Origin of the sequence: Haloferax sulfurifontis ATCC BAA-897, from assembly GCF_000337835.1 — an archaeon.
Classification (GTDB): Archaea; Halobacteriota; Halobacteria; order Halobacteriales; family Haloferacaceae; genus Haloferax; species Haloferax denitrificans.
The window spans coordinates 218230-273589 of record NZ_AOLM01000003.1; the positions used below are offsets into that span (position 1 = coordinate 218230).

At 67.3% G+C, this 55360-nt stretch carries 63 protein-coding genes and 1 tRNA gene (2 of these 64 running past the window's edge); 31 read left to right on the top strand and 33 right to left on the bottom strand.

The window, feature by feature from the left end:
* Window positions 1-158 carry the start of an NUDIX hydrolase gene (locus C441_RS01985; protein WP_007273546.1) on the bottom strand. The gene continues 421 nt to the left of window position 1, outside the view, so 158 of the gene's 579 nt are visible here — the first part of the coding sequence; the start codon lies at window positions 156-158; the stop codon falls past the left edge of the window.
* Between the two features lie 161 nt (window positions 159-319).
* Here C441_RS01985 and C441_RS01990 point away from each other — a divergent pair, with 161 nt between their 5' ends.
* Window positions 320-520 carry a hypothetical protein gene (locus C441_RS01990; protein WP_007273547.1) on the top strand — a complete coding sequence of 67 codons (201 nt, stop codon included), beginning with the start codon at window positions 320-322 and terminating at the stop codon, window positions 518-520.
* Window positions 521-554: 34 nt separating this feature from the next.
* The gene (locus C441_RS01995; RefSeq protein ID WP_007273548.1) at window positions 555-983 is read left to right on the top strand and encodes an RNA-binding protein; all 429 of its coding nucleotides are present in this window, start codon (window positions 555-557) and stop codon (window positions 981-983) included.
* 39 nt (window positions 984-1022) lie between these two features.
* Here C441_RS01995 and C441_RS02000 read toward each other — a convergent pair whose 3' ends face one another.
* Window positions 1023-1586, bottom strand: a complete 564-nt coding sequence (locus C441_RS02000; protein WP_007273549.1) for a thioredoxin family protein — start codon at window positions 1584-1586, stop codon at window positions 1023-1025.
* An 82-nt stretch (window positions 1587-1668) separates the two neighbouring features.
* Window positions 1669-2094, bottom strand: a complete 426-nt coding sequence (locus tag C441_RS02005; protein ID WP_004968015.1) for an EamA family transporter — start codon at window positions 2092-2094, stop codon at window positions 1669-1671.
* Window positions 2095-2291: 197 nt separating this feature from the next.
* Here C441_RS02005 and C441_RS02010 point away from each other — a divergent pair, with 197 nt between their 5' ends.
* Window positions 2292-2489 carry a DUF7501 family protein gene (locus C441_RS02010; RefSeq protein WP_004063678.1) on the top strand — a complete coding sequence of 66 codons (198 nt, stop codon included), beginning with the start codon at window positions 2292-2294 and terminating at the stop codon, window positions 2487-2489.
* Between the two features lie 38 nt (window positions 2490-2527).
* Here the strand turns inward: C441_RS02010 and C441_RS02015 are convergent, their stop codons facing one another.
* The 8 genes from C441_RS02015 to C441_RS02050 all read right to left on the bottom strand — a co-directional run bounded on the left by C441_RS02015 (window position 2528) and on the right by C441_RS02050 (window position 12151).
* Window positions 2528-2974, bottom strand: a complete 447-nt coding sequence (locus tag C441_RS02015; RefSeq protein ID WP_007273550.1) for an ester cyclase — start codon at window positions 2972-2974, stop codon at window positions 2528-2530.
* A 125-nt stretch (window positions 2975-3099) separates the two neighbouring features.
* A complete protein-coding gene (locus C441_RS02020; protein WP_007273551.1) occupies window positions 3100-4338 on the bottom strand; it encodes an MFS transporter in 1239 nt (412 codons plus the stop codon).
* A gap of 66 nt (window positions 4339-4404) precedes the next feature.
* On the bottom strand, window positions 4405-5304 hold the full coding sequence (locus tag C441_RS02025; RefSeq protein ID WP_007273552.1) for a DUF58 domain-containing protein: 900 nt from the start codon (window positions 5302-5304) through the stop codon (window positions 4405-4407).
* A gap of 7 nt (window positions 5305-5311) precedes the next feature.
* Entirely contained in the window at window positions 5312-6328 is a 1017-nt protein-coding gene (locus C441_RS02030; protein ID WP_007273553.1) for an AAA family ATPase, read from the bottom strand.
* Window positions 6321-7280 (bottom strand): DUF7502 family protein, encoded by a 960-nt coding sequence (locus C441_RS02035; protein ID WP_007273554.1) that lies wholly within the window; start codon window positions 7278-7280, stop codon window positions 6321-6323. The genes C441_RS02030 and C441_RS02035 overlap by 8 nt, the downstream gene beginning before the upstream one ends.
* Window positions 7273-7896, bottom strand: coding sequence for a uroporphyrinogen-III C-methyltransferase (locus tag C441_RS02040; protein WP_007273555.1), 624 nt, complete (start codon window positions 7894-7896; stop codon window positions 7273-7275). Before C441_RS02040 ends, C441_RS02035 begins: the two co-directional genes overlap by 8 nt.
* Complete coding sequence (locus C441_RS02045; protein WP_007273556.1) at window positions 7893-10355, bottom strand: VWA domain-containing protein; 2463 nt, start codon at window positions 10353-10355, stop codon at window positions 7893-7895. Before C441_RS02045 ends, C441_RS02040 begins: the two co-directional genes overlap by 4 nt.
* Window positions 10355-12151, bottom strand: a complete 1797-nt coding sequence (locus C441_RS02050) for a vWA domain-containing protein (protein ID WP_007273557.1) — start codon at window positions 12149-12151, stop codon at window positions 10355-10357. Before C441_RS02050 ends, C441_RS02045 begins: the two co-directional genes overlap by 1 nt.
* 230 nt (window positions 12152-12381) lie before the next feature.
* Between C441_RS02050 and arcD the strand changes: the two genes are divergently transcribed.
* Window positions 12382-13839 (top strand): arginine/ornithine antiporter ArcD, encoded by a 1458-nt coding sequence (arcD, locus tag C441_RS02055; protein WP_049920366.1) that lies wholly within the window; start codon window positions 12382-12384, stop codon window positions 13837-13839.
* A 63-nt stretch (window positions 13840-13902) separates the two neighbouring features.
* On the opposite strand, the gene C441_RS02060 is transcribed toward arcD, so the two are convergent.
* Entirely contained in the window at window positions 13903-14550 is a 648-nt protein-coding gene (locus tag C441_RS02060) for a PH domain-containing protein (RefSeq protein WP_007273559.1), read from the bottom strand.
* The gene (locus tag C441_RS02065) at window positions 14547-15215 is read right to left on the bottom strand and encodes a PH domain-containing protein (protein ID WP_007273560.1); all 669 of its coding nucleotides are present in this window, start codon (window positions 15213-15215) and stop codon (window positions 14547-14549) included. Before C441_RS02065 ends, C441_RS02060 begins: the two co-directional genes overlap by 4 nt.
* A 136-nt stretch (window positions 15216-15351) precedes the next feature.
* Between C441_RS02065 and C441_RS02070 the strand changes: the two genes are divergently transcribed.
* The 5 genes from C441_RS02070 to C441_RS02090 all read left to right on the top strand — a co-directional run bounded on the left by C441_RS02070 (window position 15352) and on the right by C441_RS02090 (window position 20546).
* A complete protein-coding gene (locus C441_RS02070) occupies window positions 15352-15837 on the top strand; it encodes an Lrp/AsnC family transcriptional regulator (RefSeq protein WP_007273561.1) in 486 nt (161 codons plus the stop codon).
* Entirely contained in the window at window positions 15834-16985 is a 1152-nt protein-coding gene (locus C441_RS02075) for a pyridoxal phosphate-dependent aminotransferase (RefSeq protein WP_007273562.1), read from the top strand. Before C441_RS02070 ends, C441_RS02075 begins: the two co-directional genes overlap by 4 nt.
* A 97-nt stretch (window positions 16986-17082) precedes the next feature.
* Window positions 17083-17508, top strand: a complete 426-nt coding sequence (locus C441_RS02080) for a universal stress protein (protein ID WP_007273563.1) — start codon at window positions 17083-17085, stop codon at window positions 17506-17508.
* Between the two features lie 153 nt (window positions 17509-17661).
* The gene (locus C441_RS02085) at window positions 17662-18378 is read left to right on the top strand and encodes a DUF7504 family protein (protein WP_007273564.1); all 717 of its coding nucleotides are present in this window, start codon (window positions 17662-17664) and stop codon (window positions 18376-18378) included.
* Window positions 18379-18428: 50 nt separating this feature from the next.
* Complete coding sequence (locus tag C441_RS02090; protein WP_007273565.1) at window positions 18429-20546, top strand: hypothetical protein; 2118 nt, start codon at window positions 18429-18431, stop codon at window positions 20544-20546.
* Here C441_RS02090 and C441_RS19780 read toward each other — a convergent pair whose 3' ends face one another.
* From C441_RS19780 to guaB, 4 genes are all read right to left on the bottom strand, one after another.
* Complete coding sequence (locus tag C441_RS19780; protein WP_007273566.1) at window positions 20547-20687, bottom strand: DUF7503 family protein; 141 nt, start codon at window positions 20685-20687, stop codon at window positions 20547-20549.
* Between the two features lie 197 nt (window positions 20688-20884).
* Window positions 20885-21475 (bottom strand): HalX domain-containing protein, encoded by a 591-nt coding sequence (locus tag C441_RS02095; RefSeq protein ID WP_007273567.1) that lies wholly within the window; start codon window positions 21473-21475, stop codon window positions 20885-20887.
* A gap of 153 nt (window positions 21476-21628) precedes the next feature.
* Entirely contained in the window at window positions 21629-22717 is a 1089-nt protein-coding gene (locus C441_RS02100; protein WP_007273568.1) for a TrmB family transcriptional regulator, read from the bottom strand.
* A gap of 174 nt (window positions 22718-22891) precedes the next feature.
* The gene (gene guaB, locus C441_RS02105) at window positions 22892-24388 is read right to left on the bottom strand and encodes an IMP dehydrogenase (protein ID WP_049920367.1); all 1497 of its coding nucleotides are present in this window, start codon (window positions 24386-24388) and stop codon (window positions 22892-22894) included.
* Between the two features lie 700 nt (window positions 24389-25088).
* Here guaB and C441_RS02110 point away from each other — a divergent pair.
* From C441_RS02110 to C441_RS02125, 4 genes are all read left to right on the top strand, one after another.
* Window positions 25089-25976 (top strand): DUF5794 domain-containing protein, encoded by an 888-nt coding sequence (locus C441_RS02110; RefSeq protein WP_007273570.1) that lies wholly within the window; start codon window positions 25089-25091, stop codon window positions 25974-25976.
* A 42-nt stretch (window positions 25977-26018) separates the two neighbouring features.
* Window positions 26019-26405: a secondary thiamine-phosphate synthase enzyme YjbQ gene (locus tag C441_RS02115; protein ID WP_007273571.1), complete on the top strand. Its 387-nt coding sequence runs from the start codon at window positions 26019-26021 to the stop codon at window positions 26403-26405.
* Window positions 26406-26506: 101 nt separating this feature from the next.
* Window positions 26507-26734, top strand: a complete 228-nt coding sequence (locus C441_RS02120) for a DUF5795 family protein (protein ID WP_013035372.1) — start codon at window positions 26507-26509, stop codon at window positions 26732-26734.
* Between the two features lie 56 nt (window positions 26735-26790).
* Window positions 26791-26967: transfer RNA gene (locus C441_RS02125), tRNA-Trp, on the top strand.
* Between the two features lie 293 nt (window positions 26968-27260).
* Here the strand turns inward: C441_RS02125 and C441_RS02130 are convergent.
* From C441_RS02130 to C441_RS02145, 4 genes are all read right to left on the bottom strand, one after another.
* Complete coding sequence (locus C441_RS02130; RefSeq protein ID WP_007273572.1) at window positions 27261-27665, bottom strand: HVO_A0114 family putative DNA-binding protein; 405 nt, start codon at window positions 27663-27665, stop codon at window positions 27261-27263.
* A gap of 23 nt (window positions 27666-27688) precedes the next feature.
* On the bottom strand, window positions 27689-27994 hold the full coding sequence (locus C441_RS02135) for a toxin-antitoxin system TumE family protein (protein ID WP_007273573.1): 306 nt from the start codon (window positions 27992-27994) through the stop codon (window positions 27689-27691).
* A 156-nt stretch (window positions 27995-28150) separates the two neighbouring features.
* Window positions 28151-29473: a HEPN domain-containing protein gene (locus C441_RS19420; RefSeq protein WP_152420678.1), complete on the bottom strand. Its 1323-nt coding sequence runs from the start codon at window positions 29471-29473 to the stop codon at window positions 28151-28153.
* A gap of 297 nt (window positions 29474-29770) precedes the next feature.
* Window positions 29771-30028, bottom strand: a complete 258-nt coding sequence (locus tag C441_RS02145) for a hypothetical protein (RefSeq protein WP_007273575.1) — start codon at window positions 30026-30028, stop codon at window positions 29771-29773.
* 105 nt (window positions 30029-30133) lie between these two features.
* On the opposite strand from C441_RS02145, the gene C441_RS02150 reads away from it, so the two are divergent.
* From C441_RS02150 to C441_RS02160, 3 genes are all read left to right on the top strand, one after another.
* The gene (locus C441_RS02150) at window positions 30134-30514 is read left to right on the top strand and encodes a hypothetical protein (protein WP_007273576.1); all 381 of its coding nucleotides are present in this window, start codon (window positions 30134-30136) and stop codon (window positions 30512-30514) included.
* Window positions 30515-30603: 89 nt separating this feature from the next.
* Window positions 30604-31089, top strand: a complete 486-nt coding sequence (gene hdrA, locus C441_RS02155) for a dihydrofolate reductase HdrA (protein WP_007273577.1) — start codon at window positions 30604-30606, stop codon at window positions 31087-31089.
* A gap of 98 nt (window positions 31090-31187) precedes the next feature.
* Window positions 31188-32492, top strand: a complete 1305-nt coding sequence (locus C441_RS02160; RefSeq protein ID WP_007273578.1) for an MFS transporter — start codon at window positions 31188-31190, stop codon at window positions 32490-32492.
* Here the strand turns inward: C441_RS02160 and C441_RS02165 are convergent.
* From C441_RS02165 to C441_RS02185, 5 genes are all read right to left on the bottom strand, one after another.
* Window positions 32489-33586: a glycosyltransferase family 4 protein gene (locus C441_RS02165; RefSeq protein ID WP_007273579.1), complete on the bottom strand. Its 1098-nt coding sequence runs from the start codon at window positions 33584-33586 to the stop codon at window positions 32489-32491. The two genes, C441_RS02160 and C441_RS02165, sit on opposite strands and share 4 nt — an antisense overlap.
* Before the next feature lies 1 nt (window position 33587).
* A complete protein-coding gene (locus C441_RS02170; protein ID WP_007273580.1) occupies window positions 33588-33965 on the bottom strand; it encodes a 6-pyruvoyl trahydropterin synthase family protein in 378 nt (125 codons plus the stop codon).
* A gap of 6 nt (window positions 33966-33971) precedes the next feature.
* Window positions 33972-34970, bottom strand: coding sequence for a zinc-binding dehydrogenase (locus C441_RS02175; RefSeq protein WP_007273581.1), 999 nt, complete (start codon window positions 34968-34970; stop codon window positions 33972-33974).
* A gap of 3 nt (window positions 34971-34973) precedes the next feature.
* Window positions 34974-35759: a GTP cyclohydrolase III gene (locus C441_RS02180; RefSeq protein ID WP_007273582.1), complete on the bottom strand. Its 786-nt coding sequence runs from the start codon at window positions 35757-35759 to the stop codon at window positions 34974-34976.
* A 70-nt stretch (window positions 35760-35829) separates the two neighbouring features.
* The gene (locus tag C441_RS02185) at window positions 35830-36084 is read right to left on the bottom strand and encodes a hypothetical protein (protein WP_007273583.1); all 255 of its coding nucleotides are present in this window, start codon (window positions 36082-36084) and stop codon (window positions 35830-35832) included.
* A 78-nt stretch (window positions 36085-36162) separates the two neighbouring features.
* Between C441_RS02185 and C441_RS02190 the strand changes: the two genes are divergently transcribed.
* The 3 genes from C441_RS02190 to C441_RS20460 all read left to right on the top strand — a co-directional run bounded on the left by C441_RS02190 (window position 36163) and on the right by C441_RS20460 (window position 37863).
* On the top strand, window positions 36163-36945 hold the full coding sequence (locus tag C441_RS02190; protein WP_007273584.1) for an HAD-IIA family hydrolase: 783 nt from the start codon (window positions 36163-36165) through the stop codon (window positions 36943-36945).
* Between the two features lie 108 nt (window positions 36946-37053).
* A complete protein-coding gene (locus tag C441_RS02195; RefSeq protein WP_004063616.1) occupies window positions 37054-37650 on the top strand; it encodes a DJ-1/PfpI family protein in 597 nt (198 codons plus the stop codon).
* Between the two features lie 78 nt (window positions 37651-37728).
* Window positions 37729-37863 carry a hypothetical protein gene (locus C441_RS20460; protein ID WP_004968055.1) on the top strand — a complete coding sequence of 45 codons (135 nt, stop codon included), beginning with the start codon at window positions 37729-37731 and terminating at the stop codon, window positions 37861-37863.
* A 101-nt stretch (window positions 37864-37964) separates the two neighbouring features.
* Here C441_RS20460 and C441_RS02200 read toward each other — a convergent pair whose 3' ends face one another.
* Together C441_RS02200 and C441_RS02205 are read right to left on the bottom strand one after the other, a co-directional pair.
* Window positions 37965-38363, bottom strand: coding sequence for an OsmC family protein (locus C441_RS02200; protein WP_007273585.1), 399 nt, complete (start codon window positions 38361-38363; stop codon window positions 37965-37967).
* 104 nt (window positions 38364-38467) lie between these two features.
* Window positions 38468-39184: a metal-dependent hydrolase gene (locus C441_RS02205; protein ID WP_004968057.1), complete on the bottom strand. Its 717-nt coding sequence runs from the start codon at window positions 39182-39184 to the stop codon at window positions 38468-38470.
* Window positions 39185-39514: 330 nt separating this feature from the next.
* On the opposite strand from C441_RS02205, the gene C441_RS02210 reads away from it, so the two are divergent.
* The 12 genes from C441_RS02210 to tpiA all read left to right on the top strand — a co-directional run bounded on the left by C441_RS02210 (window position 39515) and on the right by tpiA (window position 48983).
* A complete protein-coding gene (locus tag C441_RS02210) occupies window positions 39515-40246 on the top strand; it encodes a fumarylacetoacetate hydrolase family protein (protein WP_007273586.1) in 732 nt (243 codons plus the stop codon).
* A gap of 48 nt (window positions 40247-40294) precedes the next feature.
* Entirely contained in the window at window positions 40295-40699 is a 405-nt protein-coding gene (locus C441_RS02215; RefSeq protein ID WP_007273587.1) for a DUF1648 domain-containing protein, read from the top strand.
* Window positions 40700-40726: 27 nt separating this feature from the next.
* Window positions 40727-41344, top strand: a complete 618-nt coding sequence (locus tag C441_RS02220) for a gluconate 2-dehydrogenase subunit 3 family protein (RefSeq protein ID WP_007273588.1) — start codon at window positions 40727-40729, stop codon at window positions 41342-41344.
* The gene (locus C441_RS02225) at window positions 41337-42917 is read left to right on the top strand and encodes a GMC family oxidoreductase (RefSeq protein WP_007273589.1); all 1581 of its coding nucleotides are present in this window, start codon (window positions 41337-41339) and stop codon (window positions 42915-42917) included. The genes C441_RS02220 and C441_RS02225 overlap by 8 nt, the downstream gene beginning before the upstream one ends.
* A 78-nt stretch (window positions 42918-42995) precedes the next feature.
* Entirely contained in the window at window positions 42996-44081 is a 1086-nt protein-coding gene (gene hisC, locus C441_RS02230; RefSeq protein WP_007273590.1) for a histidinol-phosphate transaminase, read from the top strand.
* Window positions 44078-44587 (top strand): adenylate kinase family protein, encoded by a 510-nt coding sequence (locus tag C441_RS02235; protein ID WP_007273591.1) that lies wholly within the window; start codon window positions 44078-44080, stop codon window positions 44585-44587. The genes hisC and C441_RS02235 overlap by 4 nt, the downstream gene beginning before the upstream one ends.
* The gene (locus C441_RS02240; RefSeq protein WP_007273592.1) at window positions 44584-45186 is read left to right on the top strand and encodes a CDP-alcohol phosphatidyltransferase family protein; all 603 of its coding nucleotides are present in this window, start codon (window positions 44584-44586) and stop codon (window positions 45184-45186) included. The genes C441_RS02235 and C441_RS02240 overlap by 4 nt, the downstream gene beginning before the upstream one ends.
* 296 nt (window positions 45187-45482) lie before the next feature.
* Window positions 45483-45626, top strand: a complete 144-nt coding sequence (locus C441_RS19785) for a hypothetical protein (RefSeq protein ID WP_167321006.1) — start codon at window positions 45483-45485, stop codon at window positions 45624-45626.
* Window positions 45626-47056 carry a sensor histidine kinase gene (locus C441_RS02245; protein ID WP_007273593.1) on the top strand — a complete coding sequence of 477 codons (1431 nt, stop codon included), beginning with the start codon at window positions 45626-45628 and terminating at the stop codon, window positions 47054-47056. The genes C441_RS19785 and C441_RS02245 overlap by 1 nt, the downstream gene beginning before the upstream one ends.
* A gap of 54 nt (window positions 47057-47110) precedes the next feature.
* A complete protein-coding gene (locus C441_RS02250) occupies window positions 47111-47548 on the top strand; it encodes a hypothetical protein (protein WP_007273594.1) in 438 nt (145 codons plus the stop codon).
* Window positions 47549-47649: 101 nt separating this feature from the next.
* Complete coding sequence (locus C441_RS18790; protein WP_081909201.1) at window positions 47650-48171, top strand: multiprotein bridging factor aMBF1; 522 nt, start codon at window positions 47650-47652, stop codon at window positions 48169-48171.
* 167 nt (window positions 48172-48338) lie between these two features.
* On the top strand, window positions 48339-48983 hold the full coding sequence (gene tpiA, locus C441_RS02265; protein WP_004043637.1) for a triose-phosphate isomerase: 645 nt from the start codon (window positions 48339-48341) through the stop codon (window positions 48981-48983).
* Window positions 48984-49037: 54 nt separating this feature from the next.
* On the opposite strand, the gene C441_RS02270 is transcribed toward tpiA, so the two are convergent.
* The 5 genes from C441_RS02270 to C441_RS02290 all read right to left on the bottom strand — a co-directional run.
* Window positions 49038-50795: a helicase HerA domain-containing protein gene (locus C441_RS02270; protein ID WP_007273595.1), complete on the bottom strand. Its 1758-nt coding sequence runs from the start codon at window positions 50793-50795 to the stop codon at window positions 49038-49040.
* 63 nt (window positions 50796-50858) lie between these two features.
* On the bottom strand, window positions 50859-52199 hold the full coding sequence (gene dinB, locus C441_RS02275) for a DNA polymerase IV (protein WP_007273596.1): 1341 nt from the start codon (window positions 52197-52199) through the stop codon (window positions 50859-50861).
* Between the two features lie 98 nt (window positions 52200-52297).
* Window positions 52298-52726, bottom strand: a complete 429-nt coding sequence (gene lrpA1 / locus C441_RS02280; RefSeq protein WP_004968072.1) for an HTH-type transcriptional regulator LrpA1 — start codon at window positions 52724-52726, stop codon at window positions 52298-52300.
* 117 nt (window positions 52727-52843) lie between these two features.
* Window positions 52844-53782, bottom strand: coding sequence for a thiamine pyrophosphate-dependent enzyme (locus C441_RS02285; protein ID WP_004043633.1), 939 nt, complete (start codon window positions 53780-53782; stop codon window positions 52844-52846).
* 3 nt (window positions 53783-53785) lie between these two features.
* Window positions 53786-55360, bottom strand: partial view of a 2-oxoacid:acceptor oxidoreductase subunit alpha gene (locus C441_RS02290; RefSeq protein ID WP_007273597.1) — the 3' portion only. 321 nt of this gene lie beyond the right edge of the window; 1575 of the gene's 1896 nt are visible here — the last part of the coding sequence; its start codon lies beyond the right edge, outside the window; the stop codon is at window positions 53786-53788.

Below are 55360 nucleotides of genomic sequence, written 5' to 3' on the forward strand. Positions count from 1 at the left end.
CGGGAGGCGAGCGTGCGGAACCGCGGGCGGGAGACGCGGCGGGTGTGGACCGGTTCGAGGTAGTCGGCGTCGGCGTGGCTCCGGCGCAGGCGGTGGTAGGCCTGCTCGGCGCGCTGTCGCGCCTCGTCCGCGAGGAACCACAGGTCGTCGACCGTCATCGGCGCGCGTCCGGCGGTCGATGTGCGAGCGGGCGACTCGGCATACTCCACGGTTCGGCGCGACTCCACAAATCGGCTTCGACACGCGCCGTCCTGAGGGGGAGCCGGCGACTTCGCGGCCAATCATCGCCCTTTTATCCGGTGGCGCGGAACCTGTGCGTATGAGCTTCGAGAAAGACGACAAGGTCGTTCTGCACGACAAGCACAGCGAGTTCGACGGCGAGACCGGCACGGTCACGCAGGTCATCGAGAGCATGTTCGGCGAGCCGACCTACACCATCAGCTTCGACGAGGGTCAGGAGGTCGGCATCGCGCAGGACCAGCTCGAAGCCGCCGACGCCGACGAAGCCGACGAAGAGTAACGCGACCCACCGACCGACGCCTCCCAGACCCACTATGCCACGCGTTCCGTTCCACTACATCGACCTCCGAACGTTCTGCTACGAGACGGAAGACGAAAAACGGGTCGAGGAGGCGCTTCGGGCGTTCCTCCCCGACGAGTTCGACGTCGACCGCGTCGAGAGCGCCGGCCACCACGGCGACCGCATCATCGTCTTCTCCGCGCGCGTCGAGCGCGCCAACGACGTGCGGCACGTCCTCGACAAGATTCGCGACCTCCCCGACTTCGAGACGCTCCTCGACGAACTCGACCAGCGCGTCACGGACAACACGGAGTTCTTCCTGCGGCTGGACAAACAGGCCGCGTTCAAGGGCGAGGCCCGCCGCGGCGGCGGCCTCACGCTCCGCGCGAAAGTCGAGGCCTACCCGGCGAAGAAGGAAGCCGCGGTGGAGAACGCCCGCGAAGCCCTCCTCGGCGACGAGTAGGGTCGTCCGAAGTCGGTCGAATTCTCGCGGTGAACTATTCTACGCGTCTTTCCACTTGATGGAACAGCCCTGCGAGGGGTACTCCTCGACGGGGATGTCGTCGCCGGCGAGAAGCGCCTCGACGGCCGTGCGCATCTCGTAGTCGGTCACCTCGTCGTCGGGGCTCATCGCGTCGTCGATGCGGGAGTGGAACGCGAGTTCGAAGTCGTCGCTGGTGTTCTCGAAGAGGAACGGGTCGGGTGTGCAGACCGCGCCGTACTCGGCGGCGACCGCCTGTGACTCGTCGCGGAGATACGCGGTGTACCCAATCGTGCCGTCCTCGACGAGTTCCTGCATCCGCTCGAAGGAGTCCTCGGGGCGGTCCTCGGCGTCGTTGGGGTTGATGCCGACGACAGCGAGGTCGTCGTAGGCGCTGGCGAGGTGGTTCAGTTCCTCGAACTTCGCCTTCGCGTACGGACAGTGGTTACACGTGAAGACGAGGAGGAGGGCGTCGTAGTCGGCGAACGACGAGAGGGAGTACGTCTCTCCGTCGGTGCCGGGGAGTTCGAAGTCGGGCGCGGCGTCGCCGCGTTCGAGCTCGGAGTCGGATTCCAGGAGTACCATGCCGCCACGTTGGCCCGCGAGCATGAAAAGCGGTTGGCCCGCGGCAGTCCCGCGTCGGCGTCGGCGGCCCCGGGACGCCCGCTCAGTCGAGGGAGACGAGGGCGATTGCGAGGACCGCGAAGCCGATGCCGGCGACCTTGCGAACCGTCAGCGGCTCGCCGAGCGCGACGATGCCGACGACCGACGAGACCGCGAGGAACATCCCGAAGATTGGCGCGACCACGGAGACGGGACCGAGCGCGAGCGCCCGGTAGTACGCGAGGATGCCGACCGCGAGGCAGACACCGGCGGCGAGGACGTAGGGGAGGTTCGGGCTGACGACCGAGTCGGTGACGCGCTGGCCGGAGACGACGATGACCCCGGCCGTCGCCACGACGAGGACGCCGTTGGCGACCAACGCGGCCACGTCGCTCGGGATTTTGTCCTGGCCGGTCGTCGCCACTTTCATCAGCGGTGCGACGAGCGAGTAGGCCCCGAGCGCGACGACCGCCCACGAGATGTAGTTCACGGATAGAACGCGGCCCCGAGTCGTGTATAGGGTTACGATTCAGCGCCGAGTCGGCGCGAACGAGCCGTGATAACACGGAGACGGGCCAGTGAAACCAGATTTAGAATCGAGTACATGCCACTATCATGTATAGACAAACGAAAACCCATACAGCCACCAGCCAAATTTTTATCAAGTATTATCCCGTAATGGTGTGTATGTCCCAGGAAGTACAACCCTCGGTCATCGCGCACACGTGGGACGACCCGACTCGGTGTCCGTTCTGTCTCGACGAACTGGAGAGCGAAGGGGAGGGGTTCATGGACCACCTCGAAGAGAGCCCCATCTGTCAACAGGGGTTCGGCATGTGGCGCGACGCGGTCGCCGACGACGTCCGCGGCGAGTGGTCCGGATAGGCGGCCAAAAAACGGTTGTTTTTCGCGGTTCGGCCTGCTCACTCGGGAGCGACGCCGAGTTGCGACAGCATCGACATGATGTCGGTGCTGTTCCACTCCTCGACGCACAGGCCTCCCTCGTAGCGCGCCTGCACGATTCCCCACGTATCGAGTTTCCGGTGGGTCGCCGGGATGTCGCCGCGGGCGCTCCGAAGCGTCCCGTCGTGCGTGCCGGTCAGGCGGTACCGACCGTAGACGCTGTCGTCTCGCGCCGTCACGTCGAACAGTTCGACGTGGAAGTCGGAGAAGGCGTCGTGATACCGGCGCGCCCACTCTTCGACCGCGTCGGTGCCGATGAGCCCCTCGGGCTCCGAAAACGTGTGAACCTCGACCAGCGGGTCGTACTCCTCGTTGATAACCTCGTAGTCGCGTTTGTTCCACAGTTCGTCCGCCACGCGCATGAACGAGTCTCGGTGCTGTTGTTCTCTCTCGGATGTTGCCGACATTTCCACCACCGTTCGGAGAGACGGCCGACAGCGGCTTAGTTATGGATTCTTGCTCTCACGAACGTCGCCGGAGAAGGGAACCGAAGACCGGTCGCACCTGCCGGTCGCTCCGCGCGCAACCGCCCTCAGTCGCTCGGGGCCGCCTGCGGCCGCCGCGCCGACCCGTCGACCCGTCCGAGGAGCCACCGGGTCAGCCCGAACGAGAGCAGGCCGAGGACGGCGACGACGCCGAAGGTGACGCGGACGCCCGCGAGGTCGATGAGCGCCCCGAACGCCGGGGGCGCGACGGCCCCGCCGAGCGAGATGCCGATAGTGACGACGGCGAAGTTCTTCCCGAGGTCGGCGCGCTCGGAGAGGCGGTCGGCGAGCGTCGAGCGCGCGGGCCGCGAGACGCTGATGGTCCCGCTGAAGGGGAGAATCAACACGACGAGCGCGAGCGGGAGCGACCCGCTCGCGAGGAGCGTCGCCAGTCCGGCGAGCGCGGCGTAGCCGCCGAGGGCGACGGTGCCGGGGCCGACCCGGTCGGTGAGCGCGCCGCCGACGAGAATCGTCCCCGCGCCGACGACGAGCATCGCCGAGACGAGGAGGTTCGCCGTCCCCGGCGCGAGGCCGTAGCCGGCGGTGAGCAGTTGCGGCGCGTACGTCCGGATGCACCACGCGGCCGCCGAGGTGAGAAACGACAGGAGCGTGAGACCCATCAGCCCCGACGACGAGAGGAGCTCCGACGCGCCCCGCCGAATCCCCGCGAGCGTGGGGCGCGACGACGGGCGGTCCTCCGCCGCCGGCTTTCGGATTCGGTCGGGGAAGCCGCGGGCGACCGGGAGCGCGACGAGCGCGAACGCCGCGCCGAAGACGGCGATTCCCGCGACGGTCCACCGCCAGCCGAGGCCGAGCGCGCCGACGCCGGCGGCGATGGCGTACGAGACGGCGAAGCCGAGCGACCCGCCGAGCGCGTGGAGCGAGTACGCCCGCCCGCGGTTCGTCTCCGAGGAGGCGGTCGCCAAAAGCGGGTAGTGGGCGGGGTGGTGGCCCGCGATGCCGACGCCGAGAAGCGCCTGCGAGGCGAGGAGCCACGGGTACGAGGGCGCGAGCGCGGTGGCGACGATGCCCGCCGCGCCGAAGCCGAGCGAGATCGCGAGGACGAGCGTCCGGCTCCGCGCGTCGGAGAGGTAGCCGAAGGGGAGTTGCAGGAGCGTCACGACGCCGCCTTGGACGCCGATGGCGAGGCCGACGGCGGCGATACTCACACCGAAGTCGTCGGCGACGAGGCCGATAACGGGCGCGAGCGCGACCAGATACGCGTGGTTGACGACGTGCGAGCCGGCGACGAGGCCGACCACGCGGCGCTCCTGTGTCTCCGTCACACCGGTCAATGGGAGGTGATTCGTGAAAAGCCCGCCGTCCGCGGCGACGTTGGTCCTGCGTGTGGGTCAGCCGCCACCCCGGCCACCGCGGCGCTCGCCGCCGAGCCGCGCGCCGAGCCAGAGGTCGGCGAACGTGTCGAAGAAGTCCGCGCCGGTGTCGACGAGTTCGCGCTCGACGCCGAGCGCCTGACACCGCTCGTCCACCGCCGCGAGATGCGATTGGAGCCGGTCTGTGTACTGCCGCGCCGCCGACCCGCCGAAGTAGGTCCGCCGGGTCGCCTCGGACTCGGGGTCCTCGAAGATGGCGTCGCCCGTCGCCTCCGGGCCGAGTTCCTCCGAGGTGAGCACCTGTGCGACGAGCACGTCGTTTCGCGCGAGCGCGGCGAGGCCGGAAGCGACGTCGTCGGGGTCGAAAAGCAGGTCGCTCACGACGACCACGAGCGACCGCGAGTGGATGGTCTCGGCGTAGGTCGACAGCGCGGCCGTGATGTCGCCGTCGCCGCCGGGCGTCGTCTCGTTGAGCCGCTCGACGAGCCGGAGCACCTCGCCGCGGCTCGACGCGTCGGTGTCGATGCGGTCGGGTAAGTCGCCGAGGAGGGAAAACCGGAAGTCGTTGTTCTCCTCGGCCGTCAGGTGGCAGAAGCCGAGGCCGAGCTTCGCGCCGTACTCGAACTTGTTCGCGTCGCCCTCGCCGAAGTCCATCGACGCCGAGGCGTCGAGGAGGACGTGGACCGTCAGGTTCCGCTCGGCCTCGAACCGCTTTATGAACAGCTCTTCGGTCCGGGCGTACACCTTCCAGTCGATGAGCCGCGGATCGTCGCCGGCGGCGTACCGGCGGTGGTCGCTGAAGGTGAGCCCCTCGCCCACGTCCGGCGACTCCTGTTCGCCCTGCCGCCGGGCGTTCGAGACGCGCTTCAGCGAGGTGTCGAACCGGTCGAGTTCGTCGAGGAAGCCGGGGTCTATCATCGCTCGGTCACTCGTTCAACAGCCGCTGAATCACGTCGTCGGGGTCGAGTCCCTCGCGCTCCGCCCGGAAGTCGAGGATGATGCGGTGTCTGATGACCGGCGGGGCCATCTCGACGACGTCCTCCCACGAGACGTGGGTGCGCCCGTGGACGAACGCCCGCGCCTTCGCGGCGAGGACGAGCGCCATGCTCGCTCGCGGGCTCGCGCCGAACTCGACCTGCTCGTCCTCGCGGGTCTTGCGGACCAGTTCGATGGTCCGGTCGCGGATGTCGTCGGAGATGGGGACCTGCCGGACGAGCTGTTGGGCCGCAAGCAGGTGCGTTCGCGGCAGGACGCGCTCGACCTCGGGCGACGCCGCGCCCTCGGCGTACTGCTTGACGATGGTCCGCTCCTCGTCGAACTCGGGGTAGCCGACGAGAATCTTCATCAGGAAGCGGTCGGTCTGCGCCTCCGGGAGCGGGTAGGTGCCGCCCTGGTCGATGGGGTTCTGCGTGGCGAGGACGAAAAACGGGTCCGGAAGCTCGTAGGTCTCGCCCGCGGCGGTCACCTGCTTTTCCTGCATGGCTTCGAGGAGCGCGGCCTGCGTCTTCGGCGTCGCCCGGTTTATCTCGTCGGCGAGGACGACGTTGGCGAAGATGGGGCCGCGCTCGAACACGAAGTCCCGGCCCTCCGGCGTCTCGCGGATGATCTCGGTGCCGGTGATGTCCGAGGGCATCAGGTCGGGCGTGTTCTGCACGCGCGAGAACCCCAGGTCCGTCGCGTCCGAGAGGGCGCGAACCAGCGTCGTCTTCCCCAGTCCGGGGTTCGATTCGAGGAGCGCGTTGCCGTCGCAGAGGACGCAGACGAGCAGTCGTTCGACCACGTCGTGCTGGCCGATGATGCGCTTTCCGACCTCGTCTCTGACCGCGCCGACGCTCGCTTGGAGCTCCTCGATGCTGAGGTCGTCGTCTGTCGGGGCCGCGGCGTCGCCGTCGACCGCGGTCCGCTGTCCGTCGTCTCCGAGCCGGTCTGGGTTGTCACTCATCTTCGGTCTCTCGTATCTCTAAGGTGTAGTCGCGAATCAGGTCGGCCTCTTCGAGCGTGTCGTCGGCGAGGTAGCCGGCGCGCTGGCTCTCGACGGCGCTGTCGCCGCCGTAGCCGGTCGAGTCGTAGGCCGCGGCCGCCGACTCCGGCCCGTCTCCGTCGCCACTGCCGCCGGTCCCGGCGACGGTGGCGTTCAACTGCTCCGACCCGGCGGCCACGTCCTCGGGGTCGCCGAGGATGGAACTCCCGTTCTGGAGCCGCGTCTCCTCGTCGGAGAACTGGTCGGGGCGGTCGCCCGCGGACGCGGCGTCGCCGGCGAGCCCCTCGAACTGGATGTCCGAGATGGCGACCTGAATGCTCCCCGCCGAGAGGAGCAAGGCGACCACGAGCGCGCCGACGATGCGGCGGGTCGGAAGCAGTTCCACCGACGACGACTCCCGCAGGCGGGACAGCACGTCGTCGTAGAGCGCGGCCGACATGCGCGAGTCTCGGTTCGGGTTCCCGTCGTCGGCGACGAGGTCGCGGGCGGTCCGCAACGCCTCGGCGACCGACGGGTTCACCGCCTCGAACTGCTCGACCGGCGGCTCCCGCATCAGAATGAGGTACTCCGCGACGCCGACGAGGAGGCCCACCGCGAGGGCGAGCGGGACGGCGACGTGGACCGAGACGGCCGGGTCCACCCGCGGGAGGAAGCCGAGCGACACCGACGGCTCGACGGGCAACTCGACGACCCGGAACGCGACGTTCGCCAACAGCGTCGCCACCGCCGCGTCAACGACGCTGGAGACGGCGGCGGCCTTCGCGGCCTCGCGGCGAACCTCGCCCACGGCGTCGGCCATCGCCTCGCGGCGGGCGGTCCCCGCGTCGTCGGGCGACCCGCCCTCGTCAGCGGCGGCGTCGGCGGTATCGATATCGGCGTCGGCGTCGGCGTCGCCGGGAGTCGTTTCAGACACCGCTACACACCGCCGGTTCGTTGTCGGCTTGGTAGCCGGCACAGGCCTCTTGGAGGTCGAGCTCAAGTTCGCTGACTTGGCCTTCGAGGTCGGAGACCTCGGCCCGGAGCGACCCGATGCGGTCCTCCAGTCGGTCGTTCGTCGCTTCGAGCTCCTCGTTGTCCGCTTCGAGGTCGTCTATCTGGTTTTCGAGGCGGTTGCGCTGTTCTTCGAGGTCGTCGAGCGTCGCCGTGAGGTCGCTGATTCGGCTCCGGGCGTCTTCGAGGCTGTTTTCCGTCTCCTGAAGCTCGCCCCGCGTCGACGACAGTTCGCTCTGCGTCGACGACAGCTGTGACTCCGTGTCTTCGAGGCTGTTCGAGACCTGCGAGACGTCGCCGCGGGTGCGTTCGAGGCTGTTGTTCAGCTCCCGTAGCTCCGTCCGCGTCGCCGACAGGTCCTGTCGGGTCTCCGAAAGGTTCTCTTCGAGCGCCGCGTTTCGCTCGCGCAACTGCTCGTTCTGTTGGTCGAGCGAGTCGACCGAGTACTGGTAGAACATCGTCGCGCCGACGGTTCCGGCGGTGAGGAGGACGACGATGACGACGAGACCGAGGTTGAGGGACCGACCCAGCGCACTCATATCAAACCACCTTCACTTTGCGTTCGACCCCGATACACTTGAAGACGCCGGGCGAGCACCTCGGTGAGATACAGGAGGAACGCGGCGGCGACGAACGCGACCGCCCAGTCGTCGCGCACGGGCTGGACGCCGGCGGCGTTGTCGCGGGCGGATGCGGCGATTTCGTCGGCGTCGTTCGGGCCGTATATCGTCCCGCCGCTGTCGGAGACGGCGGCTTCGAGCGCGGCCGACCGGCCGAATCCCGCGTACTCGACGGGGTAGTTCACCGCGAAGGCGGTGTCGAGCACGTCTCGGTAGCCCGTCTCCGTGGGGACGACGGTCGCCTCGTAGACGCCGGGACTGACCGCCGAGAAGCTCAGTTCCTCGACGCCCCGCGGGCGCTCGCCGCCGCGGTAGACGACGGTCGTCGGCTGGTCGACGCGGGTGTCCGCCACCTCGGCGACGCCGGTCGCCTTCCGCTCCGGGTCGCCGATGACGTAGTTCGTGGTCTTCGTGAGCAGAAGCGAGTCGGGGCGCTGGAGCAGGCCGTCGAGCGTGCCGTCGCCCGCGTAGGCGGTGACGGTGGCGACGCGGCCGAGGCCGTAGCGCCACGAGGCGACCGCGGGGGTGCCGTCGTCGGCCGCGACGAGGAAGTTCGCGCCGCTCCTGACCGACACGTCGTTGACGCTGCCGGGGTTCGCGGTCAGCTCCACCCCGGCGGTGACGAAGTTGTTCTGGTCGACGACCGTGAGGCCGTCGCCGGCGTACTGGCGGTTCGACCCGCCGAAGAGGATGCGGAGCCGGTCGGTCTCGTCGGCTCTGAGGTAGTTCCCGCCGGACGCCCGCGCGATGGCCCGGAGGGTCCGTTCGTTCGGGCTCGGGCCGGTCCCGATGGCGATGACGCGGACCCCGTCGCGGCCGAGTTGGTCCGCGAGCGTCGCGGCGTCTTGGAACCGGTCGTGGCCGTCGCTGATGAGGATAATCGTCCCGCGCCTGTCGCCGAGTTGCTGGGCCGCGCCGTCGAGGCCGACGGCGATGTCGGTCGCGCCGCCGGACTGGAGCCGGCGGATGAGGTCGGCGGTCGACTCCCGGTTCGGCCCGAGCGGGCGGAGCGGTGCGACGTCGTAGGCGCGGTAGTTGAAGCCGACGATGCCGACTCGGTTCTCGTCGCCGAGCTGGTCGAGCGCGTCGAGCGCGACCGACTTCTGGACGCGCATGCCGCTTTCGGCGCTCCCCGAGACGTCGATGGCGAAGACGAGGTTCGTCTGCTGAGACGCGCCCTCGCCGGTCGTCACCGGGAGCATCGACGCGAGGCTCGACCCGTCGTACCCGCCGTTTTCGAACGAGTTGCGCCCGCCGACGGTCAGCAGGCCGCCGCCGTCGATGACGAACCGCTGGAGCGAGTCGGCGTTGCCCACGTCCTCGGCGCGGAGGTCCTGGAGGACGACGGCGTGGTACGACGAGAGGTCCGCGGGAACGGTCTCGGCGGTCTCCACGTCGTACAACTGCGAGAGGTAGTCGCGGAACGGGTAGTCGCCGCGGGAGACGTACAGCACCCGCGGCGGCTCGACCACGCGGACCGTCTTGCGGAACACGTCGTTCGTCTCGAAGCGGTCGTCGCCGGCGATGCGGGCGGTGACGCGGTGGGTTCCGGTCGTCTCGAACGTCCGCGTGAACTCGACGCCGTCGGTGGTGTTGACCGTCTCGCGGGCGACCTCCTCGCCGTCGATTTCCACGGCGAGTTCGACGGTCGCGGTCTCGACGTCGTCGGGGACGACCCCGTCGACCTGCGCGAGGAACGCGTTCTCGACGCCGACGCTGGTCTTCGACGGGCCGCTGACGGTGACGTACTGTTCGGTCTCGGTCGGTTCGACGCCGACCGCGCTCACCGTCGCGTTGAGGTCGCGGGCGAGCGTCGTCGCGGACGCGAGGCTCCGCCCCGAAGTGACCTGTCCGTCGGAGACGAGGACAACCGTCCCGTCCGGTCTGAGGTTGGCCGCGACGGCGTCGCCGATGGGCGACTCGTCGCCGCGGGCGACCGTCGAGGTCGTGACGGGGACGCCCTCGTTCTCGATGTCGGCCGCGAGTTGCGACGCCACGTCCTCGGTGACCGCCGCGCTGTCGGAGTCGTCGACGAGGAGCGTCACCTGCGGGTCGCCGTCGGTCATCCGGGTCGTGACGGTGTACGGCCCCGCGGCCGCGACGACCAACAGGAGGACGACGAGGAACCGGGATGCGAACAGGAGCCGCCGGGAGCGCCCGCCGGCGGTCCCGTCGGCCCCGCGGAAGATGAGCGCCCACGCGAGGAGCGCGGCCACCGGGAGCGCGACGAGGAACAGCGGGCGCTGGAGGCCGAAGGTCCGGCCCGCGGCCTCGGCCGTCCACGCGAGGGGCGTCGTCGCGGCGGCGGGAGCCGTGCCGGCGACGGCGACATCCGCCAGCGCGGTCAGCGCGGCCGACGCCGATCCGAGCGCCGCCATCAGAGGTCACCCCGCCGGCGCAGGTAGGCCAACTCGACCATCGTCGCCGCGAGCGCGACCAGCGCGGCCCACTCGGTCAGCGGGTCCGGGACCTCGCGCTCTTCGACCCGCGTCGGGTAGTCTCCGGGGGCCGACTCGCCGTCCAGCGGCGCGGCGGCCACGTCGGACTCGGCCTCGCTGAGGAGCGACGCCGCGAACCGCTCGTCGCCGACGCGGTAGAAGCCGGCGTCGCCGAGGCGGACCTCCGGGCCGGTCGCCTCGCCGGCGGGCGTCTCGACGGTCTGGTTCGCGCCCGCCGCGAGCGACCCGCCCGTCTCGCGGTTCAACTCCGAGAGCGTCGAGCGCCCGGCGAGGTAGAACACCGAGCGCTTCCAGAACACGGGGTACTGGTAGTTGTACTTGAACGCCGAACTGTCCTCCATGAAGCCGTAGTAGAGGACGCGACCGGCCCCGCGGCGCTCGACGGCGACGAGCGAGGTGCCGCCGGTCGTGTTCACGAGCGACTGGCCCGACCGGAGGTCGCCCGCGACGTACTCGGTCGGCGGCGGGAAGGTGATGTCGCGGGTAATCGGGTGGCTCTCGACGGTCCCGATGGTCGGGTTCGTCTCGACGCTCCCCTGCGAGACGAGGCGCAGGTCGCCGTAGTTCGGCGACTCCTCTTGGGCCTGAATCGCCACGCCGCCGCCGTCGGCGACGATTTCCCGGCCGGCCTCGACGTTGCCCGCGAGCAGGCGACCGGGGTTGACGTTGCTGTAGATGACGACGTCGTAGTTCGTCGAGACGGCCGTCGGCGGGTTGTCCACGGTCAGAGACACCTCGGGGATGACGGACAGCGCGGCCGTCAGATAGCGGTTCTCGTCGTTCGTGAGGACGAGCACGTCCACCGAGGCGTCCTCGGGGGCCGCGACGAACAGCGCGTCGTCGGTCGGGAAGGCGTCGCCCGGCGAGAGCGCGACGCGACCGCCGCCCGCGGGGACCGGGAGCGTCGCGGTCGCCACGTCGCCGGGGTCCATTCGGACCTCGCGAGTGGCTCCGCCGAGCGAGAGCGTCCGCGTGGCGGCCGACTCGCCGTAGTTCTTCACCGTCACGGTGACGTTCGCGCCGGAGAAGCGCCGGTCGACGATGCCGACGTTGCCCCGTCCGCCGCCCGCGAACTGCTGGAGTTGGACGACGAGGCCGCGGGCGCGGGCCTCGCGGACCGCGTCGCTCCACGGCGAGTCGTCGGCGAAGTCGCTCAGAACGACGACGCGGGCGTCCTCGCCGGCGACGGAGGCGGCGGCGGTAATCGCGGAGCGGAGGTCGCCCGGCGCGTCGCTCGCTTGCAGGCCGTCGAGGGCGGCGCGGGCGTCGGGCGCGCTCCCCCGGCGAAGCACCACGTCCGCGTTCGCCCCCGCCGCGACGACCGACGTCGTGCCGGAGACCTCGTCTCGCGCCGCGGCGAGGGCGCTGTCGAATCGCGTCCCACCGCCGTCGCGGACGCCCATGCTCGCGCTCGTGTCCACGACGAGGACCGTCTCTTGGACGGTCTCCGACTCGGGGACCAGCACGTACGGCGTCGCCAGCGACCCGACGAGCGCGACGAGCGCGACCAGCTGGATGAGGAGGAGCAGGCTCCGAAGCAGGCGGTCGAAGATGGGGTTCGAGGCGTTTCGTCCGGCCGAGTCCGCGAGGAACCGGAAGGTCGGGAGCGTGCGCCGGACCGGCTCCGGCCGGAGCAGATAGAGGACGACGAGCGGGACCGCCCCCAAGAGGGCGACCAACCCGAGAGGGAACAAGAAGAACTCGGAGAGGGCCATGCCCGACCCGTGGTGCGCCTCCAGTATGGCTGTTTCCCTACTCGTTGACACGTTCCGCATTATCGACCTGTCCGAGTACGTGAACGATGGGGTCGCTCGCGCGGGTCGATTCCGGCGAGATATTATCGATAGTCATTATACTGTCAGCTAAAAGTACGGCATTGCATAACAATGCTCTTAAATCATAACACGACACAATTTTATGCTCTAAAGTTATTTGTCGAGCTACGATGGGAACTGATAGGTACACACCGCGGTCGTACGACGACATCGCTCCGGACCAGCGTCCGACGCTGAAACAGGCGCTCGTTCCGGTGCTCGGACTCGTCGCCTTCCTCGGCCTCGGGTCGGCGTGGCTGGGACTCGACCCGCACATCCCGCTCGTCTGGAGTATCGCGCTGGTCGGCCTCCTCGGCCGGTTCGTCTGGGGCTACACCTGGGAGGACCTCTACGAGGGCATCGAACGCAGTCTGTCGATGGGGCTACAGGCGATTCTCATCCTGTTTACCATCTACGGCGTCGTCTCGACGTGGGTCGCCGCGGGGACGATTCCGACGCTGATGTACTACGGTCTCGACCTGCTGTCGCCGCAGGTGTTCCTGCCCGCGACGGCGCTTCTCGTCGGCATCGCCACCTTCGCCATCGGCTCGTCGTGGACCGCGGTCGGCACGCTCGGCGTCGCCTTCATCGGCATCGGCTCGGGGCTCGGCGTCCCCGAACCGATGACGGCCGGCGCGATTCTCACCGGCGCGTACGCGGGCGACAAGCAGTCGCCTCTGTCGGACACGACGAACCTCGCGGCCGCCGTCACGAACACCGACCTCTACGACCACATCCGCGCGATGCGGAGCGGAACGGCCGTCGCGTTCGGCCTCTCGCTCGTCGGCTTCGTCGTCCTCAGCCTCGGAATCACCGGGACGATTCCGGCCGGTCAAATCGCCGATATTCAGACCGCGCTCGCCTCCTCGTACGACATCACGCTCCTCGCGTTCCTGCCGCTGGCGGTCACCTTCGGCCTCGCCGCGGCGGGCTACCCCGCGCTGACCGTCCTCCTCGCCGGCGCGTTCGCCGGCGCGTTCACGAGCGTCCTCGTGCAGGGCGCGTCGTTCGTCGCGGCGTGGCAGACGTTCATGAGCGGCACCGGGCCGGAGACCGGCTCCGAACTCGTCAACAGCCTGCTCGCCTCCGGCGGCGTCTCCGGCTCCGCGTGGACCATCGCCGTCGTCGTCGCGGCGCTCACCCTCGGCGGCCTGCTCGAACAGACGGGCGTGCTCGCGGTCCTCGCCCACCGCCTCCAGCGCGGGATTCGGAGCCCGCGCCTGCTCGTCGCCTCGACCGGCGTCTCGGCGATTCTGACCAACGCGCTCACCGCCCAGCAGTACATGAGCATCGTCGTCCCCGGCATGACGCTCCGCGACACCTACGACGAGTTCGGCCTCGACAGTTCGGACCTCTCGCAGGCCATCGAGTCCGCGGGGACGCCGACCGGCGCGCTCCTCCCGTGGCACGCCGGCGGCGCGTACATGGCCGGCGTCCTCGGCGTCTCGACGCTCCAGTACGCCCCGTACTACTTCTTCGGCTACCTCTCGCCGCTCGTGCTGTTCGCCTTCGTCCTCGCGGGCGTCGGCTTCTCGGGGAACAGCACGGCACGGCCCGGCCCCGCCGCTACCGCGTCTGACGACGACTGACGCGACGCGAAACCTTCCCTGCGTCGCGATACCGATACCGAACCGAAAACTATCGCTTTTCTACTATCGCTCTAGGGCCGCTCTGAGCGCCCGCACCTCGTCGCGAACGGCGGCCCACTGCTCGACCGTGCCGGGGAGTTCGTCGCCATCGCGGTCGTCGCGGCCCTCGATTCGGTCGCGCACGGCACCGGGGTCGTCCACGTCATCGAAGCGGATTGCGCCGCCGCCCGCGGCCTCGACCGCGACGGTCCCGTAGCCGAACAGCGACCCGGTGACGCCCTGCGAGAGCGCGCTGTTCTGGACGCGGTCGATGGAGACGCGCTGGACGCTCCGAGAGAGGACGCCCGTCTTCCGGTAGAGCGCCCTGTCGGTGACCACGTAGCGGGTGTTGGTGACGCGGAGGTACGACCACGCGGGCAAGAGAAAGCCGACGAGGCCCGCGACCGCGAGTTCGGGCACGCCGTTCGCGGCGGCCGCGACGGCCGCGACGACGACGATGGCGAGACCGACGACTGCGGCGGGGATGACGGTCTGTATCCGCGGCCGACCCTCCCAGCGGACGGCCTCGTCGTCGCCGCGGGCCAGCCAGTCGTCGACGGCCGCGACGGTCTCCGAGTCGGTCGCTGAGCCGGCCACCGAGTCGGTCGCGGCGCTCTCCGCGGCGGAGTCGTCCGGAGTCGAATCGACGGGTCCCGAATCGCCGCCCGTCATCGCTCGTCGGTCGTCGCGTCGAACTCGAAGTCGCTCGGTTCGATGGCGTCGGAGTCGGGGTCTGTGTCGGGTTCGTCGCCCGCTCGGTCGGTCGCGTCGTCGGTCACGTCGTCGGTCACGTCGTCGGGCACGTCGTCGGTCACGTCGTCGGGCACGTCGTCGCCCTCGACGGCCCGCCGAATCGCGCGGAGTTCCGTCAGGATGTCGTCGAGGACGGCCGCCTTCCCCTCCGCGTCGGTCTCCGGCCCGGAGCGGCGCTTGATTCGCTCGTTGACGAGCGTCTGGAGCGACTGCGGGTCGGCGACGTTCCCGAAGCTCATCTCGATGCCGCTTCCGCCGGCGGTGCTGATGTTGACGGAGCCGTAGCCGAACTGCGCGCCGAGGAACGTCTGGCTGTAGGAGGTGTCCTGCACCTTGTCGAACTCGATGCGCTGGACGCTCCGGGAGAGGACGCCCGACTTCCGGTAGAGCGCGTCGGAGGTGACGACGTAGTTCGTGTTCTTGTGTGAGAGGTACGACCCGACGAGGAGCGGAATGCCCACGAGGACGAGCGACAGCGGGACGCCGACGATGAAGGAGGGCACGAGGCTGTAGGGATGCGGGGTGTCGGCCCAGAGGACCGCTTCGTCGTCGTCGAGGGTGAGCCAATCGAACTCGGTGTCCATGGCGGACAGGTTTCCGCCGGCGGTGGAATAGTGTTCCGCCGGAGGGGACCGCCATCCTTGGTCCACGGTACCGCCTAACACGACAATTCCGCCCGGTTGGGCAAACCATTTTACGGATGCCTGCAACGGACTGTCCATGGACAAGCAGTCACTGCTCGACTTGCTGCGTCACGACGCTCGCGAGAGCGTAGATGACATCGCCCGCCAACTGGGCGCAGACGCCGAAGCAGTGGCAGCAGCGCTCGAGGAACTCGAAGACGACGGGGTCATCCGCGGCTACCAGGCGGTCGTCGACTGGAACAACGTCGAGGAGGAACGCGTCCGCGCGCAGGTCGAAGTCGACGTCGAACTCGACCGCGAGACGGGCTACGAGGAGATCGCCCGCCGCATCGCGCGGTTCCCCGAGGTCGCCACGCTCAGACTCGTCTCCGGCGACTACGACTTCTTCATCGAGGTCGAAGGCGAGTCGATGCACGCCGTCTCGAACTTCGTCTCCGAGCGCATCGCCCCCATCCCCGAGGTCACGAAGACGGTCACGCACTTCGTGATGGACTCCTACAAGGAGGAGGGCATCGAACTCGGCGACGGCGACGACGACGACCGGCTGTCAGTGTCGCCATGACGCTCGGCGACCAGCTTTCGGACCGCGTCAAACAGGTGCCGCCGTCGGGCATTCGGAAGTTCTTCGAACTCGCCGAGGAGGTCGACGACGTCATCTCCCTCGGCGTCGGCGAGCCCGACTTCTCCGCGCCGTGGGCCGCCCGGACCGCCGCCATCGACTCGCTCGAACGCGGCAAGACCTCCTACACGTCGAACCGCGGGATGCGCGAACTCCGCGAGGCCATCTCGGAGCGCGTCACCCGCTACGGCCAGGAGTACGACCCCGAAGACGAGATTATCGTCACGACGGGCGCGAGCGAGGCCGTCGACCTCGCGTTCCGGGCGTTCGTCGACCCCGGCGACGTGGTGGCGATACCCCAGCCGTCGTACATCTCGTACACGCCGGGAGCCATCTTCGCCGGGGGCGAGCCGCTTCCGGTCCCCACCCGCGCCGAAGACGAGTTCACGCTCACGCCCGAGGCGCTCGAAGCCGCCGGGGCCGACGAGGCCGACGTGCTGGTGCTCTGCTACCCGAACAACCCGACCGGCGCGGTGATGACCGACGACGAACTCGCCGACGTGGCCTCGTTCGTCAGGGACCACGACCTCGTCGTGCTCTCCGACGAAATCTACTCGGACCTCCGGTACGAGGACGACCACGCCTCCATCGCCACCCACCCCGGGATGCGAGAGCGGACCATCGTGTTCAACGGCTTCTCGAAGGCCTACGCGATGACCGGCCTGCGCCTCGGCTACGCCATGGGGCCGCCGGGGGCTATCGACGCGATGAACAAGGTCCACCAGTACGCGATGCTGTCGGCGCCCACGACGGCGCAGTACGCGGCCATCGAGGCGCTCCGGTCGTGCGACGACTCCGTCGAGGAGATGCGCCGCGAGTACGACCGCCGCCGCCGGTTCGTCCTCGCCCGCTTCGAGGAGATGGGACTCGACTGCTTCGAGGCGAAAGGCGCGTTCTACGTCTTCCCCGAGGCCCCCGACGGCGACGACGAGGCGTTCGCCGAGGGGCTCCTCGAAGAACAGAACGTCGCGCTCGTCCCCGGAAGCGTCTTCGGCGAGGGCGGCGCGGGCCACCTCCGCGTCTCCTACGCGACGGGGATGCGCGAACTCCGCGAGGCGATGGACCGCATCGAAGCGTACGTCAGCGACTGAGCCGACCGGGCGACACCCGCAACCCGCTTTTTTTCGAACGAGCGCCGCACCACGAGTATGCGAAGCATTCACACGGTTCGGGCGCGTACGTTCAGCGATGTACGACGAAATCCTGCTCCCCGTCGACGGGAGTCCGGCGGCCGAACGGGCGATGCCGCACGTGTTCGACCTCGCGGAGCGGTGCGACGCGACAGTCCACGTGCTGTTCGTCGTGAACACGACGCGCGACAACGCGGGTATCGTCGGCGGCACGGTCCTCGAAACGCTGGAGCAGGAGGGCAAACGCGCCGTCGACGAGGTCGTCGAGCGCGGCGAGCGCCGCGGTATCGAGACGGTCGGGGCCGTGCGTCGGGGCGCGCCGTACGACGTCATCCTCGACTACGCGACCGAACACGGCGTAGGGGTCATCGCGATGGCGACTCACGGCCGAACGGGCGTCGAGCGCGTCCTCCTCGGGAGCGTCACCGAGCGCGTCGTCCGCACCGCGCCGGTTCCCGTGTTGACGGTCCGCGCCGCCGAGTAGGCGGTCCGAAGCGGATACGTCGGCTCGACCGGGCGAACCGGTCGTTGACGCCGCCGGCTGGCGAAGTGTGTCATCGATTGTCATATACAGCGGTACATTTCGGGAGACCAACACGCAAAGTCTTATTAAATATCGTTTCGTCGTCCAAAACGAATGGTTTCGGGAGGTGACGCGGACACCGCCGTAACAGATGACACGTCGACGTTCCAACTCGGGTTGGACGACCTCAAACGACGGGGGAGCGCGCTCCTCGTCGTCGGGTCGGTTCCGACCGAGCTCTACTCGCGGGCGTCTAAGCAGATGCTCGGCGCTCCCGACGAGCCGCGGCGTCGTCTCTTGGTTCTCAACGACTCGACGCCGCTCGACGACCGGCTCGACGTCGACATCCAACGCACCACGGAGTGGACGCGCGTGGTTCGGTACGGGTCGCTCGAACGGAGCGCGGCGGCATCGCCGTCACCGTCGTCCGCCGTGCCGAGTGCGGTCGACGCGTGCGAGCGCCGAGTCAGCGGCGGTCTCGGCAAACTCGGCGCGGCACTCGCCAACGACGTGACCGAGTTCGACACGCTCGCCGGCGGGCTCTCTCCGGCCGAACTCCGCGTCGCGTTCGACTGTCTCCCGTCGCTCCTCTCGCGGTACGACCGAGACCGCGCGTTTCGGTTCCTCCACGTCATGACCACCCACATCCGCTCGCGAAACGGGATGGTCCACGTCTGGTCTCCCGGTGAGCGCGAAGGCGAGGTCAACCGACTGTTCGAGCCGCTTTTCGACGCCGTCGTCGAACTCGACGTCGAGGGTTCCGAGGCCCGTCAACGCTGGCATCTCCGGCAGAAGGACGTCTCGTCCGGCTGGTTCCCGTTGGAGTCGTGAACTTCTCACGACCAGTACGTTTTTCACCTTAATCGTGTCACGTAGACACAATGGAACCGACCGGGGAGGGCGAGCGGGCCGACGCGTCTTCGACGCTGGAAGTCGGCTTTTCGCTCCCTTCAGACGGGGCGGGGTTAGTCGTTCGGGACAACGTCGAACGCCACCAGTTCGTGCTCCGAACGCCGTCACCCGTCGACCCGGAACCGACAGATAGCAGTCGGTTCTCGCTTCCGACGGACGCCGCGGTTCGCATCGAGACCGGCCGCATCGGGCTGGCGGCGAACACGGTCGTCTGCGTCCGCGACGAGGCGGGGTCGATGCTCGCACAGGTCGACCAACAGGGGCGCGAGGAACTCGGGTCGGGAACCTACAGCATCGAACTCTTCGGCGCGGTCAAGACGTATCTCCGGGCCGACGGGCCGCTGACCGTCGACGCGCAACCGCTCGAAACCGTGCTCTCCTTCGAGGAGCCCCAGACGGTGTCCGTCGGCGCGCGGTCGTCTCACGAGAGTCCCGCGACGACGATTACGACGACCGACGACCCCCTCGACGTGATGGCGGCCGTCTCGGCGTTCAGCTCCGCGCTCAAGACCACGAGCGTCGAGCGGTCGTACCCGACGCTCCGGGGACATCCGCCGCTTCTCGAACTGGGCGACGAACTCGACGTCCCCGATGCTCTCGATGTCCCCGAGACCGGCGTCCGAATCGAACTCCCGCCGACGCTGAGCCACGTCTTCGTGGCGACGCCGCTGGCGTACTACCTCGGCGCGCGGCTCGTCCCCGGCGACTCGCCCCGACTCGTCACCGAAGGCGGGTTCGCCCACGACTTCGACGGCCCTCACGGCTTCGAGGAGGCGGTCGAACGCGCGCTCAAACGGACGTTCTTCCTCGACTGCGTCGTTCGAACGGAGGGAATCTACGACGTGCCGCTCCACGAGCGCCAGACCGTCGAGTCGCGGACGGACATCGACGTCGAGGGGTTGTACGACGCGTCGCTCGGCGAACGGCTCTCGGCGTACTTCGAGATACCGTACGAGGACATCGCCGACCTGCTCCCGGAGTGGAAGCTGACGACGCACGTCGCGCCGCGGGCCGACAACATCGAGCTTCTCCCCTTCGTCACGAACGACCTCGCGGTCGTCCGGACGCCGTCGGGGACCGAAGTCCCCCACTCGGAGGTGCAGGCGGCGGTCGTCGACGACTTCCTCCGGGGCGACGCCGACGCCGACGACATCGTCAGGAGCGCAGGGACGACGACGCCGAGCGAGACGTACGTCAAACCCAGTTCGACCGACTCGGTCGAGCAGGCGTGGATTAGCGACGGGACGCCCGTCGGCGCGAGCAAGACCACGCCCGCCGCCTACCGGAATCGCCTCCAACGGGAGCCGGCGCAGGGCGACATCGGCATCACGGTCGTCTGTAACGACCCCGAGATGCTCGCCGAGACGGACATCGTCGACGAGGTGTACGGCTCGCGCGACGGGCTCTCGTTCGACGTCGACGCCCACTACGACCTCAGCAGGGCGGAGCTTCGGGCAACGCTCGCGGAGTCGACCGACTTCCTCCACTACATCGGCCACATCGACGACGACGGCTTCCAGTGTCGCGACGGCAAGGTCGACGCGGAGACGCTCGACACCGTCGGAACGGGGGCGTTTTTCCTCAACGCGTGTCAGTCGTACGACCAGGGGTTGGCGCTCGTCGAGGCCGGCGCAATCGGCGGCATCGTCACGTTCAGCGAGGTCATCAACAGTCAGGCGGTCGGCGTGGGGCGCACGCTGGCTCGACTCCTCAACGGGGGGTTCCCGCTACAGGCGTCGCTGGAGGTGGTCAAGGTCGACAGCGACGTGGCACACCAGTACGGCGTCGTCGGGGACGGTAGTCTCTCCGTGGTACAGTCTGAGAGCGGAGTCGCAGTCTACTGCGAAGTATCTGACAAACCGGGCGACCAGTTCGAAGTGTCGTATCACGCATTCAACACATCGAGGGCAGGAATCGGGTCGCTGATTAGGCCCGCCCTCACCGATAGTATGCCGTACTATCTCTCTTCTTCCGGCGTCTCGAATACGGACCTGACTGAGGACGAACTTCGGGACTTCCTCGCGTTAGAACAAATTCCGGTTATCTACGACGATGCCGTCTACTGGGACCGCGAGTTCCTTTCGTGATTACGGCCCGTAGATGACGCTGGTGTTTCCGGCCGCCACGCTTCCCGCCTGTGAGAGCAGGAGCGCGAGCGTGAACAGGACGCCCATCATCCGGGGGTTCTGACGCAGGTACGCGAGCATCTGGTTGCTGTCTTCCGACATGTGCACTTACCCCAAGGAGCGAGTCCAAAATACAATTTTTCGTGTATATCTGATATGAAATTAAATGAATTAAGTGACCGAGACCCGCAAGTAATCGTCAGTCAGACGAACGGTACCCGTCAGAGACGAGAACTGCCCGTCAGAGACGAACACGGAGAACAGAGAAAACGGTCGGCGTCCGAAACGGGCGGGTTCGTTCAGGAGCTGTCGATATCGGCTTCGCCGCCGATGTCCCGGTACACCGCGGAGATGCCTTCGGTCTCGTCGAGCTGGCCGAGCGTCTCGTCGAGCTCGCGCCGGAGCTCGGTCAGGCGGGCGGTGAGCCGCTGGTACTCCTCGTTTTCTTCGAGCGCCGCCTCGTCCTTTTCGGACTCCAACAGCGCCTTCTTCGATGCGAGGGAAAACAGGTCCTGGATACCCACGTCGTAAGCGTTTCGCAGGATGAGGTTCGAGACCGTCTCGGTCAGCGCTTCGCGCGAGACGGGCTTGACGAGGTAGTCGTCGAAGCCCATCGCGATGATGTCGAAGTCGGGTTCGACCGCGGTCACCATCGCGACGCGGCACTCGAAGCCACGGTCCCGAATCTCCGAGAGCGCCTCGTCGCCCGAGAGGTCGGGCATCCGACGGTCGAGGAGAACAACGTCAACCTCGTCGTCGAGCTTATCGAGCGCCTCGCGGCCGCCGTAGGCGACACGAACGCTGTAGTCGTTCCTAAGCCAGGTTGCGTACAGGTCGGCGAGGTCAGGCTCATCTTCAACGATGAGCACCAGTGGCTGTTCTGCGCTCATTGGTATTGTAGTGGTGTTCCGGGGACGCTCACGAAACTCAATGTCGTGCAGTGGTATATCAAAATACCTCTTGTCTAACGCCGTCCGAAACCGCGCTTGTGGGCACTAATTACCCCCCGGAGTTGTTATACATTCCGGCGAACCGAACAGATACTACCCGTCAGGCGTCCCCGAAATCGACTCGATAGTGATGCGGTTCGCCTCGACGTCTTCCAACACCGCACCCCACCCGCCGACGGTGTAGGTCTCGCCGTCGGCCTCGACGGTCAGACAGACCTGTCCCGCGAGTTCAGAAAACGACAGCGTGTCCGTCGGCGTAGAAACGGCCGTGTAGTACACGTCAGTCACCTCACCGGTGAACTCGATGGGGTCTCGACCGTCGGTCTCGTAGCCCTTGATGTGCGCGACGATTCGGTTCCCGTCGCGAACGAGCGGTTCCGCGTCCTGAACGAAGTGTCTGATATCGGAGTACACGATCGGCGGTTCGCCGGTCTGGGCGTCGTAGACGACGTCCCAGACCTCCCACAGCGCCGTCTGGAAGTACCAGTGGAAGACGTACGTGAGCGTGTAGTCGTCGACGAGGACGCCGTACTGGTTCACCGAGTTGTCGTGCGGCGCGAAACACGCGCCCGTCCGGTCGACGATGGCGACGAACGGCGTCGGCAGTGTCCGGTGTCTGACTTCCGTGGCGACCCCGCGGTACTCCCGCTGTGCGAGCGCTTCGAGGTCGTCGGTCCGCTCGGGGTGGAGCACGACCTTCACCAGCGCGCCGTTCTCGTACGCCTCCGAGAGCGCCGGCTTGAGCTCGTCGAACTGCTCGGGGGTGACGGACAGTTGGACCTCGCCATCGGCCTCCCGAATCATCTCTTCGGCCCGGTTGAACACCGTCTCGAAGCGCTTGACGATGCTCAGCATGTGGCGGTCGACCGCGGGCTGTTGCCAGCGCGCCTCGATTTCCTCCGCCGCCTCGTCCAGTTGGACGGCGCGGCTCTTGAGGTCCTCCATCACCGATTTCGGGTCGCACGCCCGCGCGTGGAGACTGTCCTGCTCGTAGGTCTCGATGTAGCCCTTCGATTCGAGGTCGCGGAGAACATCGTAGATGCGGGCGGTCGGTACGGCGCAGGCGTCGGCGAGTTCGGTCGCACTCGCCGCTCCGAGTTGGAGGAGCGCGACGTACGCCTCTGCCTGATACTGTGACAACCCGGCGTTCCGAAGTGCGGTGCGTAGCTCCGCGGTATCCATCGCTTGTGGATGGACGATGTACATCCCTATTAATTATCGCATGTCCTCGTCTCGCGGCCGTTCGGGAGTCACGCCGGGGGCGACGAACTCGAGCGGAGCGGACACGAGAGAGACGGGGAAATCGGAAACGGAAGAACCGAGAGACGAGAGAAACGACGGAGTCGCGAGAACGCGTTACTCGCTCGGGCTGTAGTTCGGCGCTTCGTCGGTAATCATCACGTCGTGGGGGTGGCCTTCGGTCTGGCCGGCAGACGAGACGCGGACGAAGCGAGCGCGCTCTTTGACCTCGGAGATAGTCTCCGCGCCGACGTAGCCCATACCGGACTGCATGCCGCCGACGAGCTGGTGGAGTTCGGACGCGAGCGAACCCTTGTACGGCGTCGCGGCCTCGACGCCCTCGGGGACGTACTCCTCGTCTTCGTTGTCCTCTTTGAGGTAGCGGTCGGCACCGCCGGACTGCATCGCGCCGACGGAGCCCATGCCGCGGTACTGCTTGTACTTCTTGCCGTTCATCGTGATGACGCGGCCGGGTGCCTCGTCGGTGCCGGCGAAGTAGGAGCCGAGCATGACGGCGTCGGCACCGGCGGCGACCGCCTTGATGGCGTCGCCGGAGTAGCGGATGCCGCCGTCGGCGATGACGGGGATGTCGTAGTCGGCGGCGACGTCGGCGACTTCCGCGACGGCCGAAATCTGGGGCATGCCGGAGCCGGAGACGACGCGGGTCGTACAGATGGAACCGGGGCCGATGCCGACCTTGATGCCGTCCGCGAAGTCGACGAGTTCGGCCGCGGCCTCGCGCGTGCCGACGTTCCCGACGACCACGTCCGCTTCCACGGACTCCTTGATTTCGCGGGCGGTGTCGATGACGTTGAGGTTGTGCGCGTGGGCGCAGTCGATGAAGATGACGTCGACGCCGGCGTCGTCGGCCATCTGCGCGCGCTCGTCGTCGAACGGGCCGACGGCGACGCCGCAGACGAGGCGGCCGTCGTCGTCGCGGGCGGCGTTCTCGTACTCGCGGCGCTGGAGAATACCCTGCATCGTGACGAGGCCGACGAGGTGGCTCTCGTCGTCGATGATGGGGACGCGCTCTATCTTGTGGTCGTACATGAGTTCGAGCGCGTCGCGGGCGGTCACGTCGCGCTCGGCCGTGATGACCTCGTCCGTCATGGCCTCGACGACCTCGTCGGACTCGCCGACTTCGAGGTACGGGCGGATGTCCGTGCCGGAGATGATGCCGAGGACCACGTCGTCGTCGTCGACGACGGGCGCGCCGGAGACGCCGGCGCGCTCCATCATCTCGTCGACCTCGCTTATCGTCTGGCCGGGGTTGGCCGTGACCACGTCTTCGCGGCGGATGACGAGTTCGTCGGCGCGCTTGACGCGCTCGATTTCGCGGACCATCTGCTCGGCGTTCATGTTGCGGTGGAGCACGCCGAGACCGCCCTCGCGGGCCATCCCCATAGCCATCCCGCTTTCGGTGACGGTGTCCATCGCCGCAGAAAGGATGGGAATGTTGAGTTCGACGTTCTTCGAGACGCGCGTCGAAACGTCGGCGTCGTCGGGTTCGACGCGACTCTCCATCGGGCGGAGCAGTACGTCGTCGAATGTGAGGGATTCGGGTACCCGTAGCTTCTCGGTGAAGGGTTCTCGGTCAGGAACGTCGTTCGCCATATCAAGCGTGGTTGCGGCGACGACAAAAGGGTTGCGAGACAGCACGGGCGTGTCGATGTATCGCAAACCACATCAGCGATATGTACACGTGTGTGCTTACGCGGTCGCCTCGCGCACACCTACACGACCGCCCCTCTCTCGGCGGGCGGGGTCGCAATCGGACGACGTGGTCGTCGCCGCATCGGGGGATTCCCTCGACACGACTGTCGAGACACTCGTCCCCTCGTCACGGTGTACCGAACCGCAAGACCTTCGTGAATAATCACCATATTCACGAACGTGTACCACGAGTTTTCCGAGATTTCAGAGTACAGCCGACGAATCATTGCCTTCGTTTATAAACAAGGCAGAAATTCCTGTGTCCCGTGCGGTCGTATCCCACACAACGTTTAATACTCCTGTCCTATTGTAATCTCGTATGGACTCCACGCGTCCCGCCGCATCGCGCATTGCCGGTCAAACGACCTCCGACTCCGGCATTCTCTTTACAGCGATGTGGCAGACATTTAAACGGGAGTTCAATATCGGACGAAACGGGCTTCGCGTGCGGAGCGCCCGTACCCCGTTGTCCGAATTGCGATCCTATCGCCGCTTAGGCCATGGTGACGGCCAGTAACATCGAATGAGTGTCTCACGCCACCCAGTCGCCCTTCGCCTCGAGCAACAGGTCGGGGGTGCCACCCGACTGCTCGCCACCGTCATGGGACTGCCCCTCATCGACGGTATCTTCCCCGCACTCATCATCGCGGGGGCGTTGACGACTTCAGCGGGCGACCCCTCGATTGCGGGCATCCTCCAGACCGGGCTCCTCATCTTCGGCGGCTCCGCGACGGTCGCGGTCATCCTCGCCGAGATGGACGGCACGCGCCGCGAACAGCTCACGTCCATCCTCCTGCTCGGCGCGCTGCTCATCCCGGTCGCCGTCGCCGAAGCCGCCGTCGCCGAGACCATCGAGACGCTCCTGAACTTCGAGGTGTTCCACCGCTTCGCCGGCCTCGTCATCCTCGCCGTGGCGGCGAAGACGGCCTCCTCGAAGGTCGGCGAGTACCTCCCGTCGCCGAGCGTCATCATCGGCCTCGGCCTCGTCGCGAGCTTCAACCCCGCCGGGTTCGAACTCATCGTCACCCCCGACCCGATGCGTCTGCTCAGCGCCGGCGCGGCGGCCGGCACGGGCGTCGGCTTCGCCGGTGCCGTCGCGCTGTTCGCCCCGCGGCTCCGCGGCAACGTCGACATCGACCTCTTCCGCTTCGGAAGCTCGGTCGCCCTCGGCATGCTGGCGCTCGAAGTGCTCGGCCTGATGCCGACGCAGGCGCCCGTCGCCCTCGGCGTCCTCGGCGTCACCGCGCTGTTCGCGTTCGACCCCGGCTCCGACGGCGCTGACCTCGACGAGTTCGTCGACGACGCCCCCGCCACCGAGTCGGCCACGCCCGACGCCAACGCCAACGGGGCGGTCGCCGACGGCGGCGACGACGTCGAGACGTCCGAGGACTACGACGCGCTGGTCGACGACGACGACGACGATAACGACGGCTCCGCTCCGGGGTACGGCTACCCCGGCGAAGAGGAGTCCCGCGCGCCCTGGCTGTAACCCGCCGGGCGACTTTTTCTCCCGGCAGACCAAGCCCGTCGCATGCGACGGACCTTCGATATCCGAACCGAGCGCCGGCTTCAGGTCGTCGATGTGACCGACGAAGTCGAGGCGGCGCTTCCGCTGGGGGACGACGGCGCCTGTACGGTCTTCTCGAAACACACGACGACCGGCGTCTGCGTCAACGAGGCCGAGTCGCGGCTTCTCGGCGACATCGAGTCGATGCTCGCCGAGGCGGTCCCCGACGACGGCTGGGCCCACGACGAACTCGACGGCAACGCCGATGCGCACCTCCGGGCGCTCCTCGTCGGCAACGGCGTCTCGATACCCGTCGCCGACGGCAACCTCGACCTCGGCCGGTGGCAGTCGGTCCTCCTCGTGGAGTGCGACGGCCCGCGCACCCGGACCGTGACGGTAGCGACGCCCTGAATCCTCTCGGGGTGCGGTCTCGTGGACGACGGAGTTGTCGACTCCCAACCGACGCCGACCGCTGGCGGAGGGCTTACTTACTTCGGGACGGTTGCACGGGTATGAGCAACCGCGTCGTACAAGGACGGATGGTCACGCCCGAGACGCTCGCCGAACTCGTCGAGGGCGAGCGCCCGATGGACGCCGAGCCGATTCAGGACGCCGACTTCGACTGCCCGGAGTGCGGCGAGAACGTCATCCAGGTGGGCTACATGCCGAGCGTGACGGAGTTCGTGACAGCCTACAAGTGTCAGGAGTGCGACTGGGCCGACGACGACCGCGACGAGTAGAATCGAAACCCCTTTAAGAAAAATCGCCATACGAGAGAGTGCAGACAGAACGAATCGGGGCTGTGGCCAAGCCCGGCATGGCGACTGACTCCAGAGGCTTGGCGCCCGGGACGACACTCCAGCTGATATACTGAGCGACCGACTGATCATCGGTCGTGTTGACGACCCTCTGGAGTTCCGAGGTGCCCACCGGAGATATCAGTCGATCGGGGGTTCAAATCCCTCCGGCCCCATACCTAAAATAACCTTTTTGTTGGGAGTAATAAAGGAAGAGAGCAACTGCGCTAACCTTACGTTAGTCCCCTCTCAGGCGGTGATTCCGCGTGAGTCTCGCGCCCTCAAAGCACGCGGGAGAATGCGCTGAAGCCGACCAGATTTAGCGCGTCGACGGCTTTGAAGCCGCATCGAAGTCCGAAGGCGACCCGTCGTCGGTATCTCGGTGCGCTCGAACGGTACCGACTCATCGAACAAGAAGACGCGACGCGAGGGACCCGGTATCGGCTCGTCGAGCCGTGATTCTCACAGGCTACGGTGCGGCGGCACCGACGTTGTTGTTCGAATCCTTGAACGGAAGGTCGATTTCGAGACCGTCGTAGGCTAATACTGGTTTCTTCGGGAGTCCCGGCCCACCGCCTTCGAAGTCGATGACACCGATATCGGCCAGCTCGGTCAGATTTCGATGGACCTGCTTGTAGTCACGGTCCACCAACTCCGCGGCTTCGCGGATGCTGTCAGGCTCGGACTCGGAGATCGCCTCTAGCAGTTCGAGATTCTTCGGGCTGAGCAGTCGACTGAGTTCTGCGAACGAGTCGAAGTTCAGCACCGGCTGAGCGTCTTCGAGTTCTTCGCCTGCTTGTGCCGCTTTGAGCCGCTGTCTCGTGCTTTTGTCGAGGTCGTTCCCCTCACCAACCGTCACTTTGAGCTTCGTCATGTTTGTCTCCTCTCCGTGATTTCTCACGTTTCCCAGTCCCAAGAGATGGACGACATCTCCTCGGCCTCTTCTTTGAAGCGGTCGTAGAGCGTCAGCATCCCAGGGAAGTCGATTATCTCGACTTCGGACCCGGCATGTCGCTCGTGACCTTTCGTCCGTTCGTGGGCGTTGTCGTACCGGAGGATGGTGTCCCCAGCAATCTTGCCGAGATGGAGGCTGTAGTCCCACCCACTAGGATACGTTTCGTCCTCCGTTTGGCGGATGGTTACATTGACGACGTAGTCGTCTTTGACAGCCTTCCAGTCTGCAATCGTGATGTAGGGCGCCATCCGTTATCCTATGTTATTGGGTCCATAGGAATAAGCCTATGGACTTATCCACATATGTCCCCCGGTGGCTCTGTTGAAATCTCAGTTGATGCCGTGCTGAATACGAACGTATATCCCAGTCCCAGTATGTGGTCGCACAGCCAACCTCAAGAGCTCTCACTCAGGGAAGCTAACTTCCAGATGGTTCTTCTCAATCTCATCAGCTAATTCTCTCAGAATAGCGCCATGTCCATCGTAATCATCCCGATTCTCTAAGAAAAACAGAAGCAAACGTTCCACATAACGCCGAGCAGTCTCCAGAGAATCCTCACCTAGTGTGGTTTTACCACCTCCATGAGCGACACCCCAGACGCCGCTCCGCTCATCGTAGAGATTACTGAACCCATCGAAGATGTTCTGCCTCTCCTCAAAATCGTCTCCTAAAATGATTGCCACACGTTGTGCCAGCATGTTCTTTGAAAGATTACTCTTGCCAGAACAGAGCGCCTCAGCGACTATCATCAAATCGGCAAATGCAACTCTATCGCTCTCACGGATATAGCTTGAATTGAACCGCTCGACGGACATCTTTTGGTTTGGCTCCATTGATTCGAAATCCATCGATTTTAGCATATCATAGAGGCGTTTCAGTTCGTCAATATCGGTTGCCTCCATGCTCCCTACAACAAACAAAGGCCGTACAGTCCGTCGTCTCGTCGTGATCTCTCCTCCCCATGCGCAGGGTGAGTGGTCATAGTGATTTGAATACCCGACATCACCCGGAAACGCCAATCTAAGAGCTGTAATAACACTCCTGATTCTGTGCTGTGCCTCTCGGAGCTCTTCAAAACCAATATTCCCACAACCGATGCTATTCACAGTCTTCTCTACAACCTGCTCAAATTCGAACAAGAAATGGGTCGATGTATCGTCCCAGTCTTCTGGTATGGATCCACCCATCGGAGATTCAAAGTCCGTGACTAACTCTATGTCTGACTTCTGTACTCTTCGAATTCGACTTTTATCGTCTAACTCGATTAGCTCGCCTTCATAGCTTAGACCATGAAGCGGAACGAAACTTCGAACCAAAAACTCCTCGGCAAGTAGATCTCTTTTGTATTCTAGATAGACTTTTTCAAATTCATGGTCAGTAAATGTGAGATTCCGATTGTTTTCTGCAAATACATTCACTGCAAAACCAATTAAAATCTCACCTAAACCTCTCCGATTGTTATGGTACTTCGAAATTACCTCGTAGTTTCCGATCGCAAAATCGAGACACTCATCATATTCCGCTAAATCACGAATCGCCTTGTGTCGTTGATAGAAGAACTTCTCAAATTTGAGCCGAACATCATCGCGCCATGTGATCTCCCCACGATCATATTCTAAAATCTGTTTCGTAGGTTGTTTTTCAACAAGATGAAATTCGTCAGCAAGTTCATCTTGGACGGCGTCAACGAATGCTCGGAATTTCTCTTTTAATTCCGGTTCCTGCATATTCTACGCGGTTCGTATCATATTGACATATATCTCTGGGTGGGGAAACGCCACCCAGACTGATTCGCTCATCTTGCCAATCGACAGACTGCGCTAGGATTCGTTCATTCGCCCAGTTTCGCTCATTCGAAAGAAGAGACGCGAGAGTGCGACAAAGCCGGGGATCAGAACGTCGAATCCTTCCGGGGCACTTAATGTCAATTCTAACGCAGGGTTTTAACACGGAGTAGCGACGCTCTCGCGTGGGTTCTCTCCCACTCGGGAGACGGTTGCCCCACGAGACTCACGAACCCGTACTCACAGGAGAAGCGCGAGGGTACCCAGCGCGACGCCCGCGGCCACGACGACCACCAGCCGAACCGCCTGCTCGTCGGGCACGCGAAAAACGCCCGCCGCCATCACCGAGGCGAACGCGCCGAGGAGCGCGCCCCGGAGAACCCCGGCCGCGCCCGCGACTGAGTCCGCCGGAACCAACACGCTGAGCGCGACCAGTCCCGCGAGTCCGACGAGAACCAACGCGCCGTCGCGCCGGAGGTCACGCGGCTGTTTCTCCATCGCGCTGAGTTAGTGTGCTCTGTTTGAAAAGTATTGGTGCCCGTCCCGGAAGATATTACCACAAAAATACCAATCGATTATAGTCGCTCGGGGTGACGGCGCGGTATGGTACGGGACACAGCGCATCGACTCGCCGAGTATCTGAGCAGGCGCATCGGCGACGGGCTTCGGACGGTCGTCATCGCCGCCGGCGACGACTACGAACTGGAATACATCCGCGACGACCTCTCGGAGCGGTACACCGAACGGACGCTGGGGGAGGCCGTCTCCGACCTCAGCGTCGAGACGCCGTTCACAACTCCCGGTGCCGACTCGCATCCGGCCGGCGAGCGCCGCGCCGTCGTCTACTACTACGAGAACGCGTTCGTCCTGCAGTTTCCCTTCTCCGAGGCGGAGCGAATCATCATCAGCATCGGAACCGACGCGGGGACCGACCTCCTGCGGTTCATCGAGGACTGCCGGCGCATCGTCGACCGGAACAACTGAGCACCGGGGCGTTCGCGTCGCGGGCCCGCCGGCCGCGGCGACGTCGCCGGGGCACAACGATTTTCTCTCAGGCGGCCGAGGGGAGAGTGATGGAACTCGTCTCTGTCGCCGCGCTCGCCGAGAACCGCGTCATCGGCCGCGACGGCGAACTCCCGTGGCCGAGTATCCCCGCCGACAAGGAGCAGTACCGCGCCCGCATCGCCGACGACCCGGTCGTCCTCGGTCGGGCGACGTTCGAGTCGATGCTCGACGACCTGCCGGGGAGCGCCCAAATCGTCATGAGCCGAAGCGAGCGGTCGTTTTCGGTCGACACCGCCCGCCGCGCGGCGAGCGTCGAGGACGCGGTGGACATCGCGGCGTCGCTGGGCGCGGAGACGGCCTACGTCATCGGCGGCGCGGCCATCTACGCCCTGTTTCAGCCCCACCTCGACCGGATGGTGCTGAGTCGCGTCCCCGGCGAGTACGAGGGCGACGCGTTCTACCCCGAGTGGGACGACGACGAGTGGGAACTCGACTCGGAGACGGACTACGAGGGTTTCACGCTCCAAGAGTGGGTCCGGGCCGACCGCGACTGAGGTCGAGGCCACGCCCGCACGGCCGGCGTCCGCGTACCTCGCGGCGAGGGTCGCTGGGTCACGTAGCTTGATACGCCGGAATGCCGTAGCGGGCGACGATGCGTCCGAACGTCGACACGCGGATTCTCGCGCTCGCGTTGGCTCGGATGGTCGACGCCCTCGCCAACTCGTTTCTGGTCGTCGTCCTCCCGTTGTACATCGGGAGCCAACTGGTGTCGATGCCCTCGTTCGTCGGGACGACGCTCTCTCTCGGTCCCGTTGGGGTGCCCCTCTCGACCGAACTCCTCATCGGAATCGTGCTCTCGCTTTTCGGCTTTCTCAACAGCTTGAGCCAGCCGTTCACGGGGTCTCTGTCTGACCGGACGGGACGCCGGCGGGTCTTTCTCCTGACCGGCCTCGCGCTCGTCGCCGTCGGGAGCGCCGGCTACCTCGTGTTCACGGACTACGGCTCGATACTCGTCATGCGCGCGTTGCAGGGCATCGGCGCGGCGTTCACCATCCCGGTCACGGTGGCGCTCGTGAACGAACTCTCCGGCGAGGACGAACGCGGCGGCAACTTCGGGCTGTTCAACACCTTCCGACTGCTCGGCTTCGGGACCGGCCCGCTCGTCGCCGGCGGGGTCGTCACCGCCGGCCCCTACTCGCTCGCCGGCGTCGAGCTCTCCGGCTTCGACGCCGCGTTCCTCGTCGCCGTCGTCGGCGCGGCGGTCAGCTTCGTCCTCATCGTACTGCTCATCGAGGACCCCGAACGGACCGACAGCGAGGCGGCCGACGACATCTCGCTTTCGGTGCGGAACCCAGACGGGTCCGGCCTCGACCCGGTGTTCGCCCTCGGCGTCGCCACCGTCGTGATGGCGCTGAGCATCGCCATGTACGCCCCGCTGGCCAACGTCATCAACGAGCGCCTCGACCAGGGGACGTTCCTGTTTTCGGTGCAGTTCGGCGCGACCGTCCTCGCCAACGTGGTCTTCCAGTACCCAATCGGCCGGCTGAGCGACCGCTACGGGCGGCGACCGTTCCTCGTCGGCGGCTTCGTCCTCCTGTTGCCGACGACGCTCGCACAGGGGTTCGTCCAAACGCCGGGGCTGATGATTCTCGCGCGGTTCCTGCAGGGCGTCGCGGTCGCGGCCGTCTTCGCCCCCTCGCTCGCCCTCGCGGGCGACCTCGCCAAGGCGGGGCAGTCGGGGTCGACGCTCTCGATTCTCACGATGGGGTTCGGCCTCGGCGTCGCCATCGGCGCGCTGTTTTCGGGCGTCCTCGTCGGCTTCGGCTTCGCGGTCCCCTTCGTGGCCGCGACGGCGCTCGGCGCGGTCGGACTCCTCCTCGTCTACACGCAGGTGGGAGAAACCGTCGATGCCGACGGCGGTGGCGGCGGTGGCAGTCCCGCGCCCGCCGGCGGCTAATCGCGGTTCGGGTGCGACGCCGCGTCTGCATCCCCAACGATATCGCACAGGAATGACCGAATCGCCGCCGCCGTCTCGTCCCACGTCGGATGCGCGAGGAATCGGTCGCGCGCCGAAAGCGACAGCGACTGCAGTCGCCGGCGATTCCGACACAGCGGCGACACGGCGTCGGTGATTTCGGCCGAGTCGGTCGGGTCGACGAGAAAGCCGTTTTCGCGGTGGGTGACGAGTTCGCTCGCGCCGCCGGCCGACGAGACGAGCGCCGGGAGGCCGAACCCCATCGCCTCGACCGCGGCGATGCCGAACCCCTCGTAGTGCGAGGGGAGCGCGAACAGGTGCGACGCCCGGAGCGCCGCCGCGAGGTCGGCGTCCGAGAGCCGGCCCGCGAACGTCACGCGGTCGTCGATGTCGCGGTCGACCGCGAGGTCGGAAAGGGAGTCGGCGTAGTCGGCGTCGACCGCCGCGCCGACGACCGTTAGCTCCCAGTCGCCGCGAACGCGGGCGAGGCCGCGGAGCAGGCCGTCGACGTTCTTCCGCGGTTCGAGGTTGCAGACCGTGACGATTCGGAGCGCCCCGTCGGCGGCGCGCGCCCGTATCTCGTCGGCGCCGAGGGGAGCGCCGAACGACGAAAAGCGGTCGCCGGCCGGGTACGCCACGACGCTCGGGTCGGGGTCGGTGACGGCCGCGACCGTCCGTTTCGTCGTCTCGCTGTTGAACACGAACGCGTCGGCGGAGCGGAGGTAGCGACGCTCGACCGCGCGGCGGGCGCGCCGTCGCCACCACCGAAACCGCTCCAGCGAGTGGAGGTGGTGGACGACCGAGACGACCGGAACGTCGTCGGCGAGCAGGGCGTTCGGGCCGACGAGCGAGGGGTGACACAGTTCGTCCTGCAAGAGCACGTCCGCGTCGAGGTCGCGGAGGCGGCGGACGGCGGTGAGATTGTCTCGGAACCGCTTTCGGTACGGCCGCTCGGGGAGCGAGACGACCGTCACGTCGTCGCCGGCGGCGCGGAGCCCGCGGACGAGTTCGGTGTCGTAGCGATAGCCGCCGGAGCGGCCGTCGAGCGGGCCGTAGACGACGAGGGCGACTCGCACGTCAGAGCGGGGTCTCGTAGGTCGCGCTCGCCACGTCGTCCTCCCAGACGCGGACGGAGACGTGTTCGGGGGCGTCGAGCGAGGCCGCCTCGACGAATCGCTCGCACACCTCGCGCGCGAAGCGCTCGACGCTCGGGTTCTGCCCGGCGAACTCCACGAGTTCGTTCATCGTCTCGTCGCGGTAGCGGGACAGCGTCGCGTCCAGCGCGGCCTTCACGTCGTCGATGTCGACGAGGTAGCCGTACTCGTCGAGCTCCGGGCCCGAGAGTTCGACCTCGACGGTGAACGCGTGAGAGTGCAACTCACCCTCCGGGCCGGGGTTCGGAACCGTCAGGTAGTGCTGGGCGATGAGGTCCCTGCGAACCGAGACGCGGTACATGAACTGTCAACAGTTCCGGTAGGTAAAGAGGATTTGGACGGCCTCGTCGGGGGCGTCTTCGAGGAGTCGGTAAGCGCGCGCGGCGGCATCGACGTCGATTCGGTGGGTCACGAGGGGGTCCAGCGGGAGGTCTTCGAGGTGGTCCCACGCCAACGAAAAGCGGCGGTCGGCGTCCCAGCGCCCCCGGAGGTCGGGGTCGATGGTGCTGACCTGACTGCTCTCGACGCTGATGCGCGAGCGGTGGAACCGCCCGCCGAGGTCGAGCGTGGCGGGCTTCGTGCCGTACCACGACCCGACGACGACCCGGCCGTCGTACCGCGTCACCGACAGCGCGTCGTCGAGCGCGTCGGGGTCGCCCGAGAGTTCGAGCGTCAGGTCGGCCCCGTCGGCGGGGGCGTCGAGCGACTCGGGGTGGACCGCCTCGTCGGCGCCGAGCCCCTCGGCGATGGCCCGGCGCTCGGCAACGCAGTCGACCGCGGTCAGGCTCCCGAGCGGGAACTGTGCGAGGAGCGCGGTGGTCACGAGGCCGACGACGCCCTGTCCGAAGACGACGACGTGCTCGCCGATGAGCGGCCGGCCGTCCATCACGAAGTTGAGCGCGGTCTCCATCGTCGGCAACAGCGCGGCGCGCTCGTCGGTCACGCCGTCGGGGACGGAGATGAGTTCCGAGGGAGCGGCGAGAAAGCGGCTCTCGTGGGGGTTGAACGCGAAGACGCGGCTCCCGAGCCGCGAGTCGGGCACGTCGTCGCCGACGGCCTCGATTTCGCCGACGGCGGCGTAGCCGTAGCGGAGCGGAAACGAGAGGTCGCCGTCGAGCGCCGCGATTGACTCGTCGGCGTCGAGGTCGGTCGGGGCCTCGCCGCGGTAGACGAGCCGCTCGGTCCCGGAGCTCACGGCGGAGGTCAGCGTGCGGACGCGGACCTCGCCGGGGCCGGGGGCGGGCACGTCGCGGTCGCGGACCTCGACGCGTTCGGGGGCCACGAAGTAGACCGCGCGACCCTCCATCGCTCAGTCGTCTGCGGTCTCGACGGCGGCGTCGGCGAACTCGACGGTCGTGCCGCGGTGGCGGCAGTCTTCGAGCGCGTGCTTCGCCGCGAAGCCGGCCTCGTGGGCGTTCGACGCCGTGCCGACGCCGACTTTGAGTTCCACGTCCGCCTCGGCCTCGACGTGGTCGATGGCGTCGCGGTACTGGTCTTCCGTGAGGTCGGGCGTGACCGAGATGATGTTGTCGCCGCCGACGAAGAACGACAGCGCGCCGTGTTCCTCCCGCAGGTGGCGCATGAGCGACGCGTAGCCCTGTTCGATGTGGATGAACGTGTCGAACTCGTTGAGGCGGTCGGTGTACTTGCCCGTCGCGTCGTTCACGTCGAAGTGCGCGATTTGGAGGTCGGTGTCCGAGCGGTCGGCCTCTGGGAGGGTCTCACCGGAGAGGACTTCGCGGCGGTCGCCGTCCTGTGCGCTCCCGACGCGCTGGATGCGGTCGGTGGCGCGTTCGAGCGCCACCGCGGGCGACCGGTCGACGCCGATGCCGAGACTGAGCGTCACGGGATAGCGGTTCGCGATAGACTCCTGCAACAGTTCGTGGTCGTCGCGGTCGAGCCCGTTCGTGACCGCGACCATGTTGTCGAACCGGGTGAAAAACGCGTACCCGTCGCGAGAGCCGACGAACTGGGCCAAGTCGGCGAAGAGCCGCGACTGGAGCGTCTGGAGGTCCATCTCCCGCCGCGGGTCCGGAGTGACCGTCCACGGCCCGTAGTTGTCGATTTGGACGAGTGTCAACTGCGTGTTCGTCACGGTAGACGAGTAGGGCGACGCGCATATTGGTCTTTGGTTCTGTGACGGTTCCGCCGCAACCCCGAGCCGCTCAGCCCCCCGACTCCCGAATCGTCCGGCTGGCGACCACGTCGAGCACCGCCCACGTCACCAGCCACACGCCGACCGACAGGAGGGCGATAGCCGTCGTCGACAACAGCGGGACGACGACGGAGACCGTGGCCACGATGGAGAAGGTCAGAAACACCGCGACCATCGCGGTCACGAGCCCGTAGACGCCGACGGCGCTGTTGCCGGTCGCCGGGCCGCGAAGCCACCCGGTCAATCGCTTCGAAGAGACATCCATGCGACGACATATGTCACCAACGAACATAATGGTTCTCTCGGGCGAACGTTCAACAGCCCCGACTCCCTACCGAGGACGATGGACTACCGAGGTGTCGTCTTCGACGTCGACGGAACCGTCGTCCGCGGTGACGAAGCGATTCCGGGCGCGCTCGACGGGCTCGCCGCCGTCGACGCCGCCGGACTCGACCGACTGTTCGTCTCGAACAACCCGACGAAAGCGCCCGTCGCCTACGAGGCGCGGCTCCGCCGGGCAGGCATCGAGGCGACCGCCGACGAGGTGGTCACCTCCGGCACGACGACGACGGCGTACCTCGCCGACCGGCATCCCGGCGCGCGGACGTTCGCCATCGGCGAGGCGGGCTTCCGCGACCAACTCCGCGACGCCGGCCTCGAACTCGTCGGCCCCGGCGACGACCCCGCGGTCGTCGTCGTCGCCATCGACCGCGAGTTCCACTACGACGACCTCAGCGACGCCAACCGCGCGCTCCGCGGCGGGGCCGCCTTCTACGGCACCGACCCCGACGTCATCATCCCGACCGCCGACGGCGACATCCCCGGGTCGGGCGCGATTATCAACGCCGTCGCGGGCGTCGCCGAGCGCGACCCCGACGCGATTCTCGGCAAGCCCTCGCGGGTCGCACAGGAGTACGTCCTCGACAGGCTCGACCTGCCGCCCGAGGAGGTTCTCATCGTCGGCGACCGCCTCGACACCGACATCGCGTTCGGCCTCGACGCGGGCATGGGCACCGCGCTCGTCCGAACCGGCGTGACCGACGACGCGACGCTCGCGGCGAGCGAGTACGAACCCGACCACGTCCTCGACGACCTCGGCGACATCGGGCGCATCGTCTCGGAATAGCTCGGGTCGGCCGTGAGAGTGGCCGAACCTCGACTTTCGGGCCGCCGCCATCCCCACCTGCACAATCGTTATCGTTCTGACGCGACAACTACCGACTGGGTGATGCCCATGTCCGGAAAGAAGATTCTGCTCCTCGCCGGCGACTTCGTCGAGGACTACGAGATTATGGTACCGTTTCAGGCGCTCCAGATGGTGGGTCACGAGGTCCACGCGGTGTGCCCCGAAAAGGAGGACGGCGACCGGTGTAAGACCGCCGTCCACGACTTCCGCGGCGACCAGACGTATCTGGAGACCCGCGGCCACGACTTCGCGCTGAACGCGACGTTCGCCGATATCGACCCCGCGGACTACGACGCGCTTGTCGTCCCCGGCGGCCGCGCGCCGGAGTATCTCCGCGGCTACGACGAGGTGCTGGACGCCGTCCGGCACTTCTTCGACGAGGGCAAGCCGGTCGCCGCAATCTGCCACGGCCCGCAGATTCTCGCCGCCGCGGGCGTCCTCGACGGCTACGAGATGACCGCCTACCCCGCCGTCCGCGCGGAAGTCGAGCGCGCGGGCTGTTCGTGGGTCGACGAGGTGACCGTCGACGGCAACCTCGTCACCGGACAGGCGTGGCCGGACCACCCCGAGTGGCTGGCGGCGTTCCTCGACGTGCTCGGCACCGAAATCAGCCACGAACCGGCCGCGGCGGCCGCGGACGACTGATTCGGCGCGACGCTCACACGATATCGCGTGTGAGAATGTCTGACAAAGATTTTTATTAGGGGCGACGAAGGGAGTGGTATGGAAGAGCCGAACAGCCCGTACTTCCGCGAACAGGTCGACGACGTCGTCGAATCGGACCCCCAAGACCGCGAGGTTATCATCGTGGAAGGCGAGGCTATGAGTCTTCGAAGCTATAAGAAGCGCCGCTACTGACCGGCGGGGCGGCCCCGAGTCCGCCGCGACACCCGTCGCTGGTGGCCTTCGATTTCTGCGAAAGAATGCGAGTGCGTGTCGGCGCGGGCCGCGAGCGACGCTTAGAACGCGTCGCCGACGACGGTCACGTCGGCCTGAAGCTCGTCGCGGAGCGCGTCGTGGACGTGGCAGATGTCCTCGGCGAGTTCCGCGATTTCGGCGAACTCGTCGTCCGAGAGGTCGGACTCCACGTAGACGTCGAAGCTGATGCTCGTGAGGTCGTCGCCGTCGTCGAGGTCGGCGTCGGCGTCGATCTGGACCTTACCGAGGTCGTCGAAGCCCGTCTTCTGACCGCCGACGCGGAACGCGGGGAGGAAACAGGAGGCGTACGTCGCGACGAGCGCGGCGTTCGGGTTCGGTCCCGTCTCGTCGGTGGCGTCGATCTGGAGGTCGAAGTCGCCGACCTGGCTCGTGCATGCGAAACCTTCCTCGCTGACAGTAGAGGTCTGGATGTCGGACATTCACTCCGAAGGAAGGAGCGACCGACCCTAAAAGTTCCTCAATAGGACAACGGTGTGCACAAGCGCCGACCCCAAAACGGGTCGCCGCCGACCGGGGCGCGGGGTTATTCGAGCGTGAACGACTCGTCGCCGTCGAGGGCGTGGACCTCGGCGTGACTGCCGGCGGCCTTGACCTCGCGCTCGAAGTCGCGCACGTCGATTTCGATGGCCGGGAACGTGTTGTAGTGCATCGGGAACACGTGGTCGACGTCGAGCCAGTCGGCGGCGATTGCGCCCTGCCACGGGCCCATCGTGTAGTGGTCGCCGACCGGGAGCGCGGCCGCGTCGGGTTCGAAGTACGCGCCGAAAATCTCGCGCATGTCGGTCATGAGCCCCGTGTCGCCGGCGTGGTAGAACGTCGTGGAGTCGGCGTCGGACTCCTGTGTCGGCACCGTGTCGCTGATCATGTAGCCGCCCGGCATGCCGGCCTCGTGCTCGTAGCCGGTGTTGATGCCGTTCGTGTGGTCGGCGCGGACCATCGTGACGAACGCGTCGCCGAGTTCGACCGTCCCGCCGATGTTCATCCCGATGGTGTCGTCGACGCCCATCTCGGCTTCGACGTAGCCGGTGAGTTCGGGCGTGCCGACGACCGTCGCGCCGTCGAACTCGCCTGCGTGGGCGATGTGGTCCGCGTGCCCGTGGGTGAGAAGCACGTAGTCCGGTGTCTCCACGTCGCTCGGGTCGAGAGACGTGGCGGGGTTGTCGAAAAAGGGGTCGATGAGAAGCGAGGTGTCTCCGACCGTGACGTACCACGTCGAGTGACCGTGCCAGGTGAGTTCCATAGCGCCCGAAACTACACGCGAAATACACAAAAAGCTATTCGCAGGGGGCGGTGTGACCGCTTTTCGGCGGGCGCGCTCGTCGGCGGGTCGCGGCGAGGCTCGCCGGATGTTTCGCGGCGACGGTCGGCGAGACGGCCCCGCCGCTCTCGCGTCGAGTTCGACAGCAGAATCGGCCGCCGGAGTCCACTCGAACGAACTGTCCGGGGCGGCCGATACAGGTCCGTCATCCCACGACTACAAAAGCGATGAGAATCGTGCAAGAACGTCGCACGTCACTGGCTGTCTCGCGCGATGTAAAAGCCTATCACGCCCCCCACCGAGGCGTGGGGCATGCATCACGTTCGATTCCGCGACCCCGCGGGCGCAGTGCGAACCGGTGAATGGCACGGCGATTCCGTCTCGTTCGGCGGCGAGGGCTACGACCTCGACGAGGTCGACGTGCTCCCCCCGTGCGAGCCGTCGAAAATCGTCTGTATCGGCCGCAACTACGCCAAGCACGCCGAGGAGCGCGACGAGGAGGTCCCCGACCGGCCGCTTTTGTTCCTCAAGCCGCCGAACGCGGTCGCCGGCCACGGCGACACCGTGACGCTCCCCGCGGGCAAGGAGAACGTCGAACACGAGGCCGAACTCGCGGTCGTCATCGGCGAGCAGTGCCGGAACGTCGCGCCCGAGGACGCCGAGGACGTCATCGCGGGCTACACCGTCATGAACGACGTGTCCAACCGCGACGACCAGGACATCGAGACGAACTGGGTCCGCGGGAAGGCGTTCGACGGCTCCGCCCCGCTCGGGCCGGTCCTCGCCGACCCCGACCACCTCCCCGACGACGCGAGCATCTCGCTTCGCGTGAACGGCGAGACGCGACAGGACTCCAGCATCGAACACCTCATCTTCTCGATTCCCGACCTCGTCGCCGAAATCACGACCTACATGACGCTCGAAGCCGGCGACGTCATCTCGACGGGGACGCCCGAGGGCGTCGGCCCGCTGGAAGACGGCGACCACGTCGAAGTCGAAGTCGAGGGCGTCGGCGTCCTCGAACACGACGTGCGACAGGACTGAGCGCGACCGTCAGCGCGTTTTTTCATCGCCGAGTCACAACCCGGCCGTATGCGCGCCCCTCGGTTGACACTCGTCGGCGTCGCGATACTCGCGCTCAGCGCCGTCGCGGGCGTCGCGGCCCTCCCCGTGCTCCCCTCCTCGGTCGCGATTCATTTCGGCGGCGGCGACCCCGACTCCGTCGTCACCGCCCCGCTCGGCGTGCTTCTCGTCCCGGTCATCGGCCTCGGCGCGCTCCTCGTCACCCGGTTCGCCCGGGCGGCGGGACGCGGAGCCAGCGTTCCGCCCGTCTTCGACTCGGTACTGGCGACGTTCCTCGCGTACGTGCAGGCGCTCGTCCTCGCGTACAACCTCGGCGCGCGGTTCGATATGCTCGTCGCGGTCGTCCCCGCCGTCGTCACGTTCGGCGTCGTCGCCGTCGTCCTCGACCGCGCGGGCCGAGAGGACAAGGCCTAAGATTAGGCTGGCCTAATCCCCCGTCGAATGCGCCTGACCCGACGGGACGCGCTGGCCGTGCTCGCCGGTCTCGGCGTCACCGCCGGGGCCGTCTCGCTGACGCAGTTCGACCCGTCGACCGCCGATTCGACCGGTGAGGGGCGCGGTTCGGGCGGCGAGCGCGGTGGTGACGGCGACGGTGACACCCCACCGACCGCGGTGCGCGAGACGATGGTCGCCGCCGGCGAGGTGGTCTACCCGAGCGCCGTCGAAGGAATACCCGAGTTCGTCGAGACCTACGTCGTCGGCCGCGCCCGCGACGACGCGCGCCGGGATACGATGGTCGACGCCGTGGCCGAGTTAGACGGCGTGGCCCGCGACTGGGAGAACGCGGCCTTCGCCGACCTGCCGGCGGGCGACCGCGACCGCCTCCTGCGCGAACTCGGCGTCAACACCGCCGACCCGGTTCCGGACGGGACGCTCTCGGAGCGCCTCCGGTTTCACGTCGTGAACGAACTGCTGTACGCCTTCTACGCCTCGCCGACCGGCGGCCGCCTCGTCGGCATCGAGAACCCCATCGGCCACCCCGGCGGAACCGAGAGCTACCGGCGGGCGACGATGGACGGGGGCGAGGCAACCGACTCCGGCGGTGAGAGCGATGGATAGAACCCCCGTCTCAGACGCCGACGTGTGTATCGTCGGTGCCGGCCCGGCCGGCGGCATCGTGGCCCATCGACTCGCCGAGTCGGGGGCGTCGGTCGTCGTCCTCGAAGCCGGGCCGCGGTTCGACGGCGACAGGCGGGAGCAACTGGAACGGCACATCCGCCCCGGCCTCGGCGGCCCGTGGGAGATGGGCGGCCCGCGGGACGCGTTTTCCTCCTCCGGCGAGTCGTTCTACCCGCTGAACGCCGCCCGCGTGAAGGGCGTCGGCGGGACGACGCTCCACTGGCAGGGGATGGTGATGCGCCTCCACGAGCGCGACTTCGAACTCGACGCCAGACACGGCGTCGGGGCGGACTGGCCCATCGGCTACGACGACCTCCGGCCGTACTACGCCGCCGCGGAGCGCGAGTTGGGCGTCGCCGGCGCGGCCGACAACCCCTACGCGCCGCCGCGGGACGAGCCCTATCCGCTTCCCGCCTTCCGGCCGTCGCACTCGGACTCCATCTTCGCCGAGGCCTGCGAACGCCTCGGCATCGACATGCACTCGGTGGGCAACGCCCGCAACTCCGAACCCTACGACGGCCGGTCGCCCTGCGTCGGCTACGGGACGTGCAAGCCGGTGTGTCCATCCGGCGCGAAGTACACCGCCGAGTCCCACGTCGAGAAGGCCGAAGCCGCCGGCGCGCGGGTCATCGACCGGGCGCGGGTCCGGCGACTCGAACACGACGCGGCCGGCGAGCGCGTCGTCGCCGCGGCGTACACGACGCCCGACGGCGAGACCCACAGGCAGACGGCGACCCAGTTCGTCCTCGCCTGCGGCGGCGTCGAGAACGTCAGACTGCTCCTGCTGTCCGACTCCGACCGCTATCCCGACGGCCTCGCCAACTCCTCGGGGGCGGTCGGACGGTACTTCATGGACCACCTGTTCGCCGGGGCGGGCGGCCGCCTCGACCGGCCCACGCGGCAGAACCACGTCGGCTTCAACACCAGCGAGTGCCACCAGTTCTACGACGACGCCGACCCGGTCAACGGCCTCAAACTGGAGTTTCTCAACTACGCCGGCCCGTCGCCCGTCATCGACGCCCTCCACGCCGACACGTGGGGCGACGACCTGCGCGACCAGTTGGACGAGCGCTACGGCACGCACGTCTCGATGGGCGCGCTGGTCGAACAGCTCCCCCGCGAGGACAACTACGTCGGCCTCGACCCCGAGACGACCGACGACCTCGGCGACCCCGTCCCCGAGATACACTGGTCGGTCGGCGAGCGGACGAGGGCCGCGCTCTCGCGGGCCAACGAGATTCAGACGCGGGTGCTGGACGAACTCGGCGTCGAGGACCGCTGGACCGTCGGCTCCGACGAGACCGGCCCCGCGTACCACCACATGGGGACGACGCGGATGGGCGACGACCCCGAATCGAGCGTCGTCGACGCCGACTGCCGCGCGCACGACCTCGGCAACCTCTGGATTTCGGGGTCGAGCGTCTTCCCGACCGGCGGCGCGATGAACCCGACGCTCACCATCGCGGCGCTCTCCGTTCGGCTCGCCGAGTCGCTTCGGGCGGAACTCGGATGACGGCTGTCGGCGCGTCCTTTCGGTCTGCGGCGACCCGGAGTACGCACGCTTAAGAACCGCGACCCGCATTTTCCGACCATGCAACCACGGGACCTCTCCGCGCACGCTCCCTACGTACCCGGCCGCGGGACAGAGGAGGTCGCCCGCGAACTCGGGATGGACCCCGAGGACCTGACGAAACTCTCCTCGAACGAGAACCCCCACGGCCCGAGCCCGAAGGCGGTCGCCGCCATCGAAGACGCCGCGCCGACCGTGAGCGTCTACCCGAAGACCGCCCACACGGACCTGACCGAGCGCCTCGCCGAGAAGTGGGGCCTCGCGCCCGAACAGGTGTGGGTGTCGCCCGGCGCGGACGGCTCTATCGACTACCTGACCCGCGCGATGCTCGAACCGGACGACCGGATTCTCGAACCCGCGCCCGGCTTTTCGTACTACTCGATGAGCGCCCGCTACCACCACGGCGACGCCGTCCAGTACGAGGTGTCGAAGGGCGACGGCTTCGAGCAGACCGCCGACCTCGTCCTCGACGCCTACGACGGCGAGCGCATGGTCTACCTCACGACGCCGCACAACCCGACGGGCTCCGTGCTCCCGCGGGACGAACTCGTCGAACTCGCCGAGTCCGTCGAGGACCACACGCTCCTCGTCGTCGACGAGGCCTACGGCGAGTTCGCCGAGGAGCCGTCGGCCATCGACCTCCTCTCGGAGTACGACAACGTCGCGGTCCTGCGGACGTTCTCGAAGGCGTACGGGCTGGCCGGCCTCCGCATCGGCTACGCCTGCGTGCCCGAGGCGTGGGCCGACGCCTACGCCCGCGTGAACACCCCGTTCGCCGCCAGCGAAGTCGCCTGCCGCGCCGCGCTCGCCGCGCTCGGCGACGAGGCACACGTCGAGAAGTCCGTCGAGTCGGCCCGGTGGTCCCGCGACTACCTCCGCGAACACCTCGACGCGCCGACGTGGGAAAGCGAGGGCAACTTCGTCCTCGCCGAGGTCGGCGACGCCACCGCCGTCACCGAGGCCGCCCAGCGCGAGGGCGTCATCGTCCGCGACTGCGGGAGCTTCGGCCTGCCGGAGTGCATCCGCGTCTCCTGCGGCACCGAAGCCCAGACGAAGCGCGCCGTGGACGTGCTCAACCGCGTCGTCTCGGAGGTGCCGCCGGCGTGAGAGTCGTCGTCACCGGCACGCCCGGCACCGGCAAGACCACGGCGACAGAGCGCGTCGCCGCCGACCTCGACCTCGACGTGGTCCACCTCAACCGACTCGTCAAAGACGAGGGCCTCTGGACCGAGCGCGACGAGGACCGCGACACGCTCGTCGTCGACCTCGACGCCGCCCGCGACGAACTCGGCGACTGGGACGGCATCGTCGAGAGCCACCTCGCACACCACTTCGAGGCCGACCGCGTGGTCGTGCTTCGGTGTCGCCCCGACATCCTCGAACAGCGCCTCCTCGACCGCGGCGAGTCGGAGGCCAAAGCGCGCGAGAACCGCGAGTCCGAGGCGCTCGACGTGATTCTCGGCGAGGCCGTCGAGTTCCACGGCGAGGATTCGGTGTACGAAATCGACACGACCGACCGCGACCCCGACGCCGTCGCCGGCGACATCGCGGCGGTCGTCGCGGGCGAGCGCGACCCCTCGGCGGGGACCGTCGACTTCATCGAGTATCTATGACGCTCGACCAGTACCGCGACACCGCCGACAAACTGCTCGCCCCGTTCGTCTCCGTCGCCGACGCGGTCGGCCTCTCGCCGAACGGCGTGAGCGTCGTCGCGTTCGGGTTCGCCGTCGCCGCCGGCGTCGCCTTCGGCCTCGCCGACCCGCTTTGGTACGGTCTCGGCGCGGTGTTCGTCTTCTGTAACGGCTGGCTCGACCTCGTGGACGGCGCGCTCGCCCGCGAGCAGGGCGTCTCCTCGAAGGCCGGCGACCTGCTGGACCACGTGCTCGACCGCTACGCCGACATCGTCGTCCTCGTCGGCCTCGCCGCCGGCATCGACTCGTTCGCGCTGGGCCTCGCGGCCGTCACGGGCGTCCTCATGACCTCCTACCTCGGCACGCAGATTCAGGCGGTCGGCCTCGGGCGCGCCTACGGCGGCCTCGTCGGACGCGCCGACCGGCTGGCGCTCATGGGCCTCGTCGGCCTCGCGGCCGCCGTCTATCCCGACGCAGTCGGGGGACTGACGCTCGTCGGCTGGCTCCTCGTGTTCTTCGCCGTCGTCGGCCACCTCACCGCAGTCCAACGGTTCTGGGGCGCGTGGGGCGACCTGACCTGATCGGAATCACCCGACTCGACCACCAGAGCCCACCCGACGGACCTCTAATCCCTCGAACCGGTCGCGTCTGCGCTTTCCGCTGATTCGTTTCGAGAGACCGTGTTCACTCGCAAGCGGGTAGTCTCCCCCAGCCCTGCGTGTGGATGTTGCCCGCTAAACCAGATTTATATGATTGAAATTATCACTGGTTACCATCTTCAAATGGTTCTGAATTACACCACACGTCGTCTGAATCGGCTACGATTCCAGAGTCAGCTTCGGTTATGTTCAGTTTTGAATCTGGGGTGTGTGCGGCCGTGACGTGCTCGGAACAGGGCGGCCTCAGCGCGGGGGCCACCCCGAGACGCACCGAGGGGACCGAGACGCAGGCCGACGTCTCCGAGGCGACCCGCCGACTCCGAACGCGGGACCGACCGCCGTACGCGACGCTCGTCGACTGATGTTCGTCCTCGACGCGGCGGGAACCGTAATTCACGCGAGCGACGAGTTCGCGGCGCATCTCGGCGCGGACGCCGCGGCGCTCCGGGGGCGACCGCTTTCCGGCTTCGTCGCCGACGGCGACTGGCCGGACGTTCGCGGGACGCTCGACGCCGTGCGAAGGGCGAGCGGGTGGGAGAATCATCGGTGCCGCTGTCGGCTCTCGGGGGGGAGCGGCGGGACCGCGGCCCGAGCCACCGAGGCCGAAGCCGACGTCGAAATCGAGTTCAGCCCGTATCCCGGGGGCGACGGCGGTGGAGGTGACGACGGCGGTGAGGGCGACGGATGCCGCGCCCCCGGCTCCGATACGGAGCGGGTCGTCGGCTCGCTCTGTCGCGAGCCGTCCGAGCCGACGACCGCGCGGCTACACACCGAGCGCGACCGCTTCGACCACCTGTTCGACCTCATCGACGACGCCGTCATCGAGTTCGAAATCGTCGGCATCGAGCCGGTCGTGCGGGCGGTCAATCCGGGGTTCGAGACCGTCTTCGGCTACGACGCCGCCGAGGTGCGCGGCGAGTCGCTCAACGACTTCATCGTCCCGCCGGACGCGGACGACGAGGCGGTCGACTTCGACCAGCGGACGGCCGACGGGAAGGCGAACCACGCCATCGTCACCCGGCAGACCGCGTGGGGCAGACGGGAGTTCCTCTACCGCGGCATCCCCTACAGCCGCGGCGACGGGAAGCAGTACGGGTTTTCCATCTACTCCGACATCACCAGCCAGCGCCGGGCCAGAGAGCACCTGCAGGTGCTCCAGCGCGTCCTCCGGCACAACCTCAGAAACGAGATGAACGTCGTCCTCGGCATGGCCGAGGAGATACGCGAGGCGACGACGGACCCGCGCGTCGACCACGCGGCCGTGCGAATCGCCAAGCACACCGAAACCCTCCTGCGGGTCAGCGAGAAGGCTCGTACCGCCGCCGCCGTCCTCGACGACCAGCGGCCCGACGAGGTGGTCGACGCGACCGAGACGGTCCGCGCCGTCGTCGAGCCGCGGCGGACTCGGTTCCCCGCCGCGACGTTCGACCTCGACCTCCCGCCGTCGCTCCCGGTCGCCGTCGGGCCGAAACTCGCGCAGGCGCTCGCCAACGTCGTGGAGAACGCGCTGGAACACACCCCCGACGACGTGACGGTCCGCATCGAGGCGAAGCGGTGCGAGAACGACGCGACGCTCCGCGTCAGCGACGACGGCGACGGCATCCCCGAAATCGAGTGGGCGGCCGTCTTCGGCGACGAGGACATCACGCAACTCAGCCACGGCTCCGGGCTGGGGCTGTGGGTCGTCAAGTGGGTCGTCGAGTCCGCGGGCGGCCGGGTCGACTACGACCGGCGCGACGGATGGAGCACCGTCGAACTGACGCTCCCGCTGGCGGACGAGGCGCGGTTCTGACTGTCCCGAAAGTCCACCAAAACCACTATTAGATGACACGAATAACGACGATTCGTGCCCTCCATCGTTCCGTCGCCCGCGGAGGCGACGCTGTTTTTCGTCCCGGTCGTCGTCCTCGTCGCCACGTCGCTTTGGGTCTCGCAGAACGCCGCCGCCCGCGGCCACGGCTTTCCGGACCTCCTCGGGGCGCTCGTCGCCTTCGTTCCGGTCGGACTGGTCGCGTACCTGCTGTTTTTCGTCAGCGGGTCGTCGAGGCGGCGACCGCCGTCGAGGACCGAACGCGCCGCGCTCGCCGTGATGCTCGCCGGTGTCTCCTCGTACGCCGGCGGCGCGTTCACGCTCCCGCCCGACCCGTTCACGCAGGGGCGCTGGCTCATCGTCGCGTTCGTCGCGCTCCTGCCGGTCTCGTACGTCGTCGTCTATCGGCGAGGCCACCGCGTCGTCACGCGACCCGTCCGTCGCCAGATTCGAGCGCGCATCGGGCACGAGTGACGCAGACGGTCGCGTTTCGGTCGCGTCAGTTGCGCCTCGGTCGCGTCGGGTTAGTGGCCGGTGGCGTGCCTTTTATACGCGGCGGGCGGGTACGTGAGTGTATGCCTCAGTGCGAGATGTGCGGCTCCGACCAAGCCTCTCTGAAGACTGTGAAGGTCGAAGGCGCAGAACTACAGCTGTGTGACGACTGCGCCGAGTTCGGCACGGAGGTCCGCACCGAGTCGACTTCCAGCGCGAGCACGAAGTACTCCACCTCCTCCTCGTCGGGCTCGAACTCCTCTCGCTCCTCGGGGTCGTCTTCCTCCTCGTCGTCGAAGCGGCGTCGCCGCGACATGTTCGACGACATGGACGAAATCGCGACCGACTACGACGACCGCATCCGGCAGGCACGGGAGTCCCGCGGAATGAGCCAAGAAGAGCTCGCCCAGTCGCTCAACGAGAAGGCGAGCCTCATCCGCAAGCTCGAACGCGGCGACATCATGCCGCCGGACTCCGTCCGGAAGAAAATCGAGCGCAAGCTCGACATCTCGCTCGTCGAAGGCGAAAGCGACGACGACTCCGAGTGGTCCGGCGGCGGCTCCACGACGACCACCCTCGGCGACGTGGTCAAGCGTAAGGACTGACTCGACCCGGCGACCGACGGCGACGCCGATTCCGCCGACCCGCCGCGGGAACGACGCGCCCGAGTCCCCGCCCCATTCATCACGATTTTCCGCCCGCGAGACGCCGTCTCGTGGCAATCGCGTCCCCGAAAACCAATTTATTAGTCTCGCCGGACCCGAGTTCGATTGTGTTCATCCTAGTCAACCTCAAGGCGTACCCGTGTGACCCCATCGAAGTCGCCACCGCCGCGCGCGACGTGGCCGAGGCGTCCGGCGTCCGCATCGCCGTCTCCCCGCAGGCGGCCGACATCTCCCGCGTCGCCGACACCGGCGTCGAGACGTGGGCCCAGCACGTCGACCCGAACGGCCACGGGAGCCACACCGGCAGTACCCTCGCCGAGGCCGTCGCCGAGGCCGGCGCGGTCGGCACGCTCATCAACCACTCCGAAAAGCGCCTGAAGCTCGCCGACATCGACGGCTCCGTACAGGCCGCCGAGCGAGCGGGCCTCGAAACCTGCGTCTGCGCCAACAACCCCGCACAAATCGGCGCGGTCTCCGCGCTCGGCCCCGACTCGGTCGCCGTCGAGCCGCCGGAACTCATCGGCGGCGACGTCTCCGTCGCGACGGCCGACCCCGGCATCGTCACCGACGCCGTCGACGCCGCGGCCAACGTCGACGAGGACGTCGAGGTCTACTGCGGCGCGGGCATCTCGACCGGCGACGACGTGGTGACCGCCGAGGAACTCGGCGCGTCCGGCATCCTGCTGGCCTCCGGCGTCGCCAAGGCCGACGACCCGCGCGCGGCGCTCGAAGACCTCGTCTCCGGGCTGTAAGCGCGTCGAAAAACCGCTCCGACTCCGACCGACGGCCCGCGTCGCGTCTCGCGTCTACTCGCCGTCGGCTTCTTCTTCGACGAACGACGCCTCGATAGCCGCGACCGTCTCCCGGAGTTCGTCCTCGTCCAAGAGGTCCGCGTACTCGTCGCTCACGAGGTCGGGGAGCGCGTACTCGTATTTCCCGCGGCCGGCGTGCCGGATGAACCCCGCCCGGCGAAGCGACCGATTTCGCCCGTAGGCGAGGTGCTGGTCGCCGGTCTCGCCGGCGGCGACGTGGGCGGCGAGCGGGTCGGAGACGCCGCGCTCGCGGTAGTGCGCGAGCATCCCGTGGTGGGCGTCGCCCAGCGCCTCGACGATGGCCGTCATGCGGTCGACGACGTCGCGGCGGCTCTCCGCGCCCGGCGCGGGGTGGAGTTCCGCCGGCTCGAAGTCGCCCATCTTGGCGTCAGCCAGCCACGACTCGTCGTCGGTCGGGTCGGCCGCCGCGTCGGCGGTGGTCGCGCCGTCGGCCGCCGCATCGTCGCGTTCCGAGAGCAGTCCGTGGGTCGGCCACGGCGGCCCGGAGGGCGCTTCGAGCGGCTGTCGGGGCGGCGCGTCGTCCGCGTTCCCGGTCCCGCCGTCGCCGTCGTAGGCGTCGCCGTCGGTCGCGGCGTCTGCCGGCTCGCCCTCGGCACGCTCGTTGTACTCGCCGAGCGCGGCCTGCTTTTCGGTGGGGCGATTGAGGTTGCGGCCGCCGCCGCGGTAGGGCGCTTCGGCCTTCTGGAACATCGCCTGCGCGAACTGGTCGGCCATCCGCGAGAGGTCCTGGGCCTCCTCTAACTCCCGTTCGAGCTGTCGAATCCGCGCGTCTTTCTTATCTAGCTCCTGTCTGAGGTCGGCGATGCGGCTCTCCTGTCTCGCCTTCTCGTCGGATATCTCCTTGAGGTCCGACACGAGGTCACCGTCGACGGACTTCAGGTCGGGGCGCTCGAAGTCGTCGAGGCCGGGCGTCGCGCCCGCGTCGAACGTCTGTTTCTTGTGGAACTGCACGCGTCGAATCGACTCGGACCAGTCGGTGACGAGAAAGCCCTCGCCGTTGCCCATGTCCTCGATGGCGTCGGCGTACTCCGAGCCGAGGATGCGTCCGACGACCTTGGTGTCGTTGCGCCACGTGAGGCGGTGCCAGACGAGCCAGTCGCACTGGGTGATGAAGTCCTTTTTCACGTCGGCGGGGCGCTGAGAGATGCCGACGACGCCGAGGCCGTGTTTTCGCCCGCGCTTTCCGATTTTGATGAGCATCTTGCCCGCCTCGTCCATCCCGCCCTTCTCGGGGATGTACTCGTGGCACTCCTCGATGAGCATCAAAAACGGCTTCTTGAGCTTCTTTTCCTTCGCGAAGAGGTGTTTTGCGACCTCCGTCACCAGTTCGTCGGAGGCCGCGTCGTCGAGGTAGCCGGACACGTCGAGGATGATGGGTACGTTCTGTTCGAGCGCGAGCGTGGCGAGTCGCTCCGCGTGCTCGGGGCTCACCTGAATGTCGCACTCGTCGTCGGCCCCGGCGTGGAGCAGTTCGAACTCCTGTTTGAGCCCGTAGTACTCGCCGTCGGTGTCGACGATGAGCACCGGGAAGTTCGCCGACAGCAGGTTCTCGATGATGACCGACGCCGTGTTCGACTTGCCCGACCCCGACTTGCCCGTGACGAACCCCCGGCCGGTGAGGATATCCACCACCGGCAGGTCGACCGTCGTCCCCGGCTCTTCGGTTCCCTCTCCCCCTGGACCGTCGCTGATCTCGGCGACCGAGATGGTTTCCGTCTCCGAATCCGTCATCCGGTTTGGTGGACTCCCTCGGACGCCATAGTTCCTCCCCCTCGCCCCGTCGCCCCCGCGAAGTCAGTCGAACTCGACGAGCGACGACTGACCGCCGCGCGAGGGGGTCTCACCGCCGGTGTTCGGTGGCTCGTCGTCACCGTCGTCGCCGGCGCTCGCTTCGGGTTCGTCGCCGACGCGGCCGTCGCCGTCGCCGTCACCACCGCCGTCCGCTCTGCCAGCCCCGGCGGACTCCCACCCGTCGAGACTCGACTGGTCGGCGTCCGCGAAGGAGAGCTTCGAGACGCGGACGCCGAGCTTTCTGACGGTCGTCTCTTCGAACTCGGCGTCGAGTAAGTCGAGCGCGACCGACTCGACGAGTTCGGGGTCGTCCACGGGCCCGGAGAGCGACGTGGCCCGCGTGTTGATGTCGAACGGCGGGACGACCACCTTGATACCGATGGTCCGGTACATCGCCCCGCGGGAGCGCGCGCGGTCGGCCACGTCGGCCGCGAGGGCGCGGACGACCTCCCGCTTGTCCTCGATGCCGTCGGTCGGCTCGGTGAACGCCGACTCCCGCGAGAGGCTCTTGGGCCGGCCCGTCGGCGTGACCGTCCGGTCGTCGTAGCCGCGCGCCCGCTCGTGGAGTTCGCGGCCGCGGGAGCCGAACTCGGCTTCGAGGACCGCGGCGTCGGCGTCGGCGAGGTCGCCCGCCGTCTCGATGCCGAGCGAGCCGAGCTTTCGGGCCGTGACGGGGCCGACGCCGTGGACCTCCTCGACCGGGATGGGCGCGAGAAAGGACCGCACCTCGCCGGGGCGGACGACGACCAACCCGTCGGGTTTGTCGAAGTCTGAGGCGATTTTCGCGGTCGACATATTGGGCGCGACGCCGATGGAGGCCGCGACGCCGACCTCGCGGGCGACGCGCTGTTTCACGTAGCGGGCGAAGCCCTCCGCCAGCGTCCGGTCGCCCGAGGCCGCGAGGTCCCACGCGGTCCGGTCTGTCACGTCGAGGTAGGCCTCGTCGATGCTCACCTCGCGGACCACGTCGGCGCAGTCGTGGAGAATCGCCTTCACGTCGGCGGCGACGCTCTTGTAGAAATCGAGGTCGACGGTGCGGTAGTGGCCCGCCGCCGCGGGGTCGTCGTCGGGGGCGAGACTCTCGATTCGCGGGAGTCGTTCGAGCGCCGTCGAAATCGGCTGGGCGCTCTCGACGCCGAACTCGCGGGCCTCGTAGCTCGCCGTGGCGACCGCGCCGTGGCCCTCGCCGGGTTCGTAGCCCATGCCGACGACGACCGGCTTCCCTTCGAGTTCGGGTTCGCGCAGGCGCTCGCAGGCGGCGTAAAAACAGTCCATGTCGACGTGAAGGACGATGCTGTCGGGACCGTCGTCGTCGGTCGTCCCCGGCAACGTCTCCTCCGCCATGGTCGAGGGGACGGGCGCGACGTACCTGAAGCTTCAGATAGCGCGGCGAAAGTAAACGGGCACGGAGGAACGCGGCGGGCCGGTCGCGGTCGGTCGCGTTACTTCAGTCGCTCTTGGAGGAACGAGGGGTGTGCGGCCGTGACGCCGTCGATAGACAGAATCTCGTCGGAGATGACGTCGCCGAGGGAGTCGCCGTCGACGGCGCGGACCTCGGCCATCAGCATGTGGTCGCCGGAGGAGGTGTACAGCGCCTCCACCGAGTCGAGTTCCTTGAGGATGCGCGTGACTTCGACGTAGCGCTCGCTCGTCGCGTCGATGCCGACCATGGCGATGGACTGCCCGGCGAGTTTCTTCGGGTCGATGTCGGCGGAGTAGCCGATGATGACGCCGTCGTCTTCGAGTTTGCGAATGTACTTTCGAACCGTCGGCTTCGACACGCCCGCCCGATCTGCAATCTGGGCGTACGACGCTTTCGCGTCTTCCTCCAAGACGGCGAGGATGCGTCCCTCCGTGGACGTGGTTTCCATGCCCGTTGGTTTTCTCACGGGAGAAAAATATCTTGCGAATCCGAAAAGGGTTCTCGGTCACATCGAACCGGCGCGGCTACCGGTCGGAAACCGAACGCCGAGACGGCGTCGGCGGCGTTACTTGTGCTTGTCGAGGAAGTTGTCGAACGTCCGCTCCCACTCGTAGGAGTCGTCGAAGTAGCGCTCCGCGAGCGGCTCTTCGGGCATCTCGCCGATGCGCTGTTTCTCCTGCTGGTAGGACGGGCGGTCTTCGTCGACGTAGTACCGGCCGGTGAGGACGGTGCCCTCGTGGAGGGCGTTCTCCGTCTCGAACATCATCTCGGAGGCCTCCGAGCGGTTCGTGTTATCGAACTCGTAGTCGTCGGAGTCGTTGATGTCGATGTACGGGACGTACTGACGGGCGTCCTTGTTCCACGTCGGACACTGCGTGAGGAAGTCGACGTGGGAGAAGCCGTCGTGCTGGATGGCTTCCACGATGATGTCCTTCGCCTGGTTCGGGTTGACGGCGGCCGTCCGCGCGACGTACGACGCCCCGGCGTTCAGGGACATCGACAGCGGGCGGAGCGGCGTCTTGGCCGAGCCGTGGGGCTGGGTCTTCGACTTGTGACCCATCGGCGACGTGGGCGAGGTCTGGCCCTTCGTGAGGCCGAAGATCTCGTTGTTGAACACGATGTAGGTGATGTCGTGGTTCTCACGAGCGGTGTGCATGAAGTGGTTGCCACCGATGCCGTAGCCGTCACCGTCGCCGCCGGCGGCGACCACGGTCAGGCCGGGGTTCGCCAGCTTCGCGGCGCGGGCGATGGGGAGCGAGCGGCCGTGGATAGTGTGGAAGCCGTAGCTGTTGAAGTAGCTGTTGAGCTTGCCGGAACAGCCGATACCGGTCGTCACCATCATCTCGTCGGGCGAGAGGCCGAGTTCGGCCGCCGCGCCCTTGAGCGCCTTGAGGACACCGAAGTCACCACAGCCCGGACACCACGTCGGCTGGGGTTCGAGTCCGGGGGTGAACTCGTTTTGATCCTGCTCCGTTTCTTCACCGATTGCGCTGAATGCACTCATGATTTATTCACCCACCTTGGGGACGAACTTCGTGCGGTTGTCTGGGAGCTCCTCGCCTTCGAGGAGCGCCGTCTCGAAGCCCTCGACGATGTCGGCGGGCTCGAACGGGTTGCCGTTGTACTTGAGGAGGCTCGACATCTGGTCGCCGTAGCCGCCGAGTTCCTTGGAGATGAGTCCGCGGAACTGGGCGGAGGCGGTCATCTCGACGACGAGCGCCTCGTCGACGCTGTCGAGGAACTCCGCGACCTGCTGTTTCGGGAACGGCATCATCTCGGAGACGCCGAGGACCTTGACCGAGTGGCCCTTCTCGTTGAGGACGTCGGCGGCCTCTTCGACGGTGCCCTGCTGGCTACCGAAGGTGATGAGGCCGAGGTCGGCGTCCTCGTCGCCGTGGACCGTGTTGAACTCGCCGTCGGCGTCGAGTTCGGCGCGGATGTTGTCGACCTTCTGCATGCGGCGGTTCATCTGCGCGACGCGGTTCTCGGGGGACTCCGAGATGTGACCCGCGGGCATGTGCTCGTTACCCGTCGCGAGGTAGCGACCGCCCTTCTGGCCCGGCAGCGAACGCGGCGAGACGCCGTTTTCGGTGTCGTGCTGGAAGCGCTGGTACTTGCCGGAGTCGTCGTGCGGCGCGTCTTCGAGTTCCGCTTCCGTCAGCACCGAGCCGAGGTCGGCGTTCGGCTCCTCGTCGAAGACCGACGCCGGGACGTTCGAGAGCTCGCCGCCGAGCTTCTGGTCGTAGAGGACGATGGACGGAATCTGGTACTCGTAGGCGATCTGGAACGCCTTGCGCGTCTGGTAGTACGCCTCGGCGGCGTTACCGGGCGCGAAGACGATGCGGTGGGAGTCGCCCTGCGAGGTGTACAGAACGTGTTCGAGGTCGGACTGCTCGGGCTTCGTCGGCATCCCCGTCGAGGGGCCGGCGCGCATGGCCTCGACGAGCACGAGCGGCGTCTCGGTAATCTCGGCGAGACCGAGCGGCTCGGACATGAGCGAGAAGCCGCCACCGGACGAGCCGGACATCGCCTTGACGCCCGCGTGGGAGGCACCGATTGCCAGCGCGGCGGCGGCGATTTCGTCCTCCACCTGCTCGGAGATGCCGCCGAGCTCGGGGAGGTTCTGGGTCATGATGGTGAAGACTTCCGTCCACGGGGTCATCGGGTAACCCGCGATGAAGCGACAGCCCTCGTCGATGGCACCGTACGCGATGGCGTCGGAGCCGGACAGAAGCACCTGCTCTTCGTCGTGTTCGCCGGTCGGCGCGGACACGTCCGGAGCGTCGACGTCGTACTCCTCCTGGACCATCTCGTAGGCGTCGTCGAAGACGGTCAGGTTGGGTTCGAGAATCTTGTCGGGCATCGCGTCCGACATCAGGCTCTTGATGACGTCGGGTTCGATGCCGGCGATGGCGCACGTGACGGCGACGCCGGCGGTGTTGCGCATGACCTCGCGGCCGTGCTCGCGGGCGATGGTGCGCAGGTCGATGTCGTAGACGTGCCAGCCGTTCTCCTCGACGCGCTCGTCGAAGTCCTCGATTTCCGAGGCGTCGAGCAGACCGGAGTCGTAGACGATGACGCC

Coding starts and splice junctions, on each gene's coding strand:
- C441_RS02190 (WP_007273584.1), top strand. CDS start 36,163: ATGGACTACCGAGGTGTCGTCTTCGACGTCGACGGAACCGTCGTCCGC.
- C441_RS02110 (WP_007273570.1), top strand. CDS start 25,089: ATGGGACTGCCCCTCATCGACGGTATCTTCCCCGCACTCATCATCGCG.
- lrpA1 (WP_004968072.1), bottom strand. CDS start 52,726: ATGGAAACCACGTCCACGGAGGGACGCATCCTCGCCGTCTTGGAGGAA.
- C441_RS02085 (WP_007273564.1), top strand. CDS start 17,662: ATGGTTTCGGGAGGTGACGCGGACACCGCCGTAACAGATGACACGTCG.
- hdrA (WP_007273577.1), top strand. CDS start 30,604: ATGGAACTCGTCTCTGTCGCCGCGCTCGCCGAGAACCGCGTCATCGGC.
- C441_RS02175 (WP_007273581.1), bottom strand. CDS start 34,970: ATGGAGGGTCGCGCGGTCTACTTCGTGGCCCCCGAACGCGTCGAGGTC.
- C441_RS02060 (WP_007273559.1), bottom strand. CDS start 14,550: ATGACGGGCGGCGATTCGGGACCCGTCGATTCGACTCCGGACGACTCC.
- C441_RS02150 (WP_007273576.1), top strand. CDS start 30,134: ATGGTACGGGACACAGCGCATCGACTCGCCGAGTATCTGAGCAGGCGC.
- C441_RS02160 (WP_007273578.1), top strand. CDS start 31,188: ATGCGTCCGAACGTCGACACGCGGATTCTCGCGCTCGCGTTGGCTCGG.
- dinB (WP_007273596.1), bottom strand. CDS start 52,199: ATGGCGGAGGAGACGTTGCCGGGGACGACCGACGACGACGGTCCCGAC.
- C441_RS02130 (WP_007273572.1), bottom strand. CDS start 27,665: ATGACGAAGCTCAAAGTGACGGTTGGTGAGGGGAACGACCTCGACAAA.
- C441_RS02070 (WP_007273561.1), top strand. CDS start 15,352: ATGGACAAGCAGTCACTGCTCGACTTGCTGCGTCACGACGCTCGCGAG.
- C441_RS02095 (WP_007273567.1), bottom strand. CDS start 21,475: ATGAGCGCAGAACAGCCACTGGTGCTCATCGTTGAAGATGAGCCTGAC.
- C441_RS02080 (WP_007273563.1), top strand. CDS start 17,083: ATGTACGACGAAATCCTGCTCCCCGTCGACGGGAGTCCGGCGGCCGAA.
- C441_RS18790 (WP_081909201.1), top strand. CDS start 47,650: ATGCCTCAGTGCGAGATGTGCGGCTCCGACCAAGCCTCTCTGAAGACT.
- arcD (WP_049920366.1), top strand. CDS start 12,382: ATGGGAACTGATAGGTACACACCGCGGTCGTACGACGACATCGCTCCG.
- C441_RS02025 (WP_007273552.1), bottom strand. CDS start 5,304: ATGATAGACCCCGGCTTCCTCGACGAACTCGACCGGTTCGACACCTCG.
- C441_RS02040 (WP_007273555.1), bottom strand. CDS start 7,896: ATGAGTGCGCTGGGTCGGTCCCTCAACCTCGGTCTCGTCGTCATCGTC.
- C441_RS02050 (WP_007273557.1), bottom strand. CDS start 12,151: ATGGCCCTCTCCGAGTTCTTCTTGTTCCCTCTCGGGTTGGTCGCCCTC.
- C441_RS02100 (WP_007273568.1), bottom strand. CDS start 22,717: ATGGATACCGCGGAGCTACGCACCGCACTTCGGAACGCCGGGTTGTCA.
- C441_RS02205 (WP_004968057.1), bottom strand. CDS start 39,184: ATGGAACTCACCTGGCACGGTCACTCGACGTGGTACGTCACGGTCGGA.
- C441_RS02210 (WP_007273586.1), top strand. CDS start 39,515: ATGCATCACGTTCGATTCCGCGACCCCGCGGGCGCAGTGCGAACCGGT.
- C441_RS02145 (WP_007273575.1), bottom strand. CDS start 30,028: ATGGAGAAACAGCCGCGTGACCTCCGGCGCGACGGCGCGTTGGTTCTC.
- C441_RS02065 (WP_007273560.1), bottom strand. CDS start 15,215: ATGGACACCGAGTTCGATTGGCTCACCCTCGACGACGACGAAGCGGTC.
- C441_RS02010 (WP_004063678.1), top strand. CDS start 2,292: ATGTCCCAGGAAGTACAACCCTCGGTCATCGCGCACACGTGGGACGAC.
- C441_RS02285 (WP_004043633.1), bottom strand. CDS start 53,782: ATGAGTGCATTCAGCGCAATCGGTGAAGAAACGGAGCAGGATCAAAAC.
- C441_RS02115 (WP_007273571.1), top strand. CDS start 26,019: ATGCGACGGACCTTCGATATCCGAACCGAGCGCCGGCTTCAGGTCGTC.
- C441_RS02135 (WP_007273573.1), bottom strand. CDS start 27,994: ATGGCGCCCTACATCACGATTGCAGACTGGAAGGCTGTCAAAGACGAC.
- C441_RS02015 (WP_007273550.1), bottom strand. CDS start 2,974: ATGTCGGCAACATCCGAGAGAGAACAACAGCACCGAGACTCGTTCATG.
- guaB (WP_049920367.1), bottom strand. CDS start 24,388: ATGGCGAACGACGTTCCTGACCGAGAACCCTTCACCGAGAAGCTACGG.
- C441_RS19420 (WP_152420678.1), bottom strand. CDS start 29,473: ATGCAGGAACCGGAATTAAAAGAGAAATTCCGAGCATTCGTTGACGCC.
- C441_RS02185 (WP_007273583.1), bottom strand. CDS start 36,084: ATGGATGTCTCTTCGAAGCGATTGACCGGGTGGCTTCGCGGCCCGGCG.
- hisC (WP_007273590.1), top strand. CDS start 42,996: ATGCAACCACGGGACCTCTCCGCGCACGCTCCCTACGTACCCGGCCGC.
- C441_RS02195 (WP_004063616.1), top strand. CDS start 37,054: ATGTCCGGAAAGAAGATTCTGCTCCTCGCCGGCGACTTCGTCGAGGAC.
- C441_RS02245 (WP_007273593.1), top strand. CDS start 45,626: ATGTTCGTCCTCGACGCGGCGGGAACCGTAATTCACGCGAGCGACGAG.
- C441_RS02075 (WP_007273562.1), top strand. CDS start 15,834: ATGACGCTCGGCGACCAGCTTTCGGACCGCGTCAAACAGGTGCCGCCG.
- C441_RS02000 (WP_007273549.1), bottom strand. CDS start 1,586: ATGGTACTCCTGGAATCCGACTCCGAGCTCGAACGCGGCGACGCCGCG.
- C441_RS02270 (WP_007273595.1), bottom strand. CDS start 50,795: ATGACGGATTCGGAGACGGAAACCATCTCGGTCGCCGAGATCAGCGAC.
- C441_RS02215 (WP_007273587.1), top strand. CDS start 40,295: ATGCGCGCCCCTCGGTTGACACTCGTCGGCGTCGCGATACTCGCGCTC.
- C441_RS01990 (WP_007273547.1), top strand. CDS start 320: ATGAGCTTCGAGAAAGACGACAAGGTCGTTCTGCACGACAAGCACAGC.
- C441_RS01995 (WP_007273548.1), top strand. CDS start 555: ATGCCACGCGTTCCGTTCCACTACATCGACCTCCGAACGTTCTGCTAC.
- C441_RS02170 (WP_007273580.1), bottom strand. CDS start 33,965: ATGTACCGCGTCTCGGTTCGCAGGGACCTCATCGCCCAGCACTACCTG.
- C441_RS02220 (WP_007273588.1), top strand. CDS start 40,727: ATGCGCCTGACCCGACGGGACGCGCTGGCCGTGCTCGCCGGTCTCGGC.
- C441_RS02225 (WP_007273589.1), top strand. CDS start 41,337: ATGGATAGAACCCCCGTCTCAGACGCCGACGTGTGTATCGTCGGTGCC.
- C441_RS02045 (WP_007273556.1), bottom strand. CDS start 10,355: ATGGCGGCGCTCGGATCGGCGTCGGCCGCGCTGACCGCGCTGGCGGAT.
- C441_RS19780 (WP_007273566.1), bottom strand. CDS start 20,687: ATGTCGGAAGACAGCAACCAGATGCTCGCGTACCTGCGTCAGAACCCC.
- C441_RS02240 (WP_007273592.1), top strand. CDS start 44,584: ATGACGCTCGACCAGTACCGCGACACCGCCGACAAACTGCTCGCCCCG.
- C441_RS02030 (WP_007273553.1), bottom strand. CDS start 6,328: ATGAGTGACAACCCAGACCGGCTCGGAGACGACGGACAGCGGACCGCG.
- C441_RS02200 (WP_007273585.1), bottom strand. CDS start 38,363: ATGTCCGACATCCAGACCTCTACTGTCAGCGAGGAAGGTTTCGCATGC.
- C441_RS20460 (WP_004968055.1), top strand. CDS start 37,729: ATGGAAGAGCCGAACAGCCCGTACTTCCGCGAACAGGTCGACGACGTC.
- C441_RS02090 (WP_007273565.1), top strand. CDS start 18,429: ATGGAACCGACCGGGGAGGGCGAGCGGGCCGACGCGTCTTCGACGCTG.
- C441_RS02120 (WP_013035372.1), top strand. CDS start 26,507: ATGAGCAACCGCGTCGTACAAGGACGGATGGTCACGCCCGAGACGCTC.